Genomic DNA, 42067 nt, shown 5'->3' on the forward strand with positions numbered 1-42067 from the left:
GTCAGCCCGGCTCAGTGGCCGGCGTCGTGCCCGCTCGGCTTGTTCGCGGTCTTGTGGCTGTGCCGGTTCGCGACGTCGCGGTAGGCGAAGGTCACGAGCCCGAGCATGAGGAAGACGAGCGCGGCGGCACCGGCGATCACCTCGGCGGGGGCGATGAGCGGAGCGAGCTCCTCCTCCGAGGCGAGGATCGCAGTGGCCAGCGTCGTCAGCATTCGAGGCTCCCGTGGTCGTGAACGGTCGTGCGCGGCAAGCTACCGCGCGTCAAGTCTACCGACTGTCACCCGCGAACCTGCCCGGCGCCGCGCACGATCCACTTCGTGCTCGTCAGCTCGGGCAGCCCCATCGGGCCGCGGGCGTGCAGCTTCTGGGTCGAGATGCCGACCTCGGCGCCGAAGCCGAACTCGCCGCCGTCGCTGAAACGCGTCGAGGCGTTGACCATGACGACGGCCGAATCCACCTCCGCGAGGAACCGCTCGGCGTTGGCCATGTCGCGCGTGATGATCGACTCGGTGTGCTGGGTCGAGAACCGGCGGATGTGCTCGAGCGCAGCATCCAGGTCGTCGACGACCGCGACGCTCAGCTCGAGCGCCATGTGCTCGGTCGCGAAATCGTCGTCGGTGGCGAGGCCCAGACCGGGGTCGATCGCACGGGCGCGCTCGTCACCGCGCACGGTGACACCGGAATCCCGCAGGGCGGCGATGACGGGCGGCAGGAGCCGCTCGGCCGCATCGCGGTGCACGAGCACCGTCTCGACCGCGTTGCAGACGCTCGGGCGCTGCACCTTCGCGTTGTGCACGATGTCGACGGCGAGCTGCTGATCAGCGGACGCGTCGAGCACGATGTGCACGACGCCGGCCCCGGTCTCGATGACCGGCACGGTCGACTCCCGCACCACGGTCTGGATCAGGTCGGCACTGCCGCGCGGGATCAGCACGTCGACGAAGCCCCGCGCCCGCATGAGCGCGGTGGCTCCCGCACGCCCGTGCGCATCGATCGTCTGCACGGCTTCGGCCGGCAGTCCCGCGCCCGCGATCGCTCGCTGGATGATCTCGACCAGCACGCGGTTCGAGCTCTCCGCCGCACTGCCGCCGCGCAGCAGCACCGCATTCCCGCTCTTGAGGGCGAGCGCCGCGATGTCGACCGTCACGTTGGGGCGGGCCTCGTAGATCGCACCCACGACGCCGAACGGAACCCGCACCTGGCTGAGCTGGATGCCGTTGGGCAGGCGCGAGCCGCGCACGACCGTGCCGATCGGATCGGGCAGGGCGATGACGTCGCGCACGGCGGCGGCGAGCGCACGCACTCGGGCGTCGTCGAGTCGCAACCGGTCGATCAGTCCCTCGGAGAGACCCCCGGCGCGCCCGCGCTCCAGGTCGTCGGCGTTCGCGGCGATGATGCTCGGAACGGCGGCCTCGAGCGCCGCAGCGATGCCCTCGAGGGCGGCGTTCTTGCGCGCCGTGGTGAGGGTGGCGAGGGCTCGGGAGGCCTCTTTCGCCGCGACGAGCTCGAGGTCGATGATCGAGCCGCCGATGATCGAGTCGGAGACGAGGGTCGACATGGCCTCAGCCTACCGGCGCCGCCTCGAACCAGGTTCCGACGGGCTCCCCCGCGAGCGCCTGCGCGACGCGGTCGGTCGAGGTGAGCACCACGGGGATGCCCTGGCCGACGGCGAGCTTCGCCGCGGCGATCTTGGTCCCCGCTCCCCCGGTGCCCACACCGGCCGCGCCGATGTCGCCGAGTTCGACGCTCGCGAGGTCGTCGTCGTGCGCCACGTGCTCGATGCGCTCGGCGCCCGGCTCGTGCGGTGGCCGCGTGTAGAGGGCGTCGACGTCGCTCAGCAGCACGAGCAGGTCGGCGTGCACGAGCTCGCTCACAAGCGCGGCGAGGCGGTCGTTGTCACCGAACCGGATCTCTTGCGTCGCGACGGTGTCGTTCTCATTGACGATGACGAGGATGCGCAGGCCGAGCAGGCGCTCCATGGCGCGCTGGGCGTTGCTGCGCGGCGTGGCGTGCTCGAGGTCGCCTGCGGTGAGCAGCACCTGCCCGGCGACGATGCCGTAGCGGTCGAGGCTCTCTTGATACCGGAAGATGAGCACGTTCTGCCCCACCGCCGCAGCGGCCTGCTGGGTGGCGAGATCGGTCGGGCGGGCGTCGAGCTTCAGGTACGGGATGCCCGTCGCGATCGCTCCCGACGACACGAGCACGACTTCCTGACCGCGGGCGTGGGCGGCCGCGAGCGCGTCGACGAGCGGGCCGATCTGCCCGACGTTGGGGCCGCTGATCGACGACGACCCCACCTTCACCACGATGCGCTTCGCCGCGGTCACGGCGGCGCGCTGCTGCTCAGCCATCGCCCTCCTCGTCGTTCCACCTGCTCGCATCGCGCTCGGCGACGCGCTCCGCCTCGAGCTCGGCGCGCGCGGCCGCCTTAGCGTCCATGCGCTCGTAGTAGCTCTGCCGGCGCTGGCTCGTCGACGGCCGGTTGAGGGCGTCGAGCCGCGGGTCGGTGCCGCGCGGCGCCGTCATGAGCTCGGCCGCACTGGTGAGCGTGGGTTCCCAGTCGAACACGACCCCGTCGCCCGGGCCGATCACGACGGTCGCACCCGCGACAGCGCCTGCGGCGAACAGCTTGTCTTCGATGCCGATCTTGGCGAGCCGGTCGGCGAGGTAGCCGACGGCCTCGTCGTTGCGGAAGTCGGTTTGCTGCACCCAGCGCTCGGGCTTGGCGCCGAGGATGCGGTACAGATTGCCATCGCTGCCCCCCTCGACGACGATGCGGAACTCCTCGGTGTTGACGGCGCGCGGCCGCAGCACGATGCGCTCGCGCGTCTCGGCTTCAGCGGCCCTCGCGGCGCGGTCGGCCTCGACGAGCTCGGCGAGCGCGAAAGTGAGCGGGCGCAGGCCTTCCCGGCTCACGGCGCTGATGTCGAACACTCGGTAGCCACGGGCTTCGAGCTCGGGGCGCACGAGGGCGGCGAGGTCGCGCCCCTCCGGCACGTCGACCTTGTTGAGCGCGATGAGCTGGGGCCGCTCGAGCAGCGGAACCTGACCCTCGGGCACCGGGTAAGCGGCGAGCTCGCCCAGGATGATGTCGAGGTCGCTGATCGGGTCACGACCCGGTTCAAGCGTCGCGCAGTCGAGCACGTGCAGCAGCGCGCTGCAGCGCTCGACGTGGCGCAAGAACTCGAGGCCGAGACCCTTGCCCTCGCTCGCGCCCTCGATGAGGCCAGGAACGTCGGCGACGGTGAACCTCGACTCGCCCGACTCGACGACCCCGAGGTTGGGGTGCAGCGTCGTGAAGGGGTAGTCGGCGATCTTGGGCTTGGCGGCCGAGATCGCGGCGATGAGGCTCGACTTGCCCGCACTCGGATAGCCCACGAGTGCAACGTCGGCGACGGTCTTGAGCTCGAGGACGATGTCGCCCTCCCAGCCTTCCGTGCCGAGCAGGGCGAAACCGGGCGCCTTGCGCTTCGTGGTGGCGAGCGCCGCGTTGCCGAGACCGCCCTGGCCGCCGGGAGCCACGACGATGCGCATGCCGGGCTCGGTCAGGTCGGCGAGCTCGGTGCCGTCGGCGTCGCGCACGACCGTGCCGATCGGCACGGGAAGCTCGAGGTCGGCGCCCGTGAAGCCCGAGCGGTTGTCGCCCATGCCCGGCCCGCCGTTGTCGCTCGAGCGGTGCGGCCGGCGGTGGTAGCCCAGCAGGGTCGTCTCGTTCGCGGCCGCAACGAGCACGATGTCACCGCCGTCGCCGCCGTTGCCGCCATCCGGGCCCGCGAGGGGCTTGAACTTCTCCCGCCGCACCGAGACGCAGCCGTGGCCGCCGTTCCCCGCGCGCAGGTGAAGGGTCACACGGTCGACGAACGTCGCCATGATGGTGCCTCCTCGTACTGCTCTGCCGCGGTGCCGATGTGCCCGTGACTGCTGTGGTGCTGTGGAACGGCGGAGGGGGCGGGCCGAAGCCCGCCCCCTCGCGTGAAACCTGTGGGTCGTACGCTACGCGCTGACGACGTTGACGACCTTGCGGCCGCCCTTCTGGCCGAACTGCACCGCACCCGCCTCGAGAGCGAAGAGGGTGTCGTCACCGCCACGGCCGACGTTGGCGCCGGGGTGGAAGTGGGTGCCGCGCTGGCGGACGAGGATCTCGCCGGCCTTGACAACCTGGCCGCCGAAACGCTTCACGCCCAGGTACTGGGGGTTGGAGTCGCGACCGTTGCGGGTGGACGATGCGCCCTTTTTGTGTGCCATTGTTCGCGCCCCTTCTTACTTGATGCCGGTGATCTTGACGCGGGTAAGGTCAGCGCGGAAACCCTGGCGCTTCTTGTACCCGGTCTTGTTCTTGAACTTCTGGATGACGATCTTGGGGCCGCGCAGGTCGCCCAGCACCTCGGCCGTCACGGTGACCTTCGCGAGCTTCTTCGCGTCGGTGGTGACCGTGTCACCGTCGACGAGCAGAACCGGGGTCAGCTGGATGGTGCCATCCTCGCTCGCCTTGATGCGGTCGAGGACGACCACAGTGCCGACCTCCACCTTCTCCTGCCGCCCACCGGCGCGCACAACTGCGTAGACCACGTTTCACCTTTGCTCTGTTGATCGAAACCTTGGTGCCGCGCAGAGAATGCTGTGCGGCGAGACATGCCTCAGGGTGTCGGCCCTGAGTATGTCAACACTGAGGGTGTCGGCGCAGGCTCAGCCCAGCGCGCACCAACGGTCAAGAATAGCCGACCGCGGGATGCCCGGTCAAACGCGCCCGTCCGGAGCGTCACCGACACCCTCAGCTTACAATCGCGATCATGGCCGTGCTGATCGACGAACCCATCTGGCCGGCCCACGGCCGCCTCTGGGGCCACCTCGTGAGCGACACCTCCCTCGACGAGCTGCACGCCTTCGCGGCGGCCGCGGGCATCCCCGACCGGGGCTTCGACCACGACCACTACGACTACCCCGAGGAGCGCCGCGAGCTGCTCATCGCCCAGGGTGCCGAGCCGGTGACGGGGAAGGAGCTCGTCGCGCGCTTGTCGGCCGCCGGGCTGCGCGTCAGCCAGCGCACGAAGCGCGGCCTCTGAGCCCGCGCCGGTCGAGGGCGTCGCGGGCGCAGGCCCCGCACCCGGTCACCAGATCGGCGAGAACCCGTCGAGCGTGCGCACGACGGCCCCCGACTCGATGTCGATGATGACCGTCGTCACCGAGGTGGCGCGGCCGTTCACGGGGCGACCGTCGGCAACAGCATCCTCGACGGAGGGGGTGACCTCGACCGCGACGAACTGATCGTTCGGCGAGATCGAGAAGTCACCGATGCTGCCGCGGTCGTCGATAGTGCGCAGCAGCACACGCGCGGTGCCTGAGCCGTCGTCGGCCACCAGCACGACGCGCACGGCCCCGGTGACCACATCGGCCACCGCCACCTTCTGCACCCGCAGCTCGGTGCTCGTGAGGATCGCCTCACCGCCGAACGCCAGCTCGCCCTCGACGAGCGAGGGGTCGAGCCGCGACTCCTCCGCGGTCGCGAGGTCGAGCACCACGCCGCCGAACGCGTCGGAGCCCGTCAGACGCGTTCCGTCGGTCGAGAGCGCGTACATCTCGGGAACCTGGCCGATGGGCAGCGCGAGCGGCGGCTCGGTGAGCTCGACCCGCAGCACCGATTGGTCGAAGGCGTGCACAATGAGGGTGGAGCCGTCGGGCAGGAAGGCGGCGTTGAGGGTCGTGATCGGCTGCCCGTCGAGCCCCGGCACGATCGACACGATCCCCTCGGCGGCGAGGTCGACGACGGCGAGTACGCCCGGCAGGGGCTCGGCGGCCTCGTCGACCGTCGTCAGCACCATGCCGAGCAGGGTGCCGCTCGGCGGCACGATGAGGCGATCGACGCGGGCACCCTGCGGCAAGCGCAGCTGCTGCACGCCGCCGTCGCGCGAGATCGACTCGAGCACGCTCGTGCCGCCCTCCGCATCGCGGGCGACCACGACGACGTTCTCGATCGGGGCGATGTGCTGGATGCCCGGTGCCGCGTGGACCACCTCGCCGCGGCCCGTGCCGTCGAGCGGCGCGCGCAGCACCTCATCAAGATCGTCGCCGCGATCGAGGTAGAGCACGCTCGCCTGCGCCGTGGTGAAGCGATAGCTGAACGTCGAGAGCGCGTCTCGGCTGAGCGCGGAGACGTCGCGCACCTCGACGAGGTACTCGGTGCCGGAGCGCAGGCGCTGCTCGAACTGCACGACCATGAGGTCGTCCTGCACCGACACCGTCACCGCGGCGGCGGGGGTGACCGTCACCTGCTCGGGGGCGACCTCACCGAGGGGCTGGTTCGCGAACAGGCGCAACTGCTGGCCGGGCTGCTCGGTGACCCGGGCCGCATCGACCACGGCGGAGCTGAGCTTGGGCCCCTGGAGGCTGCCGAGCAGCAGGAAGACCGCCGCGATCGCGGCGAGGCTCGCGGCGAGCATCCAGAACGTGCGCTCGAAGCGGCGGCGCTCCCGCTGCTCGCGGAGGCGCTGCGAGGTCGCGGCGACTCGGCGGGCGGCGGGCAGCGTGGGGTCGACCTGCTCAGAAGAGGTAGGGCTCACGTGGCTGGTCCACCGCCTCGACCCGTTCGGGGATGAGCACGACGGGCGTCGTGCTCGTGCGCGACGGGTTGCTGTCGAACGCTCCCGAGACCTGCACCCAGGTGTCGGGCGGATACAGCTCGGCCCAGCCCGGCAGATACACCGGCACGCCGAGCGGCTGAGCGTCGACGGCGCAGCACGTCACGGCGAAACGCGAGACGTAGAACATCGAGTCCGGGTCATCCGCGTCGGGGGTGACGAAGCCGAGCAGGTCGGTCGCCGGCTTGCCGTCGAAGAACGCGAGGTCGCTCGTCTGGCGCAGCACCGTCGACCACTCGCGCACCGTGAACGTCGCGACGGTCGCGTCATCGGCGGTCGAGGCGGCGGCGAGCGTCTCGGCGTCGTCGCTCGCGGTCGCGTTGATCTCGCGCTGCTCGGCCGTCGCCGTGCTGAGCGTCGCCGGCGGGATGACCACCATGCCGAGCGCGAACGCACCCGCGATGCCCGCGGCGGTGAGCCCCACAGCCCGCGATCTCGGCGACGGCAGGGGCAGCCCCTCATCGTCGTGGTGGCGGGGACTGGCGACCGCCGCGACCGCCGCGACCACGGCGATGACCGCCATGATGACCGTGAAGACCACGTAACGCGGGTGGATGTAGAGCACGAGCTGACCCGACACCGCGAGCCACAGGGTGATGGCGGCCATGACGCTGATAATCACGACGCCGCGCCAGCGCTGCACACCGCGCCAGAGGGCGCCCCGCGAGGTCGTCTCAGGCAAGGTAGTTCACCACCAATCCGAGTGCGAGGCTCAGCAGGGCGACGATCGTCGTGAGCTGCACGAGGGTGCGGGTCGAGTAGGTCGTGCGCATGAGCGCGAGCATCTTGATGTCGACGATCGGCCCGAATACGAGGAAGGTGACGATCGATCCGGGCAGGAAGGTCGAGGCGAACGGCAGGATGAAGAACGCGTCGACGTTCGAGCACACCGAGATGATGAACGCCAGCACCATCATGGCCAGCACGCTGTAGAGGGGGTCGCTGCCGAGGGCGACGAGCACGTCGCGCGGCACGATGACCTGGATGGCGCCGGCGATGAGGGAGCCGATGACGAGCGCCGGCATGAGGATGCTCGACTCGCGCACGAACAGGTCGAGGCTCTGCTGGCGCCGGTCGCGGCCGTGCCCGTGCCCGTCGTCGATGCGGCACTCCTCGGCGAACCGCCCGCTCAGCAGGCTCATCGGCTGCGGGTGCTTGCTGAACAGCCAGCCGAGGATGTTGGCGATCGCGAAGCCGCCGAGCAGTCGCGCGACGAGGATTCCGTCGTCGAACCCGAAGGCCTGGTGGGTCGTGATGATCGTGACGGGGTTGAGGATGGGCGCCGCGATGAGGAAGGTCATCGACTCGGGCACCGTGAACCCGCGGCGCACGAGGCCGCGGGCGAGCGGCACGTTGCCGCACTCGCACACGGGCAGGAACATCCCGAAGAGCGAGATGACCGCGCGCCTGCCCCAGGGGTTGCGCGGCAGGATGCGCAGCAGCCAGCTCTCGGGGATCCAGACCTGCACGAGCACCGAGAGCACGATGCCGAGCACGATGAACGGCAGCGACTCGATGATGACGCTCGTCGAGAGCGTGAGCAGGTCTTGCACCGGGTTCGGGATGCGGGGATCGAGCTGCTCGGCCGTGATCGCCCGCACCGCCACGAGCCCGACGAGCACGGCGGTCGCTCCGACGGCCCACGCGACGTGCACACCCCGCGCGCGCCGTCGCACGGGCTGCGCATCGTGGTCATGGTGGTGGTCGTGGCCCGTGGTGGCGCCCGCTCGCGTCGGTGTCGCTTCCGGCATCGTCACACCCCGCATTCTAGGGAGCGCCCCTCAGCGCTCCCTCACGACGCGTCCGGGGCCGCCTGGGTGCTGATGGTGCCGCTCGACACCCGACGCGAGGCGCGCTTGCGCGTGCCGGGCGCGGGAGGCTCGGGCAGCGACTCGAGCACCGATCCGAGCAGCTGATCGGCCGTCGTCGGGTCGATCGGAGCACGACCGCGCGCGGGCTTCTTCGTGACCGGGATGTCGAGGATCTCGACCGTCGCCGGCTCGATGGCCCCCGGGGAGACCACGGGCTCGACGGCCGCCGCGGTGACGGGCAGGTCGATCGCCCCCGTGGCCGGCGCGTCGTGGTGCACGGTCTTCGCGGCGATCGCGGCGACCGCGCGGCTCACGTCGTCGGTGATGGCGTGCGCGGCGGTGGTTCCCGCCTTGGGCCCGCCACCGCGGCCGGAACCGTTCTGGCCGCCGCCCGAGCCGCCGTTGCCCGAGCCGCCGCGACGTCGGCCGCTCGACCCGCCGATGCCGCCGCCGTTGGCCGCCGTGTCGGAGCCCTGACGATGCCGCACGACAGGCTCGTGGTGCACGATGAGGCCGCGACCGGCGCAGACCTCGCACGACTCGCTGAAGGTCTCGAGCAGGCCGAGACCGAGGCGCTTGCGCGTCATCTGCACGAGGCCGAGGCTCGTGACCTCGGCGACCTGGTGCTTCGTGCGGTCGCGGCTCAGGCACTCCATGAGGCGACGCAGCACGAGGTCGCGGTTCGACTCGAGCACCATGTCGATGAAGTCGACCACGATGATGCCGCCGATGTCGCGCAACCGCAGCTGCCGCACGAGCTCTTCCGCAGCCTCGAGGTTGTTCTTCGTGACGGTCTCTTCGAGGTTGCCGCCCGAGCCGACGAACTTGCCGGTGTTGACGTCGACGACGGTCATCGCCTCGGTGCGGTCGATGATGAGCGAGCCGCCCGAGGGCAGCCACACCTTGCGGTCGAGAGCCTTCTCGATCTGCTCGGAGATGCGGTACTCGTCGAAGGGGTCGTGATCGCCCTCGTGCTTCTGCACGCGGTCGAGCAGGTCGGGCGCGACGCCGCGCAGGTAGGCCTCGATGGTCTGCTGCGCATCCGCCCCGCTGATGACGAGCGAGCGGAAGTCTTCATTGAAGACGTCACGGATGATCTTGATGAGCAGGTCGGGCTCGCTGTGCAGCAGCGCGGGCGCGGGGGTCGTCGAGAGCTGGGCGCTGATCTCGGCCCACTGGCTCGTCAGTCGCTGCACGTCGAGCGTCAGCTGCTCCTCCGTCGCCCCCTCGGCAGCCGTGCGCACGATGACACCGACGTTCTCGGGCAGCACCTCTTTGAGGATCTTCTTGAGGCGGGCGCGCTCGGTGTCGGGCAGCTTGCGGCTGATGCCGCTCATCGAGCCGTTGGGCACGTAGACGAGGTAGCGGCCGGGAAGGCTCACCTGGCTCGTCAGGCGAGCGCCCTTGTGACCGATGGGGTCTTTCGTGACCTGCACGAGCACCTTGTCGCCGGGCTTGAGCGCGAGCTCGATACGGCGCGGCTGGGTCTTGCCGTCGCTGTCGAGCGCGGCGGAATCCCAGTCGACCTCGCCCGAGTAGAGCACGGCGTTGCGGCCGCGGCCGATGTCGACGAAGGCGGCTTCCATGCTCGGCAGCACGTTCTGCACCTTGCCGAGGTAGACGTTGCCGATGAGGCTCGACTCTTGCGAGCGGGCGACGTAGTGCTCAACGAGCACGCCGTCCTCCAGCACGCCGATCTGGATGCGGCCGTCTTTCGACCGCACGATCATCTGGCGGTCGACGCTCTCGCGACGGGCGAGGAACTCGGCCTCGGTCACGACCGGGCGACGGCGTCCGGCGTCGCGGCCGTCGCGACGGCGCTGCTTCTTGGCCTCGAGGCGCGTGGACCCCTTGATGCGCTGCGGCTCGGTGATGAGCTCCGCGGGGCGGCGCGAGCGGGTGCGGGCGCTCGGCTCGTCGTCGCGCGAGCTGTCGGTGCGCGGCGTCTCGCCGTCGGAACCGCCGCGGGCACGGCGCGAGCGCGAACGGCGACGGCTCGTGACCGTGCCCTCGTCATCCTCGTCGAGATCGATCGGTCCGCGCCCCGGGCGACCCGGGCCCGCGGGTGCTCCGCGCGGGGCGAGCACCTCGACGGGAGGTGCGAAGAAGAGCAGCGAGGTCGTCGACTCGGGCTTGAGCTCGGGGAACACGGGCGTAGCCGGTGCCGCCTCGGGTGCGGTCGCCGCGGCGTCGGGCTCCGGAGCACGCTCGGGCTCGACCGTCTCCGGCTCGGCCGACTCGGCGTCACGACCGGCGGCAGGCTCGGCCGTGGCGGCCTCGGCCGCATCCGTCACCGCATCGGGCGCCGTGTCGATCGCCGCGGGAGCCGCCGACGCATCGTCGACCGGCTCCGCGAGCGGGCCGCCGTCGAAGCCGGGCTCGCTTTGCGCGGCGTGCTCGCTGGCCTTCTTCGGCGCGCGGGATGCGAACAGTCGCGTGCGCTTCTTGGTCGTCTTCTCGTTGTCGTCACTCACCATCGCTGGTGCACTCCTCGACCGCTCGGGCCGCGCCCGTACGGGAAATCTCGGGTGGAGGGCCGGGCCCCCACCGAACTCTTCTGTTGTGGCCGGCCGGGCCCCCGTGTCGAGTGCTGCGCCGGCCGGCGCTGGCGGTGCCGACCCTGTCACGGTTGCGGCACTGCCGCCTCACGCGCCCTGTCACGGCGGTGCGGCTGAGGAAACTGGCTATTCCCCGCGGTCGCGGCAATCGGTGCCGCAATACTGGTCTGGTAACGCCCAGGAAGCTCTTCTGTTCGTCGTCGCGAGCGCGGCTGGCAACGACTGGCCCTCATTATCGCACGGACTCGCGAAGTCAGGACGTTCGACCCCCCGCGGCACCCCCGCGCGGCGGTGATAATCGAGGGGTGACCGACCTCGATCCCGCCATCGCGACCGCACCCACCGAGGCCCGCCGCCCGATCGGCCTCGCGCTCTTCCTCATCGTGACCGGTGCCGTGGGCTGGCTGGGCGCCATGGCGCTCATCACGGAGCGCGTCAAGCTGCTGCTCGATCCCGAGTACACCCTGAACTGCGACATCAATCCGCTCATCTCGTGCGGCAACGTCATGGCCTCGTGGCAGGCGTCCCTGCTCGGGTTCCCCAACCCGCTCCTCGGCGTGGCGGGCCTCGTCGCCCCCATCGCCGTCGGGGTCGCGCTGCTCGCGGGCGCCCGCTTCGACCGCTGGTTCTGGTGGGCCTTCCTGACCGGGGTGACGGGCGCGTTCGTGTTCGTCCACTGGCTCTTCGAGCAGGCGGTCTACCAGATCGGGGCGCTCTGCCCGTGGTGCATGCTCGTGTGGCTCATGGTCATCCCGATGTTCTGGGTGCTTCTCGTCTGGAGCCTGAAGAGCGGCGTGCTCACCGGCAACGCCGGGGTGCAGCGCCTCGCGAGCGCGGTGTGGCCGTTCACCTGGGTGATCGTGCTGGCCAACCTCGTGGCCATCGCTGTGGCCATCGTCGTGCAGTTCCCGACGCTCCTCGGCCTGCTGCTCGGCTGAACCAGCGCCGCTACAGCCAGGGCAGCACGAGGGCGAGCGCGCTGCGCGCTTCGTTCGTGAACCAGCGGCCCTCGGCGAGCAAGACCTCGGCGTCGCCGAGGCTGAGCCAGATGACGTCGTCACCGGCGGCATCGGGATCATCGGCAAGGACGAGACGGTAGTCGCTCACATCGTGGAAGAAACGCCCGCCCTCGTCGCTCTGGGCCGCGCCCGCGAGCACGATTCCTTGTGTCGGTGCCGACAACGGGTCCCCTGGGCTCGCGACAACGGTCGCCGTGAGCTCGACTCTGTTCGCCAGCCCCGGCTCGGCGGCGAGTCGAAAACCGAATCGGGGGTGGCTGCCGTCGACCCGCATCCACAGCTCAATCAGGCCTGTGCTGAGCGAATCGACGATCGGCTGGTCCCAGCGTGGCACCTCGCGACCGCGCACGCTCACCTCGATCTGGCGCACCCGAAAGCCCGAGTCTCCGTCGGCGGCGACCCCAGAAGTGGTCGACACCCACCCGGCGAGCTCATCCAGGCGCACGATGCGGCCCGGGTCGACGAGCGCCGCCGCCCGCTCGACGCGGCTCCGCGCGTGGGACGTGTCTCCGGTTGCCCCCCAGGAGGCCGCCAGCCAGCGACCGATCTCATCGGTGCGACGACGAAACGGCTCGCGATCGACGAGGTACCGCCAGGGAGAGGAGACGAGCACCGACCGAAGGTCAGTGTTCACCAGGTGATCGGCAGCGGAGAGTTCGAGAAGCTCATCGACCGGCACCCACCGGTGGCTGGGCGAAGAGGGCAGCTCGGCAACCTGTCGCGCGAGCAGGTTGGCATTTCGCTTTCCGAGGAATCGCGCGCCCTGCTCGCTCGCCACCACCCGCGCAATGGTCTCGATCGCCCCCGCGCGCGCGGCCTCCTGCAACGGAGGAGCGTCGCCCCCGTGCACCCGATCGGCATTGCTCGCCGTCGCCTGGATGCTGGGCGCGAGCTGCGCGACACCCACGGTGCCCGGCTCTGCCTTCGCCTGCACGAGCAGCTCGGCGTGGTCGCCACGGCGATGGATGCTGCACAGGGTGCCGACCTCGGACTGCTCGAGGAGCGGCTGATACCGCGGCTCGGCATCCCGCCCCCCGCTGGCAAAGCCGACGACGCGGAAGAAACGACCAGATCGGTGTTCGATGGCACCGTTGTTGCGTCGCCACTCGGCCGAATCGGCGAGCTCGATCTCAGCGACCGTCAACTCGGCCCGCTCGGCATGCTCCGCGAGCCAGGCGGGGGTGTCGAGCCGGGAGGGCATCGCGTCAGGCGAACCAGAGGGCGAGCTCGCGCGCGGCGCTCTCGGGCGAGTCAGACCCGTGCACGAGGTTCTGCTGCACGCGCAGACCCCAGTCGCGGCCGAGGTCGCCGCGGATGGTGCCGGGCGCGGCCGTGGTGGGGTCGGTCGTGCCGGCGAGCGAGCGGAAGCCCTCGATGACGCGGTTGCCGGCGACGCGCGCGGCGACCACGGGGCCCGACTCCATGAACTCGATGAGCGGCTCGTAGAACGGCTTGCCCTCGTGCTCGGCGTAGTGCGCGGCGAGCAGATCGCGGTCGGGCTGCACCATGCGAAGGTCGACGAGCTGGTAGCCCTTCGCCTCGATGCGGCGCAGGATCTCGCCCGTCAGGTTGCGGGCGACGCCGTCGGGCTTGATCAGCACGAGGGTCTCTTCGACGGTCGTGGTCATGGGGGGCTCCTTCAGATCGGGGCGGGATGCTCGGGCGGGGTCAGGCGGTGGCCGCACGCTTCGCGGCGTCGAGCTGGGTGCCTTTGACGAAGCAGTAGATCCAGAATCCCACGAAGATCGCGGCCGTGACGGCGGCGAGCACTTCGATGAATCCGGTCGACAGCAGCAGCAGCTGCAGCGCGTGCCCGAACCAGACGCCCCAGCGGTAGCGCACGACGCGCGTCGCGACGAGCAGCAGCAGCACGAGCGCACCGCCGACCCCGAACACGATGCCGGGCGGGGCGATGTCGAGGCCGTTGATGGCGAGGGTGCCGAAGATGACGGCGAGCACCTCCATGCCGAGCGTCACGGTCAGCAGCGACTCGAGGGCGCCGCGCTCGCGCTTCGGGCGACGGGCGGGCTGATCGGGCTGATCCGATGCGGAAGCAGTGGTGTCGGTCACAGCATCCAATTCTGCTCGCGCGCGATGAGCATCGCCTGACCGACGAGCGTGATCGAGCCCGTGACGAGGATGGCGTCGTTGGGGCCCGCCTCGTCGCGAGCCTCGGCGAGGGCGACCGCGGGGTCGGGCTCGATGCGCACGCGGTCGGGCCCCGCGATGGCCGTGACCGTCTCGGCGAGATCGTCGACGTCGACGGCGCGCGCCGAATCGGAGCGGGTCACGATGAAGCGGTCGACGATCGGGTCGAGGGCCTCGATGATGCCGCGGTCGTCCTTGTCGGCGAGCACCCCGACGATCGCCGTGATCGAGTCGAAGGCGAACGACTCCATGAGCGCGCGGCCGAGCGCCTGGGCGCCGTGCGGATTGTGCGCCGCGTCGACGAGAACGCTGGGCTCGATGCCGATGAGCTGCAGCCGACCAGGGCTCGTCACGGTCGCGAGCCCTTCGGTGAGCACGTCGTCGGCGAGGGGTTGCGTGCCGTCACCGAGGAACGACTCGACGGCCGCGATCGCCACGGCCGCGTTGTGCGCCTGATACTCGCCGAAGAGGGGCAGGAAGAGCTCGCGGTACTCCCCGGCCCTCCCGCGCACGTCGATGAGCTGACCGCCGACGGCGAGGCGGGCATCCAGCAGGGCGAAGCCGACCCCCTCTGCGACGACCTCGGCCTCGTTGTGGGCGGCCGCGGCCACGATCTCGTCCATAGCCTCGGTCGCCTGCAGGGCCGTGACGACGGTGGCCGCGGGCTTGACGATGCCGGCCTTGGTGCGGGCGATCTCAGCCACGGTGTCGCCGAGGTAGCGCGTGTGGTCGAGGGCGATGGGCGTGAACACCGCGACATCGCCGTCGGCGACGTTCGTCGAATCCCACTCCCCGCCCATGCCGACCTCGATGACGGCGACGTCGACCGGCGCGTCGGCGAAGCTCGCGTAGGCGAGCGCCGTGAGCGCCTCGAAGTTGCTGAGCGCCGGCTCGCCGCTCGCCGCGAGCTCGGCGTCGACCATGAGCAGGTAGGGCGCGACGTCGGCCCAGTTGTCGGCGAGCGCACGATCGGCGATGGGCTCGCCGTCGATGACGATGCGCTCGTTGATGCGCAGCAGGTGCGGGCTCGTGAGCAGCCCCGTGCGCAGCCCGTAGGCGCGCAGGATGCTCTCGATCATGCGCGCCGTCGACGTCTTGCCGTTCGTGCCCGTGATGTGCACGATCGCGAAACTGCGCTGCGGATCGCCGAGCAGCTCGACGGCCCGGCGTGCGGCGTCGAGCCGCGGCTGGGGGCTGCCCTCGCTGCCGCGGGCGATCAGCTCGGCGTGTACGGCATCAGCCGCGGCGCGGTCGGCGGCGGCCTGCGCGTCGTCGCGGCTCATGCGCGCGTCACGGACACGGTCACGGATGCTCCCTCGCCCACCGCCGTCGCGGTGCCCTCGCCAGCCTGGCCGACGTGGAGCGCCGTGGCAAGCGTCTCGGAGCCGATGAGGTCGCGGTGCGTCTCGATCGCTGCGCGAGCCGCCTCGTCGTCAGACCCGAGCGTCAGCGCGATGCGGTCGCTCACGTCGAGCCCCGCGTCTTTGCGCGCCTGCTGCACGGCGCGGATGACGTCGCGTGCGAGGCCCTCGGCGGCGAGCTCGGGAGTCACGCGGGTGTCGAGCAGCACGAAGCCGGCGCCGGGCAGGAACACGACGGCCGCCGCCGGGTCGTCGAGCTCGAGCTCGAGCGTGTACTCCCCCGCCTCGAGAGGCACACCGCCGACGATCACGGTGTCTCCGTCGAGCATCCAGTCGCCGGCTTTCGCCGCGGCGATGACCTGCTGCACCTGCTTGCCGATGCGGGGGCCGGCGGCGCGCGCGTTGACGGCGAGCCGGCGCGCGATGCCGTACTCGTCGACGAGGCTCTCATCGAACTCGACGAGCGTCACGGCCTTGACGTTGAGCTCGTCACGCACGATGTCGCTGAACGCGGCGAGCGCCGCGGCTCCGGGCGTGACGACGGTCAGCGTCTGCAGCGGCAGGCGCACGCGCAGCCCTTGCGCCTTGCGCAGTGCGAGTCCTGAGCTCGCGATCGCCCGCACGCGGTCCATCGCGGCCACGAGGGCCTCGTCGGCCGGGAACTCCTCGGGCGTCGGCCAGTCGGCGAGATGCACGCTCTCGCCGCCCGTGAGCCCGCGCCAGACCTCCTCCGTCACGAGGGGCGCCAGGGGTGCCGCGAGGCGGGCGAGGGTCTCGAGCACCGTGAAGAGGGTGTCGTGAGCATCCCGATCATCGCCGGCCCAGAAGCGGTCGCGCGACCGGCGCACGTACCAGTTGGTCAGCACGTCGGCGAAGTCGCGCAGGGCGGCGGCGGCGAGCGGTGCGTCGAGCGCCTCGAGCTGCGTCGTCACCTCGACGACGAGGTCGCGCGTCTTGGCGAGCAGGTAGCGGTCGAGCACGTTGCCCGAGTCGGTGCGACGCACGGCGGCGCCGAGCGAGCCCGCGTTGGCGTAGAGGGTGAAGAAGTAGTAGGTGCTCCACAGCGGCAGCAGGAACTGGCGCACGCCCTCGCGGATTCCCTCTTCGGTGACGACGAGGTTGCCGCCGCGAATGACCGAGCTCGACATGAGGAACCAGCGCATGGCGTCGGCGCCGTCGCGCTCGAACACCTCACCCACGTCGGGGTAGTTGCGCAGGCTCTTCGACATCTTCTGGCCGTCGTTGCCGAGCACGATGCCGTGGCTGATGACGTTCGAGAACCCGGGGCGGTCGAACAGCGCCGTCGCGAGCACGTGCATCGTGTAGAACCAGCCGCGCGTCTGCCCGATGTACTCGACGATGAAGTCGGCCGGGTTGTGCGAGTCGAACCAGTCGGCGTTCTCGAAGGGGTAGTGCACCTGGGCGAACGGCATCGAGCCCGAGTCGAACCACACATCGAAGACATCCTCGATGCGCCGCATCGTCGAGCGCCCCGTCGGGTCGTCGGGGTTCGGGCGCGTGAGCTCGTCGATGAAGGGGCGGTGCAGGTCGACGTCGCCCGCCGCATTGCGCGGCAGGGTGCCGAAGTCGGCCTCGAGCTCGGCGAGCGAGCCGTACACGTCGACGCGCGGGTGGTTGGGGTCGTCGCTCTTCCACACCGGGATCGGGCTGCCCCAGTAGCGGTTGCGGCTGATCGACCAGTCGCGCGCACCCTCGAGCCACTTGCCGAACTGGCCGTGCTTGACGTTGTCGGGCACCCAGGTGATCTGCTCGTTGAGTTCGAGCATGCGGTCGCGCAGCTGCGTGACGCGCACGAACCAGCTCGAGACCGCCTTGTAGATGAGCGGGTTGCGGCAGCGCCAGCAGTGCGGGTAGCTGTGCTCGTAGCTGCGCACCTGGAACAGCCGGCCGGCCTCGCGCAGCATCGCCGTGAGCGGCTTGTTCGCCTCGAACACCTGCTGGCCCGCGACCTCGGGCACGGCGGTGAGGAACCGGCCCCCGTCGTCGACCGAGATGATGATCGGGATGCCCGCGGCAGCACACGTCGCCTGGTCGTCTTCGCCGTACGCGGGTGCCTGGTGCACGATGCCCGTGCCCTCACCCGTGGCGACATAGTCGGCGACGAGGATCTGCCACGCGTTCTGCGTGCCCCACACCTCGACGTCGGCGTAGTAGTCCCACAGCCGGTCGTACTGCACGCCGCCGAGCTCGGCTCCGCGCATCGTGCGCGACACGGCCGCGCGCGCCTCCTCGAGCGAGGCGAAGCCCAGCTCTTTCACGTAGGCGCCGATCGTGTCGGCGGCCAGCAGGAACGACTCGGCCCCCGCATCCACGATCGCGTACTCGATCTCGGGGCCGACGGCGAGTGCGAGGTTCGTCGGCAGGGTCCAGGGCGTGGTCGTCCACGCGAGCGCCGTCACGCCCGTGAGGCCGAGCGCCTCGGCCTTCTCGCCGACGAGGGGGAAGGTGACCGTGACCGACTGGTCTTGCCGCATCTTGTAGACGTCGTCGTCCATGCGCAGCTCGTGGTTCGACAGCGGCGTCTCGTCGCGCCAGCAGTAGGGCAGCACGCGGTAGCCCTCGTAGGCGAGGCCCTTCTCGTGCAGGGTCTTGAAGGCCCACAGCACGCTCTCCATGAACGTGATGTCGAGTGTCTTGTAGTCGTTGTCGAAGTCGACCCAGCGCGCCTGCCGCGTCACATAGGTCTGCCACTCGTCGGTGTAGCGCAGCACGCTCTCGCGCGCCTTGGCGTTGAAGGCCTCGATGCCCATGTCTTCGATCTGCGACTTCTCGGTGATGCCGAGCTGCTTCATGGCTTCGAGCTCGGCCGGGAGCCCGTGGGTGTCCCACCCGAAACGGCGGTGCACCTGCTTGCCGCGCATGGTTTGAAAGCGCGGGAAGACGTCTTTCGCGTAGCCCGTGAGCAGGTGGCCGTAGTGCGGCAGGCCGTTGGCGAACGGCGGGCCGTCGTAGAACACCCACTCGTCGCAGCCCTCGCGGTTCGCGATCGAGCGGCGGAAGGTGTCGGCGCTCGCCCAGTACGTGAGCACCTCGTGCTCGAGGGCCGGGAAGCTCGGCGAGGCGACGACCGAGGAGTCGTCGCGGTGGCGGGGATAGGTCATGGCGGCGGTGCTCCTGGGTTCTCCGGTGTCGGCTGCTGCGCTCACCGCGAGGACGACGGCGCCGTTGGCGCTGCCGCGGTACCACCCCGCTTGCGGGCATCCAGGATGCTCGCCTCTCTCCAGCGGCTGTGACGGGCCTGCCCCGCTCGGGTCTAGTGGCCGGCTCAGAGCCGGTGTTCTTCCGAGGACTCCCCGGTGATGGCCGGATCAACGTCTGTGCGACCAGTGTAGGCGATGGGCGCGAGCGCGCGCGGAGCACCCGATCGTTCCACCCCCACCCCGTCACGGTGATGTCACGCCGTCGTCACGCTCGCCCGGCACAGTGAGGAATGCGCAGTGAGGCACTGCGCGCCACGGACAGTTCGGGGGAACTGTGAACAGCTCGACACCTCGCGCATCGTCGACCATCGTCCGGATCCTGAGCATGCTGGGGGTCGCCGCTCTCGCCGGTGCCCTGCTGAGCGTCAGCGCGGTCAGCGCGCCCGCCAACGCCGCCTCGATCGCACAGTGCAATGGCGTCGCGGAGGATGGTGCCGGCGTGGAGTGCGACGTCACGATCACGAACGAGTGGGACATGGCCACCGCGACCGGCAGCTCGACGATCGTCACCCGTGTGTGCGTCGGCGCCGCCAATGTCGACTTCGGCCCCGGCGACTGCACGGTGATCACCGAGGAGAACCTCGCCGACGTGACCACCACCGTCGAGCAGTGCAACGGCACCGCCAACGGCGGGGGCAGCACGCTGCGCTGCACCGTGTCGGTGACGAACACGATCATCGGCACGGGAACCACCGGCGCGCCCTCGGTGAACCAGTGCAACGGCTCGTTCGACAGCCTCGATCCGCTTCCTGCTCCGTCGTTCTGCGACCCCGTGCAGGCCACGACCGATGCGGCGATCACGCAGTGCAACAACAGCATCAACGGCGGGACCAACGTGAGCATGTAGTGCACGGTCGGGGTCTCGACGGTGAGCACCGCGATGCCGATCTCGGTCGATCAGTGCAACGGCAGCGTCAACGGGGGCGGCGCCCTCGTCGAGTGCTCGACGAGCATCTCGACGGTCTTCGTTGCCGCGGGCGACGGCTCGGGCGGTGACGGGTCAGGCGGTGACGGGTCAGGAGGCGGCGGAACGGTCGCCGACGACGACGCGACCGCCCGCGGAGCGCTCGCCGCGACCGGTGCCGGCGATCAGCCGATCGCCCTCGTGGCCGTGGTAAGCCTGCTGCTCGGCGCCCTCCTCCTGGCGCGCTCGCGCGCACTCGGCCGTCGTCAGGCCGACCGGGTCTGACCGCGCCGTCGCTAGACTGCGATCCGGGGGGTCGACCATGCCCGGTGCAGAACTGCGGTTGCTCGGATCGTTCGAGGTGGTCGCCGCCGACGCCCCGCCCGTCGTGCCGAGCACCGGATCGCAACGGCTCGTCGTGCTGCTCGCCCTGCGCGATCGGGTCGTCTCGCGCAGCGCGGTCGCCGGCGCCCTCTGGCCCGACGCCTCGACCGACATGGCGGCGACGCGGCTGCGGGCGGCGCTCGCGCGGCTCGATCCTGCGGCGAGATCCGTCGTCGAGCTGACGCCGGGAGGCCTGCGCCTCGATGCGGGCTGCGCCGTCGACTACCGGGATGCGCGGGCCTTCGCCGAGGGGGTGCTCGAGCCCGATCATCCGTCGCCCCGCGAGTCGGCCGCCGAGACCCGCGCCTCGATCGCCGTGCTGTGCCTCGAACTGCTGCCCGACCACTACGACGACTGGGTGCTGACCGAGGCGGAGGACTGGCGCCTGCTGCGGGCCGCCGCCCTCGAGGCGCTCGCCGCGGCGCTGTCGGCCGATGACCGGCCCCACCTGGCGATGGGAGCGGCGCGCGCGGCGATCCGCAACGAGCCCATGCGCGAGACCGCCCACGCCGCCCTCATCCGGCTGCATCTGGTCGCCGGCAACCACACCGAGGCGCTGCGCGTGTACGAGCGGTACGCCGACGCGCTGCACGAGGCCCTGCAGCTGAGCCCGAGCCCGATGCTGCGCGCCCTGGTGGGCGAGCTCGTCTAGCGCACGACGCGTCGGGAATGCGGCGGGCCGCCACTACGCTGAAGGACTTGTGACCGCCCAGACCGCCCCCGCCCCCGTCGCCCCCTCCGACCCGCGCATCGCGCGCCGTGCCCGCTGGGCCTCGCTCGTCGGCACCTCGCTCGAGTCGTACGACTTCTACCTCTTCGCCTACTTCTCGGCGTTCTTCGCCGGCCCGCTGTTCTTCGAACCGCTCGGCGAGGTCGGGGCGAACCTCGCGGCCCTCGCGACGATCGGCGTTGCGTTCGTCATCCGCCCGCTCGGCGCGATCATCTTCGGCCACCTCGGCGACCGCATCGGGCGCCGGTCGGTGCTCATCGTGACGATCACGATGATGGGCATCGCCACGGGTCTCATCGGGGTGCTTCCGACCTACGAGCAGGCCGGCTGGTTCGGCGCCGTGCTGCTCGTGCTGCTGCGCGTGCTGCAGGGCGTCTCGCTCGGCGGCGAGTGGGGTGGCGCCGTGCTCATCGCCACCGAGCACGAGACCCGTGCCAAGCGGGCCTTCGCCGCGGCGATGCCGCAGCTGGGCTCGCCCATCGGCTCGATCCTCGCTGCCGTCGCGTTCCTCTGGCTCACGCTCTCCCTGACCAGCGCCGAGATCGTCGAGTGGGCGTGGCGCGTGCCGTTCCTCACCGCGATCCCGCTGCTGGCCATCTCGCTGTACTTGCGTCTCGCCATCACCGAGACGCCGGTCTTCGTCGCGGTGAAGGATGCCGGTCGCGCGCCGCGCATCCCCCTCGCCGCCCTGTTGCGCGCACAGCCCGTCACGATCGTCGTCGCCGTCGGTGTCGCGCTGCTCGGCATCGGCTCGTACTCGCTCATGAACACCTACACGATCAACTACGGCGCGGCCGTGCTCGGCTTCGACTACTACGAACTGCTCATCGCCACGACGGTCGGCGGGCTGCTGCAGCTTGTCACGATCCCGCTGTTCGGCGCGTGGGCGACGCGCATCGGCTCGGGGCTCGTCGTCGCGATCGGCGCGCTCGGCACCCTGCTCGTGGCGTTCCCGATCTACTTCTTCCTGCAAGACGCGAGCTTCGGCTTCCTCGTCGGCATGATGATCATCGGCGGAATCCTGCCCACCATGAGCTGGGCGGCGCTCGGCGGCATCTTCACCGAGCTCTTCGACGAGCGCTACCGCTACTCGGCCCTCGGCTTCTCGTACGCCCTGGCAGCCGTCGTCGCCGGCTTCGTGCCCGCGCTCACGGGCGCGCTCGGGGCGGCGACCGGCAACGCGTGGTGGCACCCGGCGATCGTGCTCGCCGGCATGTCTCTCATCACCTTCGTCGCATCCCTCATCGCGATCCGCATTCGCGTCGACCGCGACGACGCGCCCGAGGGCGCCGACGCAGCCGTAACGAGCTAGGGAAGGCGGGTCACCTGCGTGTGCTCGCGCAGGGGATCGAACCAGCGCGTCTCGTTTCGGGCGTGCTCCTGCCGAAACGACCAGGCGAGGATGTCGGCGAGAGCAAGTAGGGGTTCGTCAGAGGGTCGAGCGTGCATCGCGACGACGTCGCGGCCAATGCGCTGGGCCCGCCGCAGGTCTCGGATCGTTCGGCGGTCTGCCTCGTTCTCGTCGGCGAGGCGACGTGCGTCAATGACGAACGTGCTGGCCTCGAAAGCGCCATGAAGAGACTCGACCGCGTGCTCGAGACAACGGGATCGGGCGCGCTGGGCATGGGAGTCTGCCGGGTCGATTGGCGCGTAGATGACGATGTCACGCGCGTCTGTCTGTCGCGAGACGATGTGAGCGGCATCGTCGAGCGATCTCAGCTCTGCGCGCTGATACATCTCGCTGGCGTGCATGGCATCCGTGCCGTAGAACTCACTGAGGGCCATACGGGTTGCGACGAGTTGATCTGCGTCGACCATCGCGGCCGCAACGATGTAGTACGGATTGGGCCCGTCGAACTGGAAGCTCTCATCGATGAAGACAATCGGGTTGTCAGTCGATGCGTAGCGGCCCGCCAACTCGAGTCTCACGGCGACTCCTGTGCCGCACTACGATAAGGCTCTGATGCGGACACAGGTGGGGCACCCGTTAAAGCGAGCAGCCCCAGGTAGTCCGCAGACATCTGGGGCATGACGCCTCGTTGGCCCGGAATGAATCCGCACGAACTACCCGCGTTGCTCGCCTCGAGGTTACCACCGACAGAGTGGCTCAAGCCAGCCTTCACAGTGCGGTCACAGAACGCCAACAGCGTGCAGGAGCGCGCTCCAGTTCGGTGAATTGCTGATGTTCGACTCCGTGACCAGCAGATAGCGCCAGACGCCGAAACTCTTTGACTCGTTGACCGCGGCGACCCAATCCTCAGCGGCACGCTTCTTGGCAGCGACATCTAGGTCGTTCGCCGCTGCGGCGTCGGACTTGGTCTCGACCAGCCAGTGCACACCTTCTGTGTCAATGACGATGAAGTCGGGGAAGTAACGCCCGGCGGGCATTCGGGTGATGTACGCGCCGTCCGACGGGTAGAGCCGCAGCCACCACGCAACGCCGTCGCTCTGGTCGACGAGCGTCGCGAACGCGAACTCGCCCGTCTTGGAATCGAACGACGCTGCGGCCTCAGCTGACTTCGTCCACTCGCCATACCACGCTCCGACGACGAACTCGGCGTACCACGAGTGAATGATCGATGGCCTCGGGCGCGGCTGCAACAGCTCGACAGGTCGCCACACGAAGCTCGGCTGGCGATCGTTGCGGTGGTAGGCGGCCCTGACGAGCGACGCGATCGCCGTGATCGCTTGCGCCGCGCGCTGCGAGGTCCAGTCTTCTGCTTCAGACCCGGCAACACCGGCGGCGGCCAAGAAAGTGTCGGCGATGCCTTCCGCCCACACACGCTCGGTCAGCAACTGAGGCACTAGACCGAGATTCATGATGCGCATGACGAGGTCGTTGCGCACCTCCGCCGCACTGACGTAGTTCTGCGTCGCGCTCACGCTCGTGACGGCCTCGGTGCGTACGTTCACTTCATCGTCGAGATCGCGGTCGGCGACGATCGCCTGGCCCTGAAGACTGACTTCGTAGTTGACGCGATGCTGCTGACCGGCGATCGTCACTGCATCCATGTCGACGCTCTCGAGACTGAACGGCACCGGAACCAGCGCGCGTTCCCGACGAGGGAACTCGATGCGCGGACGCCCCGTCACGAACGGCAAGTGCTGGCCAATGGCCTCGATGTCGCGCTCGATGCTCACGGCGCTGGTGTCAACAGACTGGATGATCAACAGGTCGGCTTCGCTCATGCCACCGAGTACGCCATCACCGTTGCCGGGTTCGCCGACCACTCCGGGCGTGATGCGCACCGTGCCACCGGGCAACTCGGTGCTGATGGGCGGCACTCCCCCTGCGTCGACAAGACCGCCCGGCGACGGTGCGACGCTCGCAATGCGCTCAAGCAACGAATCTTTGCTGCGCAGCAGTTGCGTATAGCTCTCGTGGGCGACGACATCGACATGGTCGATGGCGGGAATCCCCGTTCTCACGCCGAAGGGAAGCCGAAGCCCTCGCCCGAGAATCTGTTCGGTGAGCGTCTGCGAGGCGAGGGCCCGCAGACCGATGATCACGCCGATGTTCTTGACATCCCACCCCTCCTTGAGCTTGTCGACACTGACGATCGCGCGCACGGGTGATTCGGCCTTCTCGACGCCGGCAAGCGCAGCCAGTGCGGAATCGCTCGATTGCGACGTCACGAGCAGCACCTGGCCGTCATCGGGCAGATGGGATGCGAGCTTCTGGGCGACGCTTTCCGCGTCCTCGATCGTCTGGCAGACGACGAAAAGAACCGGAGTCACGCGTTCGCGGCCTTGCTGATCGGCATACGCGTACCAAGCGGGCTCGCGGAGCGCGCGAAGGTGCGCGGCGTCGGCGAGTTGCGTCTCAATGTCTTTCAGGCCGTCCTGCCGATAGACGACAACGGGAACCTTGACGAGTCGATCCGCGATCGCCTCGGCGAGGCTGTACCGGTAGATGACCTTGTCGAGGTCGGCGCTGTCGGGCGTCGCGGTGAGACCCACAAGCGCGCGGGGGGACAAGTCGCGAATGGCTGTGCTGAAAGCCGTGGCGCTCGACCGATAGACGTGGTGCTCATCGGCGATGATCACCAGGTCATCGGCCGCACGTAGGTGGTCGTACAGGCTGTCGCCGATGAACTCGTCGTCGGCCCGCACCTTGCGACTGGTGTTGGCTGTCGGCTTGATGAGCTGTTGCACGTTGAAGACGAAGAGCTTCAGCTGCGTCGCATCGTGCAACGCGTCGCCGACCTGGCCGCGCGCGAAGTTGTCGGCGGTGATCAGCAGGGGTTCGACTGTGCCCCCCTGCACGAACTTGGCGCTGCCCGGAGTGAAGTTGGCGATGGTCTTCTCGTAGATGGTCGTGCCAGGCGTGACGAACAGCACATTGCGAACGCCGTTGCGGGCGAGGTACTCGATGAGCCCGGCGGCCAAGTAGGTCTTGCCGACGCCAGTGGCAAGGTCGCACACGACCTCTCGACCGTCTCCGTCTTCGATGCTTTCGGCAACGGCTCCGAGCGCGATGGCGTTGGGCTTGCGCAGGTCCATCGCGGTCGAGATCTCGTCGATGAGGAACTCGTCGTACTCGATCCAGGTCATCGCGTCACCGCCCCGGTGCGGGGAAAGAGGTCGCGCGGTATGCGAAGAACGCGCGACCCCTTGTTCAAGTCGCGCAGGGTGGATTGCGCGTCGTCGGTCACGGAGGCGCCCGCGACCAGTGCGGTCTCGCCCTCGGCGAGCGCCGCCGCGATATCCGCGACAGCCGTCGCATCGACGACGCCGTCGACCACGGCCAGCCGCGATCGCCCCCGAACGCCCGCGAAGACGGGATGCTCGATGAGCGCGTAGCCGAGTTGAGCGGCCACGGCCCGACGCAACGTCGCAGTGTCGATCCCCTCGGCGCGATACACCTCGAGCCCGGCGTCGGAGTCGAGAACCTGCCAGCAGCTCGACGCAATGCGCAGGTCGCGAAAACCACCACCACCCGTCCAGCCGGCCGACTCGGTGATGCCACCCGGGTCCTCCCCCGCGACGACTTTTTCGAGTCGCGGCTTGGTGAACGTATCGGCCGTGTTCTCGCTGAGCTCGACCGTCACCCATCGACGACTCATCTTGTGCGCGACGGCGGCCGTCGTGCCCGAGCCAGCGAAGCAGTCCAGGACCACGTCGCCCGGGGCCGTAGCGATCTTGATCACCCTTTCCAAGAGCTGCTCTGGCTTCGGCGTGTCAAAAGTCGCTACGCCTTGAACGATCTTCTTGATCTGCGCTTTTGCCTGCCGGTTCATGAGCACGTCCGACCAAAGTGTCGGCCAGGGTCGAGTGGGAATCTCAGGAGCGAACTCGCGCGTATACGGCACCCACTGCTCGCCGCCGTCGCGCTTGGGGCGCCGTTTCCAAATGATGTCATTGGACGCGAGCATCGACGCGACAGAATCTTCGCTATAGGCCCAGCGTCTCTCCACTCCGTCATCATCAATGGGGAGAATGAGTTCACCGTCCGGCGACGGAATCGGAAACCACATGCTGGGTCGCTCAGTGCGAAGGCTCGCTTTGCCGTTCTTGCGAAGCAACCTGTCCCGAAAGCGAACGCCTTCGTCCGTCAATCCAGGAAATGCATCGAGAACCGCCGGATCTTCCATCGCGGAGGCACGAAACGTCCGCTCGCCGGTGCCGTACACGAGGATGAAGTCGTGGTAGGTCGCAAGGGGAACGTTGTTCGATGAAGGGCTATCCGCCTTTTGCCAAACGAAACTTGCCACGAAGCTTTGCCGCCCGAAGATCTCGTCCATGAGCACCTTGCAATAGGCCATCTCAGCGTCGTCGAGGTGCACCCAGACGGAGCCCTCGGGTGAGAGCAAATCCTTGATGAGCACAAGACGTTCGCGCATCATGCCGAGCCACACCGAGTGCTCGAGCGAATCGTCGTAGTGCTCGAAGGCCTGGCCGGTGTTGAACGGCGGGTCGATGTAGACGAGCTTGACCCTGCCCCGATACTCGGCGGCGAGCTCGGGCGTGTGCACGAGCGCGCGCAGAGCATCCAGCGAATCACCGCGAATCAGCAGGTTGTCGCTCGCATCACCATCAACCTCACCCACCCGACCGACCTCGTCAAGCAGGCGCACCTCGCGCGCCCGCGGGTCATCGCGGTCGACCCACTCGTAGCCCGACTCACCGTGCGACAGCAGGGCGCGATCTTTATTGGCCCAGTTGAGCGTGAGGCGACCAGTCACAGGCAGAGTTCCTTCGATTCGGGAGCCAACAGCGGCGCACGACGGCGACGCACCCTCACAGTATCGGGGGGCTCCGACACCTTTCGCGGCAGGTCACCACAGTTCTAGGCTGAGCGCGACCGGGGTCGACCGCGATTCCGGCGGCCCTGCCCGACGAACCGGGAGCTGCGATGAGCGACGACACCCCCACTGAGCGCTTCGAGCCGCCGACGACACCGCTGCCCGAGGCGGGTGCGGCGACACCCACGACCGACGGGCCGCCCGCCGAGGGTCAGAAGCGCGGCATGCTCATCGCGCTCATCGCGATCGCCGCCGCCATCCTGATCGCCCTCATCGTGCTCATCGTCGTGCTCGTCGGCAACGCCGGTCGCGGCGAGACCGAGGCGCAGCCGACTCCCGAGCTGAGCGCGAGCGAGTCGCCCACTCCGGAGGAGACGGAGTCGCCCGAGCCCAGCGAGGAGCCGAGCGACGAGCCCAGCAGCGAGCCGAGCCCGACCACCGCGCCGCCGCCCCCGCCGCCGCAGAGCCCGAGCTTCGCCACCTTCTCGGGGCCGAACCGGGCGACCTGCCCCGACACCTCGAGCTCGGTCGCGATCACCTGGAGCTGGAGCAGCACCAACGCGGTCAACGCCTGGTTCGGCATCGGCACGAACAACGCCAAGGCCGAGCCCTTCGAGTCGGTGCCGACCACAGCCACCTACACGTTCAACTACCAGTGCTCAGAAGCAAGCCAGATCTACACCGTGACGCTCGAAGACGCGGCGGCCCGCCTCACGCACAAGACGGTCGAGATCGTGCGCCAGTAGGCGTTCGTTCTCGCGTAGAGCGCTTGCCCGATGGCAGAGTCACTCACCACGTTCTGGTGGATTCTCGGGAGCGGGCTTCTCATGAGTGCGATAGCCCTCGTCGGAAGCGCGACCTTCCTGCTTCCTGCCGCGTGGTTCGATCGGATAGTCCTCCCCCTGGTCGCCCTTGCCGCAGGGTCGTTGCTCGGCGGCGCGCTGTTCCACATGATTCCCGAGTCGCTGGAGGCCATCGGGGATCCGTTCGAGGTCGTCACGTGGGTCGCGCTCGGCTTCATCACCTTCCTCGTGCTTGAACAGTTTCTGCACTGGCACCACTGCCATCGCGGACTCGGAGCCCATCGCCCCGTCGGGTACCTGATCCTCCTCGCCGATGGGCTCCACAATCTGATCGGTGGTCTGGCGGTGGGGGGTGCCTTCGTCATCGACATCAGATTGGGCATCGTCACCTGGCTGATCGCTGCGGCACACGAAGTACCGCAAGAACTCGGTGACTTTGGTCTTCTTGTTCACAGCGGCTGGAGCAGGCGATCGGCGCTGGCCTTCAACGTCACCTCCGCTCTCTCCTTTCTCGCAGGCGGACTCCTGGCCTTCGTGCTTTCGTCGAGCATCAACGTGGCCTTCCTGGTGCCCTTTGCGGCCGGTAACTTCCTGTACATCGCCGCTGCCGACCTGATTCCCCAGTTCGCGACCGAGACGACAGCTCGACGCAAGATCGTCGTGCTCGCTAGCTTCCTCATCGGGACGTTCGGCCTCTATCTGCTGGCCGTGGTCGTGCAATAGAGTTCGGCTCAACGAGAAGGGAACCCCATGGCTGAACGAGGGACGAAGCGGTTCTTCGTCGTCGGAGTCGACGGCTCTGATGCGAGTGTCGGGGCGCTGAACTGGGCGATCGAGCGTGCGAAGCTGCTCGATGCCGACGTGCACGTGGTCACGGCGTGGGAGTTGCCGTTCACGAGCATTCTGTCGCCGACCCTGGTCGATGATGACTATGCCGCCTTCGCGCAGCGCACCCTCGATGAGTCGATGTCGAAGGTCACAGCGGACACTGCGGGAGTCGGAATCGAGACCCACCTCGTCCAGCGCAAGCCTGCGCTCGCGCTGACGGAGGTCTCGCGAGGAGCAGATCTGCTCGTCATCGGTGCCCAGGGCCACGGCGAGGTGCCGGGAATGCATCTCGGCACCGTCGCGACTTATTGCGTTCATCACGCGCCGTGCCCCGTTCTGGTGCACCGTACGCCGGCCAGCTGACAGCGCCCGCCGCTACAATCGAGGGTCCTGACACTTAGGCACCCTTCCTTTGACACGGTGCCGCACATAGCGAAGCGAGACCTGCGATGAGCCACGCCAGCCTGCCCGACAAGCCCGCCCTCGAAGGCCTCGAGAGCAAGTGGCGCGAGGTGTGGGAAGAGCAGGGCACCTATCGCTTCGACCGTCAGGCGGCCGTGGATGCTGGCCCCGACTCGGTCTACGCCATCGACACTCCCCCGCCGACCGCCTCGGGTTCGCTGCACATCGGTCACGTCTTCAGCTACACGCACATGGACCTCGCCGCGCGGTTCCAGCGCATGCGCGGCAAGAACCTCTTCTACCCGATGGGGTGGGACGACAACGGTCTGCCGACCGAGCGCCGCGTGCAGAACTACTACGGCGTGCGCTGCGACCCGACGCTGCCGTACGACCCCGACTTCACGCCGCCGCTCGAGGGCGGCGACAACGCCAGCTCGAAGTCGGCCGACCAGGTGCCGGTCAGCCGCCGCAACTTCATCGAGCTGTGCGAGCGGCTGACGGTGGAGGACGAGAAGCAGTTCGAAGACCTGTGGCGCACCCTGGGCCTCAGCGTCGACTGGGGCCAGACCTACCGCACCATCGGCGATGAGGCGCAGCGCGTGGCCCAGCGGGCCTTCCTGCGCAACCTCGCGCGCGGCGAGGCGTACCGCGCCGATGCGCCCACGCTGTGGGACGTCACTTTCCGCACCGCGGTGGCCCAGGCCGAGCTGGAAGACAAGGAGATGCCCGGGGCGTTCCACCGCGTGTCGTTCCACCGGCCCGACGGCGGCACGATCGAGATCGAGACGACCCGACCCGAACTGATCCCGGCGTGTGTGGCGCTCGTCGCGCATCCTGACGACCCTCGCTACCAGCCGCTCTTCGGCACCACCGTGCGCACGCCCCTGCTCGGCGTCGAGGTGCCCGTTGTGGCACACCATCTCGCGCAGCAAGACAAGGGGTCGGGAATCGCCATGGTCTGCACCTTCGGCGACGTGACCGACGTCGTGTGGTGGCGCGAGCTCGACCTGCCGCTGCGGCCCATGCTCGGAAAAGACGGCCGCGTGCTCGCCGAGGCCCCCGACGGGATCGAGGGCGAGGGCCTCGCGGTGTATGCCGAGCTCGCGGGCAAGACCGTCTTCAGCGCCAAGGCACGCATCGTCGAGCTGCTGCGCGAGTCGGGCGACCTCATCGGCGAGCCGCGCCCGATCACCCACCCCGTGAAGTTCTTCGAGAAGGGCGACAAGCCGCTCGAGATCGTGACGACGCGGCAGTGGTACATCGCCAACGGCGCGCGCGACGAAGACCTCAACGCACGCTTGCTCGAGCGCGGGCGCGAGATCGCGTTCCACCCCGACTTCATGCGCGTGCGCTACGAGAACTGGGTCGGCGGGCTCTCGGGTGACTGGCTCATCTCACGCCAGCGCTTCTTCGGCGTGCCGATTCCCGTCTGGTACCGGCTCGACGAGACCGGCGAGCCGACCGGCGAGCCGATCGTGCCGTCGGAGGACTTGCTGCCCGTCGACCCCGCGTCGATGCCCGCCCCCGGATTCGACGAAGCGCAGCGCGGGCAACCGAACGGCTTCATCGGCGAGGTCGACATCATGGACACCTGGGCGACCTCATCGCTGACCCCGCAGATCGCGGGCAAGTGGGAGGACGACCCCGAGCTCTTCGGCCTCGTGTTCCCGTACGACCTGCGCAGCCAGGGGCAAGACATCATCCGCACGTGGCTCTTCTCGACCGTGCTGCGTGCCGAGCTCGAGCACGGCTCCCTGCCGTGGAAGCACGCGGGCATCTCGGGCTTCATCGTCGACCCCGACCGCAAGAAGATGTCGAAGTCGAAGGGCAACGTCGTCACCCCCGCGGCGATGCTCGACGAGCACGGCAGCGACGCCGTGCGGTACTGGGCGGCCTCGTCGCGCCTCGGCACCGATGCGGCCTTCGACCCGCAGAACCCGAAGCAGATGAAGATCGGGCGGCGCCTGGCCATCAAGGTGCTCAACGCGGCCAAGTTCGTCTACTCGTTCGAGGCCCCCGCGGGCGCCGTGACGGGCCCGGATGCGGTGACCGAGCCCCTCGACATCGACATGCTCGCGACTCTCGGCGAGGTGGTCGCGACCGCGACCCGCGCCTACGAGGAGTACGACCACGCACGTGCGCTGGAGGCCGCCGAGCAGTTCTTCTGGACCTTCACCGACGACTACCTCGAACTCGTGAAGGAGCGCGCCTACGGCTCGCAGGGCGAGGCCGGCCAGGCGAGCGCCGTCACGGCCCTGCAGCTCGCGATCGACGTCTTCCTGCGCCTCTTCGCCCCGGTCATCCCGTTCGCGACCGAGGAGGTCTGGAGCTGGACGCACGAGGGATCCGTGCACCGCGCGCCCTGGCCGACCGTCGACGAACTGGGCGTGGATGCCCAGCACGGCGGCCTGCTGCCCCTCGTGTCGGAGGCGCTCATCGGCATCCGCCGCGCGAAGACCGACGCGAAGGCCTCGCAGAAGACGCCCGTCTCGACCGCGGTCATCGCCGGCCCCTCTCTGCTCGAGCTCGCGGCCGCCGACCTCGCGGCCGTCGGGCGTATCGCGTCGCTGACGTTCGAGCCCGCCGACGAGGTCTCGGTCGTCTCGATCGAGCTGGCCGAGCTACCGGAGGCCTGAGCCGCGGCACTCGGGCAGTGGTCGCGGCACGCGCGAGCATCCGGCAGAGGCCCGCGTTGCGACCGTGGTCGCCGCTGGTGCTGCACAAATGAAGGAGACGGCGATCACGCGCCCGGCGTGTCTCTGAGACACGCCCAGGGCAAACGCTGCGACTCCTTCATTCGTGCACGAGCTGGGGGTCGGAGGCGCGGCGATCGAGCGTGCGGCAGACTGGCGGCATGAACGACACGACAGCGTGGGACACGACGGTGCGGCCGATCGAGGCGCATGACGCCGCGCGCTGGCGCGAACTCTTCACCGCGTACGGGGTCTTCTACGAGACCACGTTCGATGAGAGCGTTCTCGACGGCGTGTGGGCATGGCTCATGGATGCGGAGCACCCGCTGTTCTGCCTCGTGGCCGAGAGCGCTGGCCGGGTCGTGGGGTTCGCCCACGTGCGCGAGCAGCCCGACACCTTCACCGCCGGCCCGGGATGGTTTCTCGACGACCTCTACACCGAGCCCGAGGTGCGCGGCACGGGCGCGGGCACGGCCCTGCTGGAGGCGATCGCCGAGCACGCCCGCGCGCACGGCGGCGGCACGATCCGCTGGATCACGGCGGCCGACAACGAGCGCGCGCAGCGGGTCTACGATCGGCTCGCCACCCGGACGACCTGGGTGACCTACGAGCTCGAGACGAGCGCCGAGCGCGACTGAGCACCGACGGGGCGCAGGGTGGCGAAGCGGCGACGCACGCGCTCGAGGGCGCGCTCCCGCGCCTCTGCGCCGCGCTGCGTCGAGCGGTCGATGGCAATCCACCGCACGCGGGGGATGCCGATGAGCCGGAACGTGCCGCGGTCGAGGATGCGGCGCGCCGGCGCGCCGAACCATGCCGAGTAGAGCCACGATGGCGTCGTCATCGCCACGAGCGCGGTGACCCCCTGCAACCGGTCGAGGCGGCGGTGTAGCCGCCCGCCCGGAACGGGCTCGTCGAACGCGAATCCGGGGGTGAGCACTCGGTCGAGGAAGCCTTTCGTGCGGGCCGGCATCGACATCCACCACAGGGGGAAGGCGAGCACGAGGTGGTCGGCACGCGCGAGCCGCTGCTGCAGCGCCACGACGTCGGCTCGGGGCTCGGCGCGCAGTCGCCAGGCGACGAGATCGTCGGCGGTCATCGATGGATCGAGGTCGGCGAGGTCGATCGTCTCGTGCGTGTGCCCGGCTCGGGCCAGCCCCTCGCGCGCGGCATCGAGCATGGCGACGACGAGGCTGCGGCGATGGGGCACGTCAGCCCCCGCGTCGACGCCGTAGGGATGATCGAGAACGAGGAGGACGTGCATGCTGCTCCCGGGAGGTCGGTGGGTGGTGGCGTCATATAGTTGCACAAACAACTGTTGTTCGTCCAACTGATGCCTGCCACGATGGAGGCGTGCGCTCCGCTGACGATCACGGCTCCGCGGCCGTCGAGCTGTGGCTCGCGGCACGTGCGATGAGCTCACGCATCGAGAGCCGCCTCGACACGCAGCTGCGCACAGAGTCGGGCATCTCCGCCTCGACCTATGCCGTGCTGTGCGCACTGCGACGCCCCGATGACGCGCTCAGCCAGCAGGCCGTCGCCGACGGCCTCGGGCTCGACAAGAGCAGCGTGAGCCGACGGATCAAAGAGGCCGCGGCTCTCGGGCTCGTCTCGGTCGAGCCGTCGTCGAGCTCGCGCCGCGAGAACGCGGTCTCGATCACGGCCGCCGGTATCGCCGCGATCGACCGCGGCGACCTCCTGCTGGCCGAGCTCGCACGTGGCGTCAACGCGGCCGAGGCGCGAGAACTCGCCGCTGCCCTGCATCGTCTGTTCATCGACCCCTGATCGCGCTCCTCGAGCGACCACAACCCCCTCCACCCCTCCCGATCGAAGGAGCACCCATGCAGCTCGGAACCCGCTGGACCGTGGGCGGCGAACCGCCCGCCCGCCTGAGCCCCGAGGTGCGCGCGGCGATCCGCGCCGTCGAGGGCGAGCTGCTCGGTCGCGACACGACGCTCTGGCGCTGGACGCTCACGTGGCTCGAGAACCGCCCGGTCGTCGAGCTCGACGATGGCACGGTCATCCGGGTCTCGCACGACGGCACGGTCGTGACGGAAGACGGCGACACCCCGCGCTGAGCGACGGGAGGTGCGGGGCGTAACTCCCGCCCGATGCGGATGCTCGGATCATCCGGTGGTGCATCGGTGCTGCGCGTCGCTGAACGCGGGGTGTCGGTCGGGCAGGCTGCGGTGGACCGCAGCCGGGTCAGGGGCTACTGGGCGATGCCGTAGCGGCTGAGGCTGTCGCGCTGCTGCGCGGCGGCCTGCTGCGCCGCGAGGCGCAGGGCCTGCTGCTCGTGCGTCGGAGCAACCGGGCGACGGTGCGCCCAGCGCACGAGCGCGACGCCGGCGCTGAGGGCGAGCCGGCGCAGCGTCGACTCGCGGGGAGTCGCGTCGCACACGGTGAGCGAGATCGTGGTCATGATCAGCTCTCTTCCTGGGGGGTGATGGTGGCGGGGGTGGTGGCGTGAATCTCGACGCCGTCGAGAACAGGGAAGTCGAAGTACTGCAGTTGCACCGGCCGTGAGCCGGGGGTGCGCTGGCCGCGGTGCTCGCGGGCGAAGTCGACGATGAGCTCGACGATGCGGTGGTTCAGCTCGTCGAGCTGTTCGGCGGTGACGTGCACACTCGCGGACTGAATGGCCAGCGCTTCGCGCCACGCCGGGCTGAGCATCTCGTGCCCGCGCTCGATGATGTCGCGCAGGCCCGACTCGCGGTGATGCAGCCACTCGCGCATGATGACGCGCGACGCCGCTCGGCCCGCCTCGGTCTCGTCGAGCTCGGCGCTGCCGAGATGGATGGGGCCGGGAACACGCTCCCACCACCGCTCGCGGCCGGTGCCGCGCCCTTCGACCTCGCGCACGTAGCCGTGCTTCTCGAGTTGACGCAGGTGGTAGCTGGTGGCACCGCTCGACTCGCCGAGCCGGTCGGCGAGCCCGCTCGCCGTGTCTTCACCGTAGGTCGACAACGCCTCGATCAGTTGCACCCGCAGCGGGTGCGCGAGCGCCTTGAGGCCGTCGAGGTCGGCGGTGCGCCCTTCGGTGTCGCTGCTGTCGTGTCCCATGTCCATGACGATAGCAATGCAAAGACTTCTTTGCAAGAGTTTCTTTGCAAGCATTTGTTTGCATAGAGATCTTTGCACATACGGCCCTACAGTGGAGGCATGTCGAACCCGTTCCTCGCCCCGAGCACCCTTCCCTACCAGCTGCCGCCCTTCGCCGAGATCAGCGACGAGCACTACGCCCCCGCGATCGAGCAGGGCATGGCCGAGCAGCTCGCCGAGATTCAGAGCATCACCCGGCGGCGCGACATGCCGACGTTCGACAACACGATGGTGCCGCTCGAGTCGAGCGGGCAGCTGCTGACGCGCGTGCTGCGGGTGTTCTTCAACAAGGCCTCGGCCGACTCGAACGACGCCACGAACGCACTCGAGGCCGAACTCGCCCCCACGCTCGCCGCCCACACCGACGCCATCACGCTCGACTCGGCGCTCTACTGGCGCATCGCCCAGCTGCACGAACGGCGCGACGAGCTCGACCTCAGCGACGAGCAGCGCTACCTCATCGAACGGCACTACACGACCATGACGCTCGCCGGCGCCGGCCTCGACGACGCGCAAAAGGCGCGCCTGAGCGAGCTCAACGCTCGGCTCTCGACCCTCGAGACGGCGTTCGAGAAGAACCTGCTCGCCGACACCAACGACCTCGCGGTCGTTATCGACGACCCCGCCGAGCTCGACGGGCTCACCCCCGGCGAGATCAGCGCTGCCGCGCAAGCCGCCGCCGACCGCGGCCTCGACGGCAGATTCCTCATCACCCTCGTGCTGCCGACCGGCCACCCCTGGCTCGAGAGCCTCACCGACCGCGGCGTGCGAGAGCGCATCATGGCGGCCTCGCGCGCCCGCGGCAGCCGTGGCGGCGAGCACGACAACCGCGAGGTGCTGCTCGAGATCGTGCGGCTGCGCGCCGAGCGCGCCGAACTGCTCGGGTTCGACAACCACGCCGCCTTCGTCACCGCCGACCAGACCGCGCAGAACCCCGAGCGCGTCGCGGCGATGCTCGAGCGTCTCGCCCCTGCCGCCGCTCGCAACGCCGCAGCCGAGCAGTCGAAGCTCGAGGCGCTCGCGGGTCACCCCATCGAAGCGCACGACTGGGCGCACTACAACGAGAAGGTGCGCAAGGCCGACTACGACGTCGACACGAGCGAGCTTCGGCCCTACTTCGAGGCCGAGCGCGTGCTGCAGAAGGGCGTCTTCGCCGCCGCCTCGAAGGTGTACGGCATCACGTTCGACGAGCGCACCGACCTCGTGGGCTACCACCCGGAGGTGCGGGTGTTCGAGGTGCGCAACGAGGATGGATCCGAGCTCGGGCTCTACCTGCTCGACCTCTACACCCGCGACAGCAAGCGCGGCGGCGCGTGGATGAACGAGCTCATCGGGCAGAACGCGCTGCTCGGGCATCCCACGATCGTCGTCAACAATCTCAACGTGCCCAAGCCCGCCGCGGGCGAGCCGACGCTGTTGACCTATGACGAGGTCAACACGTTCTTCCACGAGTTCGGGCACGCGCTGCACGGGCTCTTCGCGCACGTCACCTACCCGCGCTTCACGGGCACGAACGTGTACCGCGACTTCGTCGAGTTCCCCAGCCAGGTCAACGAGATGTGGATGCTCTGGCCCGAGATCGTGAACGACTACGCCGTGCACTTCCGCACCGGCGAGCCCATCCCGGCCGAGACGCTCGACAAGATCCGCGCCAGCCAGACCTGGGGCGAGGGCTTCGCGACGAGCGAGTACCTCGCCGCGGCGCTGCTCGATCAGGCCTGGCACACGCTCAGCGCCGCCGAGGCCGCGGCCGTGACGGATGTCGCCGCGTTCGAAGCCGCCGCTCTCGCGCGCGTCGGCCTCGACAACCCCGCCGTGCCCACCCGCTACAGCTCGACCTACTTCGCCCACACCTTCTCGGGCGGCTACGACGCCGGCTACTACAGCTACATCTGGAGCGAAGTGCTCGACGCCGACACCGTGCAGTGGTTCGAGCAGAACGGCGGGCTCACGCGCGCCAACGGCGACCGGTTCCGCACATACGTGCTCGGGCTCGGCGGTGCGGGTGACCCGCTCGAGGCCTACCGCGCCTTCCGCGGGCGCGACGCCGTCATCGAGCCGTTGCTGCAGCGGCGCGGCCTGACCGCGTAGGGCTGGCCGGTCAGAACCAGGTACTGAGGTGTGGCGCGCGCGCCGGCCTCAATACCGCAGCGAGTCGGTCCGCCGAGCCGGGCGCCCCCTCGGCGAGGCTCCCGGCGACGCGCAGCGCCTCGACCGGGGTGCCGCCGAGCAGCAGCGCGCCGAGCGCTTCGACGCCCAGGTCGATGACGGCCGCGCCGTCGGACTCGCCCGCGTGGGCCGTGACCGTGGCCTCGCCGTCGGGTGTCGTCGTGAGCATCCAGTCGCCCTCGGCGAAGGCCATCGGGTCGGCGACCCGCAGCAGCACGCTGTCAGCGGCGGCATAGCGGCGAGCGCTCAGAGCCGCGGGCACGTCGAGCACGCGCAGCCACAGGTGCTCGCGCCGAGCGACCGTCTGCACGGCGCGCGGGTTCGACACCATCCACGGCAGGGGCTCGTCGACGGGCCGTAGCGCGGCCTGCACCGTGGAGACCAGATCCTGATCGAGCACGTAGCGCCAGAGCGCGACGAGCGCATCATCGGTCGCGGCGCACAGGTGCTCGACCGTCAGGGTGTGAGCGCTGAAGTCGTCCGGGTACTCAGCGACCGAGTAGAGCACGAAGCCCTGCGGCGCACCGCTCGCGTCGTCGTAACGCGCGGCGCGCAGGTGCGGGGCGCGCGACGCCGTGCGGGCGGCGAGCGCGAACGCGCGATCCCAGTGCAGCGCATCGCTCGGCACCTCTCCCCCGACGCGCTCGTGCGCTCGGGCCGCGATCGCGGGAGCGAGCGGGCGCAACGCGGGGGCGTCGACGCGGTGCACGCGCCCCGAGGGCATCGGGGCCGTGACCCGCAGGCCCTTCGTGGCGATGCGGTAGTCGGCGCAGTACGCGGCCGGCCCGAAGCCCCAGCGGCCGTAGATGGTCGCCTCCGAGACGGTGAGCATGGCCAGCGGGATGCCCGCCGCGTGCGCCGCGCGCAGCTCGCCCTCGAGCAGCGCGCGCGCGACACCGCGACGACGGTGGGTCGCGGCGACGTGCACCAGGCTGATCGCCCAGGCCTCGACGCTGCGCGCATCGCCCAGGCTCAGGGGCGAGCGCCACGAGGCGACCGTCGCGACCGGCGTCAGCGCATCGGCACCGGTCTCATCCCAGACCCCGATCGACCGGGCGTCGTCGAAGCCTGCGCGGTAGTCCGCGAGCTCGTCGGGGGTGAACGCCGCGAAGTGCAGCCCGCGGTAGGCCGCCTGCAACCAGCGGTCATGCGCCGCGGCGTCAGTGGTGTCGAGCAGCGCGTAGCGCAGTCCCTCCGCGGAGAGCGCCGCCCGCGAGTTCTCGTCGAGCGGCAGGGCGTTGTCGGCGTCGGTCATGTGCCCAGGCTAGCGAGGGCCGCAGACGCGCGGGAGCGACTACTCCAGCCCGCGGCGCAGCGCCGCGAGAGCGGCCGTGGTCGTGTCCACCCCATCGGCCGCGGCGCGCTGCTCGACGGCCCGGGAGAGCTCGGCTGGCAGCGTGAGCGCGAGGTGCTCGGCGCCGGCGGGGGCAGCGATGCGGGCATCCGCCCCATCGACAACCGCGACGGCGGGGGCGTCGCGCAGGAAGATCGCGAGCACCGGCACGACCACCGTGCCGAGCACGTCGAGGATGCCGACGACGCCGAACAGCCGCCAGTACCACTCCTCGTTTCCGAGGCCGGGGATCTCGCCCTCGCTGAGGATCGGCAGGATGATCATGATCGCCACGGTCGCGATCATGACGAGCGTGATCATGAGCCCGTAGCGGATGACCGGCCGGCGCCGCCCCGCGAGCAGCAGTAGCAGGTTCGCGTGCGCGAAGCTCACCGCGATGATGCCCGCGGTCGCGAAGGCCTTGAACCACTCGTCGAACCCGGGGGAATCCCAGTCGCGCCAGATGAGCACGAGCCCCGCGATCAGGGTGACGGTGCTCGCGGCGAGCCCGACGAAGCCGACGATGCGCATGGCCCGGTCGGCGATCGCGAGGTGGCAGAGGGCCGTGATGCTCGTGGCGCCGAGCAGCAGGGTCGTGAGCACGATGCGGCCCTGGGTCTCGCCGAAGTCGCCGCTCAGCAGCGCGATGATGCCGACGATCGCGGCGAGCGAGAACGACACGATGATGCCGTAAATCGCTCCCTTCCGGGCGGCGCCGACCGCGGCGTCGCGACGCGTCTCTGCGGGGGTGGCGGTCATGGCGTCTCCTCTGTCGGGGTGGGCTCGACAGTACTCCTGCGATGCGTCACGAGCATGACGAGCCCGCCGACGAGCAGCCCCCAGAAGGCGCTGCCGATGCCGAGCACGACGACTCCCGAGGCCACGACGATGAGCGTCACGGCCGCCGTGAGGCGCGTCTCGGGTGCCTCGAAGGCGCTCACGAGCCCCGAGGCGAAGGCGCCGAGCAGGGCGAGCCCCGCGACGGCGATGATGAGGATGGGCGGGGCCGCGGCCACGAGGGCCGTCGCGACCCCGGCACCGAGGCCCAGCAGAACGTAGGTGACGCCGCCCGCGACGGGCGCCACCCAGCGGCGCGCCGAGTCGGGGTGCGAGTCGGGGCCGGCCATGAGGGCGGCGGTGATGGCCGCGAGGTTGAGGGCGTAGCCCCCGAAGGGTGCCGCGAGCGCCGTCGCCGCGCCACTCGTCGCGAGCACCGTGCGCGCGGGCACGTCGCGATAACCGAGGGTCGTCAGCACGGCGAATCCGGGCACGTTCTGCCCGGCCATCGTCACGATGTAGAGCGGCAGCCCGAGCGAGATCACGACGAGCGGATCGAGCACCGGCAGGGTGATCGTGAGCCCGGGCGCGAGGGTGGCCCCGGTCATCCACTTGCTGCCGGCGCTCACGATGACGCCGATGATCGCGACGAGCATCGCCGCGGGCACCGCCCACCGCGGCAGCCAGCGCACGAGCAGCAGCCACACGATGATGACGGGCGCGGCGAGCAGGGGTTCCTGCATGACCGCGGTCACCGGCGCGATGCAGATCGGGAACAGGATGCCCGCGAGCATCGCCCCCGCGAGCGGCATCGGGATGCGCGTCATCGCCCGACCGAGCCACGGCCACAGCCCGCTCACGAGGATCAGCAGCCCGCACACGATGAAGGCCCCGATCGCCGCGCCGTACGAGCCCGTCGTGCCCTCGGCCGCGACAAGCAGCGCCGCGCCCGGCGTCGACCACGCGAAGCTCAGCGGCAACCGGAACCGCCACGACAGCAGCCCCGCGAGCACCGCCTGCCCGATGCACAGCGCGAGCAGGCCGCTCGCCGCCTCGGCCGGACTCGCCCCCACCGCGAGCAACCCGGCGATGACGAGGGCGAACGAGCTCGCGAAGCCCGTGAGCGCGCCGATGACCCCGGCGATGATCGGCTGCAGCACGGCCTCAGCCTACGGCTGCGCGCGGTTCGCTCATTCGGGTGCGCGACCGTGGAACTCGGCGTGTCGAGGTCGACACGCCGAGTCTCAGACGGCCGCGCCCGAACGAGCGAACCACTCAGGCGTCGAAGACCTCGCGCAGCGCCGGCCAGACGGCCGCGCGCACGTAGACCGGCGCCTCGTCCCACGGCACCGCGGTGGTGTGCGTGCCGCCGCCCGAGACCTGCTCGCCGCTGAACGCGTGCACCCACTCCCCCGCGGGCAGCGTCGCGGTGTGCGAGTCCGCCCCCTCGGTGGTCACCGGGGAGACGAGGATGCTGCGGCCGAGCATCCACTGAAGGGGGTGACCCCACAGCCGCTCGTCGTCGGGCCAGTCGAAGAACAGCGGCCGCATCAGCGACGTACCGCGCTCGATCGCCCACGCCGTCTCCGTCGAGAGGTACGGAACGAGCCGCTCGCGCAGGTGCACGATGCGGCGCACGCCCGGCAGCACGCGCTCGTCGCCCGTGCGCTCCGCGATGTTCCACGGCGTGCGGTCGCGGCTCGGCGAACGGTGGTGGTTGAACTCGGAGTGGTACTGCATGATCGGCACGAACGCGGCGGCGGCCATCGAGCGCAGGTAGAGCTCAGGCGTCGGGATCTCGCCGCTGAACCCTGCGATGTCCCAGCCCCAGTAGAGCATCCCGCTCGCTGTCGCACTGAGACCCGCGTAGAGCGACCAGCGGAAGGCCTCCCACGTCGAGTTCTCGTCGCCCGCCCAGATCGCACCGTGCGCCTGCGCACCCGTGAAGCCGGCCCGCGAGAACGTCACGGGCGCCTTGCCGGCTCGCTTCAGCAGGTCGCCGTAGGCCTTCGCATAGGCGACCGGGAAGGTGTTGTTGGCCTCGTCGCCGCGACGACCATCGAGGTAGTGCAGCTCGCGGCCCCAGGCGTGCTCGCCGCCGTCGGTCTTGAAGCCGTCGATGCCGAGCTCGTCGACCAGGTAGCGGCGCTTCTCCGTCCACCAGTGCGCCGCGCGCTTGTCGGTGAGATCGGGCATGAGCCCGAGCGGGAACCACCAGCCGCGGTTACGGTACGGCCGCAAGCGGCCATCGGGGCCGGGCTCGCGGATCAGCACACCCTCGCGCACCGCCGCGTCGGCGTCGTGCCGGGTCTGGCCGCGCGGATGCGGACGCATCTTGATGAGCGGGATCTGCCACAGCAGCAGCGCGATGTTGCGGGAGTGCAGCTCGTCGACCATGCCCTTCGGGTCGGGCCAGGCCCCCTCAGCCGGGAAGGTGAAGTCGGCCAGGCGCATGGGGCCGCCATCCGCGCGCGGCGTGTACTGCGCGTCGCGCCAGATGTGGAAAGTGCTCTCATCGCTCCACGCCTCGATGACGACGCTGCCGACCGGGATGTCGTGATCGCGGTGCGCGTCGACCTGACGCATGACCTCGGCCTGGGTGTTCCACTCGTTCCCGCTCGCCCACAGTCGCAGCACCCAGTCGGGCAGCTGCTCGGGTCGGCCGACCTCGCCGAGGAAGGCGTCGAGCACCTGGTGCGGGGTGCCGGTGTGGGCCGCGACCTCCAGCGAGACCGACGCCGCGTCGCTCGCAGCGTCGACCTCGCTCTCGATCACCAGGCGATCGGGCGCCGACTCGCCGATGTCGAACCACACGCGGCGGCTCGTGCGCACGTGGAAGCCCCAGCCGCGCCCGCCGACGACGTGCGCGAAAGGCATGGGTAGATAGGTCTTGCGCTCGGCGCCCTGCGACTTGTACTGCTCGAAGACGACCGAATCGAGGGATGCC

General features: G+C 69.7%; 39 protein-coding genes. 14 read left to right on the plus strand and 25 right to left on the minus strand.

Translation table 11 applies throughout. The annotated features are described in order from the left end of the window. Positions 1 to 11: 11 nt before the first annotated feature. The 6 genes from ACTIE9_RS04515 to rplU all read right to left on the minus strand — a co-directional run bounded on the left by ACTIE9_RS04515 (position 12) and on the right by rplU (position 4569). Positions 12 to 212: a hypothetical protein gene (locus ACTIE9_RS04515; protein ID WP_439564374.1), complete on the minus strand. Its 201-nt coding sequence runs from the start codon at positions 210 to 212 to the stop codon at positions 12 to 14. A gap of 65 nt (positions 213 to 277) precedes the next feature. Next, complete coding sequence (locus ACTIE9_RS04520; protein ID WP_439564375.1) at positions 278 to 1558, minus strand: glutamate-5-semialdehyde dehydrogenase; 1281 nt, start codon at positions 1556 to 1558, stop codon at positions 278 to 280. Between the two features lie 4 nt (positions 1559 to 1562). Further along, positions 1563 to 2351 carry a glutamate 5-kinase gene (gene proB / locus ACTIE9_RS04525; protein ID WP_439564376.1) on the minus strand — a complete coding sequence of 263 codons (789 nt, stop codon included), beginning with the start codon at positions 2349 to 2351 and terminating at the stop codon, positions 1563 to 1565. Beyond that, on the minus strand, positions 2344 to 3870 hold the full coding sequence (obgE, locus tag ACTIE9_RS04530; protein WP_439564377.1) for a GTPase ObgE: 1527 nt from the start codon (positions 3868 to 3870) through the stop codon (positions 2344 to 2346). Before obgE ends, proB begins: the two co-directional genes overlap by 8 nt. Positions 3871 to 3993: 123 nt before the next feature. Further along, positions 3994 to 4245 (minus strand): 50S ribosomal protein L27, encoded by a 252-nt coding sequence (gene rpmA / locus ACTIE9_RS04535; RefSeq protein WP_319015366.1) that lies wholly within the window; start codon positions 4243 to 4245, stop codon positions 3994 to 3996. A gap of 15 nt (positions 4246 to 4260) precedes the next feature. Further along, positions 4261 to 4569 (minus strand): 50S ribosomal protein L21, encoded by a 309-nt coding sequence (gene rplU, locus ACTIE9_RS04540; protein WP_409651109.1) that lies wholly within the window; start codon positions 4567 to 4569, stop codon positions 4261 to 4263. A 221-nt stretch (positions 4570 to 4790) separates the two neighbouring features. On the opposite strand from rplU, the gene ACTIE9_RS04545 reads away from it, so the two are divergent. Beyond that, complete coding sequence (locus ACTIE9_RS04545; protein WP_439564378.1) at positions 4791 to 5063, plus strand: DUF4031 domain-containing protein; 273 nt, start codon at positions 4791 to 4793, stop codon at positions 5061 to 5063. A 45-nt stretch (positions 5064 to 5108) separates the two neighbouring features. Here ACTIE9_RS04545 and ACTIE9_RS04550 read toward each other — a convergent pair whose 3' ends face one another. From ACTIE9_RS04550 to ACTIE9_RS04565, 4 genes are read right to left on the minus strand one after another with little or no spacing between them, the layout of a single operon-like run. Then, a complete protein-coding gene (locus ACTIE9_RS04550; RefSeq protein WP_439564379.1) occupies positions 5109 to 6557 on the minus strand; it encodes a hypothetical protein in 1449 nt (482 codons plus the stop codon). Next, complete coding sequence (locus tag ACTIE9_RS04555; RefSeq protein WP_439564419.1) at positions 6538 to 7278, minus strand: TIGR03943 family putative permease subunit; 741 nt, start codon at positions 7276 to 7278, stop codon at positions 6538 to 6540. Before ACTIE9_RS04555 ends, ACTIE9_RS04550 begins: the two co-directional genes overlap by 20 nt. A 31-nt stretch (positions 7279 to 7309) precedes the next feature. Then, positions 7310 to 8386 (minus strand): permease, encoded by a 1077-nt coding sequence (locus tag ACTIE9_RS04560; RefSeq protein ID WP_439564420.1) that lies wholly within the window; start codon positions 8384 to 8386, stop codon positions 7310 to 7312. A 41-nt stretch (positions 8387 to 8427) separates the two neighbouring features. Further along, entirely contained in the window at positions 8428 to 10923 is a 2496-nt protein-coding gene (locus ACTIE9_RS04565) for an Rne/Rng family ribonuclease (RefSeq protein WP_439564380.1), read from the minus strand. Positions 10924 to 11309: 386 nt separating this feature from the next. Between ACTIE9_RS04565 and ACTIE9_RS04570 the strand changes: the two genes are divergently transcribed. Further along, positions 11310 to 11942, plus strand: a complete 633-nt coding sequence (locus ACTIE9_RS04570) for a vitamin K epoxide reductase family protein (protein ID WP_439564381.1) — start codon at positions 11310 to 11312, stop codon at positions 11940 to 11942. Positions 11943 to 11952: 10 nt separating this feature from the next. Here ACTIE9_RS04570 and ACTIE9_RS04575 read toward each other — a convergent pair whose 3' ends face one another. The 5 genes from ACTIE9_RS04575 to ileS are packed head-to-tail and all read right to left on the minus strand — an operon-like array spanning position 11953 to position 18654. Next, positions 11953 to 13224, minus strand: a complete 1272-nt coding sequence (locus ACTIE9_RS04575; protein ID WP_439564382.1) for an NDP-hexose 2,3-dehydratase family protein — start codon at positions 13222 to 13224, stop codon at positions 11953 to 11955. Positions 13225 to 13228: 4 nt separating this feature from the next. Then, complete coding sequence (gene ndk, locus ACTIE9_RS04580; protein WP_439564383.1) at positions 13229 to 13651, minus strand: nucleoside-diphosphate kinase; 423 nt, start codon at positions 13649 to 13651, stop codon at positions 13229 to 13231. Between the two features lie 40 nt (positions 13652 to 13691). After that, positions 13692 to 14093 (minus strand): DUF4233 domain-containing protein, encoded by a 402-nt coding sequence (locus ACTIE9_RS04585; RefSeq protein ID WP_439564384.1) that lies wholly within the window; start codon positions 14091 to 14093, stop codon positions 13692 to 13694. Then, positions 14090 to 15454 (minus strand): bifunctional folylpolyglutamate synthase/dihydrofolate synthase, encoded by a 1365-nt coding sequence (locus ACTIE9_RS04590; RefSeq protein WP_439564385.1) that lies wholly within the window; start codon positions 15452 to 15454, stop codon positions 14090 to 14092. The genes ACTIE9_RS04585 and ACTIE9_RS04590 overlap by 4 nt, the downstream gene beginning before the upstream one ends. After that, positions 15451 to 18654, minus strand: coding sequence for an isoleucine--tRNA ligase (gene ileS, locus ACTIE9_RS04595; RefSeq protein ID WP_439564386.1), 3204 nt, complete (start codon positions 18652 to 18654; stop codon positions 15451 to 15453). The genes ACTIE9_RS04590 and ileS overlap by 4 nt, the downstream gene beginning before the upstream one ends. Before the next feature lie 424 nt (positions 18655 to 19078). On the opposite strand from ileS, the gene ACTIE9_RS04600 reads away from it, so the two are divergent. Genes ACTIE9_RS04600 through ACTIE9_RS04615 form a run of 4 tightly spaced genes read left to right on the plus strand, consistent with a single transcriptional unit; the run spans position 19079 to position 22083 of the window. Further along, entirely contained in the window at positions 19079 to 19600 is a 522-nt protein-coding gene (locus tag ACTIE9_RS04600; RefSeq protein ID WP_439564387.1) for a hypothetical protein, read from the plus strand. 21 nt (positions 19601 to 19621) lie between these two features. After that, complete coding sequence (locus ACTIE9_RS04605) at positions 19622 to 19942, plus strand: hypothetical protein (RefSeq protein WP_439564388.1); 321 nt, start codon at positions 19622 to 19624, stop codon at positions 19940 to 19942. Between the two features lie 37 nt (positions 19943 to 19979). After that, a complete protein-coding gene (locus ACTIE9_RS04610) occupies positions 19980 to 20693 on the plus strand; it encodes an AfsR/SARP family transcriptional regulator (protein ID WP_439564389.1) in 714 nt (237 codons plus the stop codon). A gap of 49 nt (positions 20694 to 20742) precedes the next feature. Continuing rightward, on the plus strand, positions 20743 to 22083 hold the full coding sequence (locus ACTIE9_RS04615) for an MFS transporter (RefSeq protein ID WP_439564390.1): 1341 nt from the start codon (positions 20743 to 20745) through the stop codon (positions 22081 to 22083). Here ACTIE9_RS04615 and ACTIE9_RS04620 read toward each other — a convergent pair. The 3 genes from ACTIE9_RS04620 to ACTIE9_RS04630 form a co-directional block, all read right to left on the minus strand. Beyond that, positions 22080 to 22688, minus strand: coding sequence for a DUF3800 domain-containing protein (locus ACTIE9_RS04620; RefSeq protein WP_439564391.1), 609 nt, complete (start codon positions 22686 to 22688; stop codon positions 22080 to 22082). The genes ACTIE9_RS04615 and ACTIE9_RS04620 overlap by 4 nt on opposite strands. Before the next feature lie 213 nt (positions 22689 to 22901). Further along, entirely contained in the window at positions 22902 to 25274 is a 2373-nt protein-coding gene (locus ACTIE9_RS04625) for a DEAD/DEAH box helicase (protein ID WP_439564392.1), read from the minus strand. Between the two features lie 47 nt (positions 25275 to 25321). Next, positions 25322 to 26956 (minus strand): site-specific DNA-methyltransferase, encoded by a 1635-nt coding sequence (locus tag ACTIE9_RS04630; RefSeq protein ID WP_439564393.1) that lies wholly within the window; start codon positions 26954 to 26956, stop codon positions 25322 to 25324. A gap of 170 nt (positions 26957 to 27126) precedes the next feature. Between ACTIE9_RS04630 and ACTIE9_RS04635 the strand changes: the two genes are divergently transcribed. The 5 genes from ACTIE9_RS04635 (at position 27127) to ACTIE9_RS04655 (ending at position 32380) form a co-directional block, all read left to right on the plus strand. Further along, positions 27127 to 27762 carry a hypothetical protein gene (locus ACTIE9_RS04635; protein WP_439564394.1) on the plus strand — a complete coding sequence of 212 codons (636 nt, stop codon included), beginning with the start codon at positions 27127 to 27129 and terminating at the stop codon, positions 27760 to 27762. Between the two features lie 30 nt (positions 27763 to 27792). Then, positions 27793 to 28542 (plus strand): ZIP family metal transporter, encoded by a 750-nt coding sequence (locus ACTIE9_RS04640; RefSeq protein WP_439564395.1) that lies wholly within the window; start codon positions 27793 to 27795, stop codon positions 28540 to 28542. A 27-nt stretch (positions 28543 to 28569) separates the two neighbouring features. After that, positions 28570 to 29010, plus strand: coding sequence for a universal stress protein (locus ACTIE9_RS04645; protein WP_439564396.1), 441 nt, complete (start codon positions 28570 to 28572; stop codon positions 29008 to 29010). 86 nt (positions 29011 to 29096) lie between these two features. Then, positions 29097 to 31685 carry a valine--tRNA ligase gene (gene valS, locus ACTIE9_RS04650; RefSeq protein WP_439564397.1) on the plus strand — a complete coding sequence of 863 codons (2589 nt, stop codon included), beginning with the start codon at positions 29097 to 29099 and terminating at the stop codon, positions 31683 to 31685. A gap of 218 nt (positions 31686 to 31903) precedes the next feature. Then, entirely contained in the window at positions 31904 to 32380 is a 477-nt protein-coding gene (locus ACTIE9_RS04655) for a GNAT family N-acetyltransferase (RefSeq protein WP_439564398.1), read from the plus strand. On the opposite strand, the gene ACTIE9_RS04660 is transcribed toward ACTIE9_RS04655, so the two are convergent. Beyond that, positions 32347 to 33003 carry an NAD(P)H-dependent oxidoreductase gene (locus ACTIE9_RS04660; RefSeq protein ID WP_439564399.1) on the minus strand — a complete coding sequence of 219 codons (657 nt, stop codon included), beginning with the start codon at positions 33001 to 33003 and terminating at the stop codon, positions 32347 to 32349. The genes ACTIE9_RS04655 and ACTIE9_RS04660 overlap by 34 nt on opposite strands. A gap of 89 nt (positions 33004 to 33092) precedes the next feature. Between ACTIE9_RS04660 and ACTIE9_RS04665 the strand changes: the two genes are divergently transcribed. Continuing rightward, positions 33093 to 33524 (plus strand): MarR family winged helix-turn-helix transcriptional regulator, encoded by a 432-nt coding sequence (locus ACTIE9_RS04665; RefSeq protein ID WP_439564400.1) that lies wholly within the window; start codon positions 33093 to 33095, stop codon positions 33522 to 33524. A 56-nt stretch (positions 33525 to 33580) separates the two neighbouring features. Beyond that, positions 33581 to 33817 (plus strand): hypothetical protein, encoded by a 237-nt coding sequence (locus ACTIE9_RS04670; RefSeq protein ID WP_439564401.1) that lies wholly within the window; start codon positions 33581 to 33583, stop codon positions 33815 to 33817. A gap of 134 nt (positions 33818 to 33951) precedes the next feature. Here the strand turns inward: ACTIE9_RS04670 and ACTIE9_RS04675 are convergent, their stop codons facing one another. Both ACTIE9_RS04675 and ACTIE9_RS04680 read right to left on the minus strand, forming a co-directional pair. Beyond that, positions 33952 to 34161 carry a hypothetical protein gene (locus ACTIE9_RS04675; RefSeq protein ID WP_439564402.1) on the minus strand — a complete coding sequence of 70 codons (210 nt, stop codon included), beginning with the start codon at positions 34159 to 34161 and terminating at the stop codon, positions 33952 to 33954. A 2-nt stretch (positions 34162 to 34163) separates the two neighbouring features. Continuing rightward, positions 34164 to 34802 carry a helix-turn-helix domain-containing protein gene (locus ACTIE9_RS04680; RefSeq protein ID WP_439564403.1) on the minus strand — a complete coding sequence of 213 codons (639 nt, stop codon included), beginning with the start codon at positions 34800 to 34802 and terminating at the stop codon, positions 34164 to 34166. Positions 34803 to 34901: 99 nt separating this feature from the next. Between ACTIE9_RS04680 and ACTIE9_RS04685 the strand changes: the two genes are divergently transcribed. Further along, positions 34902 to 36932, plus strand: coding sequence for a M3 family metallopeptidase (locus tag ACTIE9_RS04685; RefSeq protein ID WP_439564404.1), 2031 nt, complete (start codon positions 34902 to 34904; stop codon positions 36930 to 36932). Between the two features lie 10 nt (positions 36933 to 36942). Here ACTIE9_RS04685 and ACTIE9_RS04690 read toward each other — a convergent pair whose 3' ends face one another. The 4 genes from ACTIE9_RS04690 to ACTIE9_RS04705 form a co-directional block, all read right to left on the minus strand. Continuing rightward, positions 36943 to 38265: a GNAT family N-acetyltransferase gene (locus ACTIE9_RS04690; RefSeq protein WP_439564405.1), complete on the minus strand. Its 1323-nt coding sequence runs from the start codon at positions 38263 to 38265 to the stop codon at positions 36943 to 36945. A gap of 39 nt (positions 38266 to 38304) precedes the next feature. Continuing rightward, positions 38305 to 39102, minus strand: a complete 798-nt coding sequence (locus tag ACTIE9_RS04695; RefSeq protein WP_439564406.1) for a hypothetical protein — start codon at positions 39100 to 39102, stop codon at positions 38305 to 38307. Further along, the gene (locus ACTIE9_RS04700; protein WP_439564407.1) at positions 39099 to 40280 is read right to left on the minus strand and encodes a benzoate/H(+) symporter BenE family transporter; all 1182 of its coding nucleotides are present in this window, start codon (positions 40278 to 40280) and stop codon (positions 39099 to 39101) included. Before ACTIE9_RS04700 ends, ACTIE9_RS04695 begins: the two co-directional genes overlap by 4 nt. A gap of 115 nt (positions 40281 to 40395) precedes the next feature. Further along, on the minus strand, positions 40396 to 42067 hold a 1672-nt coding region (locus tag ACTIE9_RS04705), incomplete at its 5' end, for a glycoside hydrolase family 31 protein (protein ID WP_439564408.1).

This window comes from Microcella sp. (assembly GCF_051860105.1).
In the GTDB taxonomy this organism is placed as follows: Bacteria; Actinomycetota; Actinomycetes; order Actinomycetales; family Microbacteriaceae; genus Microcella.

Excerpts from the sequence above, each read along its gene's own strand:
- ACTIE9_RS04560 (WP_439564420.1), bottom strand. The coding sequence starts at position 8,386 with ATGCCGGAAGCGACACCGACGCGAGCGGGCGCCACCACGGGCCACGAC.
- ACTIE9_RS04565 (WP_439564380.1), bottom strand. The coding sequence starts at position 10,923 with ATGGTGAGTGACGACAACGAGAAGACGACCAAGAAGCGCACGCGACTG.
- ACTIE9_RS04670 (WP_439564401.1), top strand. The coding sequence starts at position 33,581 with ATGCAGCTCGGAACCCGCTGGACCGTGGGCGGCGAACCGCCCGCCCGC.
- ACTIE9_RS04600 (WP_439564387.1), top strand. The coding sequence starts at position 19,079 with ATGCTGGGGGTCGCCGCTCTCGCCGGTGCCCTGCTGAGCGTCAGCGCG.
- ACTIE9_RS04640 (WP_439564395.1), top strand. The coding sequence starts at position 27,793 with ATGGCAGAGTCACTCACCACGTTCTGGTGGATTCTCGGGAGCGGGCTT.
- proB (WP_439564376.1), bottom strand. The coding sequence starts at position 2,351 with ATGGCTGAGCAGCAGCGCGCCGCCGTGACCGCGGCGAAGCGCATCGTG.
- ACTIE9_RS04690 (WP_439564405.1), bottom strand. The coding sequence starts at position 38,265 with ATGACCGACGCCGACAACGCCCTGCCGCTCGACGAGAACTCGCGGGCG.
- ACTIE9_RS04685 (WP_439564404.1), top strand. The coding sequence starts at position 34,902 with ATGTCGAACCCGTTCCTCGCCCCGAGCACCCTTCCCTACCAGCTGCCG.
- ACTIE9_RS04520 (WP_439564375.1), bottom strand. The coding sequence starts at position 1,558 with ATGTCGACCCTCGTCTCCGACTCGATCATCGGCGGCTCGATCATCGAC.
- ACTIE9_RS04545 (WP_439564378.1), top strand. The coding sequence starts at position 4,791 with ATGGCCGTGCTGATCGACGAACCCATCTGGCCGGCCCACGGCCGCCTC.
- rpmA (WP_319015366.1), bottom strand. The coding sequence starts at position 4,245 with ATGGCACACAAAAAGGGCGCATCGTCCACCCGCAACGGTCGCGACTCC.
- valS (WP_439564397.1), top strand. The coding sequence starts at position 29,097 with ATGAGCCACGCCAGCCTGCCCGACAAGCCCGCCCTCGAAGGCCTCGAG.
- ACTIE9_RS04635 (WP_439564394.1), top strand. The coding sequence starts at position 27,127 with ATGAGCGACGACACCCCCACTGAGCGCTTCGAGCCGCCGACGACACCG.
- ACTIE9_RS04610 (WP_439564389.1), top strand. The coding sequence starts at position 19,980 with ATGCCCGGTGCAGAACTGCGGTTGCTCGGATCGTTCGAGGTGGTCGCC.
- ndk (WP_439564383.1), bottom strand. The coding sequence starts at position 13,651 with ATGACCACGACCGTCGAAGAGACCCTCGTGCTGATCAAGCCCGACGGC.
- ACTIE9_RS04575 (WP_439564382.1), bottom strand. The coding sequence starts at position 13,224 with ATGCCCTCCCGGCTCGACACCCCCGCCTGGCTCGCGGAGCATGCCGAG.
- obgE (WP_439564377.1), bottom strand. The coding sequence starts at position 3,870 with ATGGCGACGTTCGTCGACCGTGTGACCCTTCACCTGCGCGCGGGGAAC.
- ACTIE9_RS04515 (WP_439564374.1), bottom strand. The coding sequence starts at position 212 with ATGCTGACGACGCTGGCCACTGCGATCCTCGCCTCGGAGGAGGAGCTC.
- ACTIE9_RS04680 (WP_439564403.1), bottom strand. The coding sequence starts at position 34,802 with ATGGGACACGACAGCAGCGACACCGAAGGGCGCACCGCCGACCTCGAC.
- ACTIE9_RS04675 (WP_439564402.1), bottom strand. The coding sequence starts at position 34,161 with ATGACCACGATCTCGCTCACCGTGTGCGACGCGACTCCCCGCGAGTCG.
- ACTIE9_RS04645 (WP_439564396.1), top strand. The coding sequence starts at position 28,570 with ATGGCTGAACGAGGGACGAAGCGGTTCTTCGTCGTCGGAGTCGACGGC.
- ileS (WP_439564386.1), bottom strand. The coding sequence starts at position 18,654 with ATGACCTATCCCCGCCACCGCGACGACTCCTCGGTCGTCGCCTCGCCG.
- ACTIE9_RS04660 (WP_439564399.1), bottom strand. The coding sequence starts at position 33,003 with ATGCACGTCCTCCTCGTTCTCGATCATCCCTACGGCGTCGACGCGGGG.
- ACTIE9_RS04695 (WP_439564406.1), bottom strand. The coding sequence starts at position 39,102 with ATGACCGCCACCCCCGCAGAGACGCGTCGCGACGCCGCGGTCGGCGCC.
- ACTIE9_RS04590 (WP_439564385.1), bottom strand. The coding sequence starts at position 15,454 with ATGAGCCGCGACGACGCGCAGGCCGCCGCCGACCGCGCCGCGGCTGAT.
- ACTIE9_RS04655 (WP_439564398.1), top strand. The coding sequence starts at position 31,904 with ATGAACGACACGACAGCGTGGGACACGACGGTGCGGCCGATCGAGGCG.
- ACTIE9_RS04625 (WP_439564392.1), bottom strand. The coding sequence starts at position 25,274 with ATGGACCTGCGCAAGCCCAACGCCATCGCGCTCGGAGCCGTTGCCGAA.